33 protein-coding genes and 2 pseudogenes are annotated in these 41,492 nt (G+C 37.3%); 22 read left to right on the forward strand and 13 right to left on the reverse strand.

Annotation, left to right across the window (positions count from 1 at the left end):
* The first annotated feature begins 110 nt into the window (after positions 1-110).
* A complete protein-coding gene (locus F6K23_RS33250) occupies positions 111-281 on the forward strand; it encodes a hypothetical protein (protein ID WP_293164253.1) in 171 nt (56 codons plus the stop codon).
* 416 nt (positions 282-697) lie between these two features.
* Here the strand turns inward: F6K23_RS33250 and F6K23_RS33255 are convergent, their stop codons facing one another.
* Positions 698-925, reverse strand: coding sequence for a hypothetical protein (locus F6K23_RS33255; protein ID WP_293164255.1), 228 nt, complete (start codon positions 923-925; stop codon positions 698-700).
* Positions 926-1,102: 177 nt separating this feature from the next.
* On the opposite strand from F6K23_RS33255, the gene recJ reads away from it, so the two are divergent.
* The 3 genes from recJ (at position 1,103) to F6K23_RS33270 (ending at position 7,786) form a co-directional block, all read left to right on the forward strand.
* On the forward strand, positions 1,103-3,484 hold the full coding sequence (gene recJ / locus F6K23_RS33260; protein WP_293164258.1) for a single-stranded-DNA-specific exonuclease RecJ: 2,382 nt from the start codon (positions 1,103-1,105) through the stop codon (positions 3,482-3,484).
* A gap of 680 nt (positions 3,485-4,164) precedes the next feature.
* A complete protein-coding gene (locus F6K23_RS33265; protein ID WP_293164261.1) occupies positions 4,165-6,429 on the forward strand; it encodes a serine/threonine phosphatase in 2,265 nt (754 codons plus the stop codon).
* A 127-nt stretch (positions 6,430-6,556) separates the two neighbouring features.
* Complete coding sequence (locus F6K23_RS33270; protein ID WP_293164264.1) at positions 6,557-7,786, forward strand: FHA domain-containing serine/threonine-protein kinase; 1,230 nt, start codon at positions 6,557-6,559, stop codon at positions 7,784-7,786.
* Between the two features lie 966 nt (positions 7,787-8,752).
* Here the strand turns inward: F6K23_RS33270 and F6K23_RS33275 are convergent.
* The 5 genes and pseudogenes from F6K23_RS33275 to F6K23_RS33290 form a co-directional block, all read right to left on the reverse strand.
* Positions 8,753-8,971 carry a DUF4327 family protein gene (locus F6K23_RS33275; RefSeq protein ID WP_287277180.1) on the reverse strand — a complete coding sequence of 73 codons (219 nt, stop codon included), beginning with the start codon at positions 8,969-8,971 and terminating at the stop codon, positions 8,753-8,755.
* A gap of 1,274 nt (positions 8,972-10,245) precedes the next feature.
* Positions 10,246-11,490 (reverse strand): serine hydrolase, encoded by a 1,245-nt coding sequence (locus F6K23_RS33280; RefSeq protein ID WP_293164269.1) that lies wholly within the window; start codon positions 11,488-11,490, stop codon positions 10,246-10,248.
* A 464-nt stretch (positions 11,491-11,954) separates the two neighbouring features.
* Complete coding sequence (locus F6K23_RS33285) at positions 11,955-12,434, reverse strand: hypothetical protein (RefSeq protein WP_293164272.1); 480 nt, start codon at positions 12,432-12,434, stop codon at positions 11,955-11,957.
* A 55-nt stretch (positions 12,435-12,489) separates the two neighbouring features.
* Positions 12,490-12,639, reverse strand: a pseudogene (locus F6K23_RS43020) (serine/threonine protein kinase); the annotation flags it as partial.
* A 191-nt stretch (positions 12,640-12,830) separates the two neighbouring features.
* Positions 12,831-12,983 carry a hypothetical protein gene (locus F6K23_RS33290; RefSeq protein WP_367267897.1) on the reverse strand — a complete coding sequence of 51 codons (153 nt, stop codon included), beginning with the start codon at positions 12,981-12,983 and terminating at the stop codon, positions 12,831-12,833.
* Between the two features lie 1,000 nt (positions 12,984-13,983).
* On the opposite strand from F6K23_RS33290, the gene F6K23_RS33295 reads away from it, so the two are divergent.
* The 10 genes from F6K23_RS33295 to F6K23_RS33340 all read left to right on the forward strand — a co-directional run bounded on the left by F6K23_RS33295 (position 13,984) and on the right by F6K23_RS33340 (position 20,278).
* Positions 13,984-14,322: a cation:proton antiporter subunit C gene (locus tag F6K23_RS33295; RefSeq protein ID WP_293164275.1), complete on the forward strand. Its 339-nt coding sequence runs from the start codon at positions 13,984-13,986 to the stop codon at positions 14,320-14,322.
* Positions 14,323-14,635: 313 nt separating this feature from the next.
* Positions 14,636-16,072, forward strand: a complete 1,437-nt coding sequence (locus F6K23_RS33300; RefSeq protein ID WP_293164278.1) for a cation:proton antiporter — start codon at positions 14,636-14,638, stop codon at positions 16,070-16,072.
* Positions 16,069-17,523: a cation:proton antiporter gene (locus tag F6K23_RS33305; RefSeq protein ID WP_293164281.1), complete on the forward strand. Its 1,455-nt coding sequence runs from the start codon at positions 16,069-16,071 to the stop codon at positions 17,521-17,523. Before F6K23_RS33300 ends, F6K23_RS33305 begins: the two co-directional genes overlap by 4 nt.
* Positions 17,496-17,891 (forward strand): Na+/H+ antiporter subunit E, encoded by a 396-nt coding sequence (locus tag F6K23_RS33310; protein ID WP_293164284.1) that lies wholly within the window; start codon positions 17,496-17,498, stop codon positions 17,889-17,891. The genes F6K23_RS33305 and F6K23_RS33310 overlap by 28 nt, the downstream gene beginning before the upstream one ends.
* Positions 17,888-18,139 carry a hypothetical protein gene (locus F6K23_RS33315; protein ID WP_293164287.1) on the forward strand — a complete coding sequence of 84 codons (252 nt, stop codon included), beginning with the start codon at positions 17,888-17,890 and terminating at the stop codon, positions 18,137-18,139. The genes F6K23_RS33310 and F6K23_RS33315 overlap by 4 nt, the downstream gene beginning before the upstream one ends.
* Positions 18,136-18,414, forward strand: a complete 279-nt coding sequence (locus F6K23_RS33320) for a monovalent cation/H(+) antiporter subunit G (RefSeq protein ID WP_293126462.1) — start codon at positions 18,136-18,138, stop codon at positions 18,412-18,414. The genes F6K23_RS33315 and F6K23_RS33320 overlap by 4 nt, the downstream gene beginning before the upstream one ends.
* Complete coding sequence (locus F6K23_RS33325) at positions 18,407-18,967, forward strand: DUF4040 domain-containing protein (RefSeq protein ID WP_293164289.1); 561 nt, start codon at positions 18,407-18,409, stop codon at positions 18,965-18,967. The genes F6K23_RS33320 and F6K23_RS33325 overlap by 8 nt, the downstream gene beginning before the upstream one ends.
* On the forward strand, positions 18,967-19,629 hold the full coding sequence (locus F6K23_RS33330) for a Na(+)/H(+) antiporter subunit B (RefSeq protein WP_293164290.1): 663 nt from the start codon (positions 18,967-18,969) through the stop codon (positions 19,627-19,629). The genes F6K23_RS33325 and F6K23_RS33330 overlap by 1 nt, the downstream gene beginning before the upstream one ends.
* A 42-nt stretch (positions 19,630-19,671) precedes the next feature.
* A complete protein-coding gene (locus F6K23_RS33335) occupies positions 19,672-19,800 on the forward strand; it encodes a hypothetical protein (RefSeq protein ID WP_293164291.1) in 129 nt (42 codons plus the stop codon).
* A 79-nt stretch (positions 19,801-19,879) separates the two neighbouring features.
* On the forward strand, positions 19,880-20,278 hold the full coding sequence (locus F6K23_RS33340; RefSeq protein WP_293164293.1) for a four helix bundle protein: 399 nt from the start codon (positions 19,880-19,882) through the stop codon (positions 20,276-20,278).
* A gap of 101 nt (positions 20,279-20,379) precedes the next feature.
* On the opposite strand, the gene F6K23_RS33345 is transcribed toward F6K23_RS33340, so the two are convergent.
* Positions 20,380-20,502 carry a hypothetical protein gene (locus tag F6K23_RS33345; RefSeq protein ID WP_293164296.1) on the reverse strand — a complete coding sequence of 41 codons (123 nt, stop codon included), beginning with the start codon at positions 20,500-20,502 and terminating at the stop codon, positions 20,380-20,382.
* 55 nt (positions 20,503-20,557) lie between these two features.
* On the reverse strand, positions 20,558-23,998 hold the full coding sequence (locus tag F6K23_RS33350) for a tetratricopeptide repeat protein (RefSeq protein WP_293164299.1): 3,441 nt from the start codon (positions 23,996-23,998) through the stop codon (positions 20,558-20,560).
* A 233-nt stretch (positions 23,999-24,231) separates the two neighbouring features.
* Here F6K23_RS33350 and F6K23_RS33355 point away from each other — a divergent pair, with 233 nt between their 5' ends.
* The 4 genes from F6K23_RS33355 to F6K23_RS33370 all read left to right on the forward strand — a co-directional run bounded on the left by F6K23_RS33355 (position 24,232) and on the right by F6K23_RS33370 (position 27,388).
* Complete coding sequence (locus F6K23_RS33355; RefSeq protein ID WP_293164302.1) at positions 24,232-24,699, forward strand: hypothetical protein; 468 nt, start codon at positions 24,232-24,234, stop codon at positions 24,697-24,699.
* On the forward strand, positions 24,692-26,239 hold the full coding sequence (locus F6K23_RS33360) for a hypothetical protein (protein ID WP_293164305.1): 1,548 nt from the start codon (positions 24,692-24,694) through the stop codon (positions 26,237-26,239). Before F6K23_RS33355 ends, F6K23_RS33360 begins: the two co-directional genes overlap by 8 nt.
* Before the next feature lie 482 nt (positions 26,240-26,721).
* Complete coding sequence (locus F6K23_RS33365; RefSeq protein WP_293164308.1) at positions 26,722-27,015, forward strand: hypothetical protein; 294 nt, start codon at positions 26,722-26,724, stop codon at positions 27,013-27,015.
* A gap of 55 nt (positions 27,016-27,070) precedes the next feature.
* Positions 27,071-27,388 (forward strand): DUF6516 family protein, encoded by a 318-nt coding sequence (locus F6K23_RS33370; protein WP_293164310.1) that lies wholly within the window; start codon positions 27,071-27,073, stop codon positions 27,386-27,388.
* Positions 27,389-27,457: 69 nt separating this feature from the next.
* Here F6K23_RS33370 and F6K23_RS33375 read toward each other — a convergent pair.
* The 3 genes and pseudogenes from F6K23_RS33375 to F6K23_RS33390 form a co-directional block, all read right to left on the reverse strand.
* Positions 27,458-27,982: pseudogene (locus F6K23_RS33375) on the reverse strand (ribonuclease D); the annotation flags it as partial.
* A gap of 81 nt (positions 27,983-28,063) precedes the next feature.
* Positions 28,064-29,875, reverse strand: coding sequence for a group II intron reverse transcriptase/maturase (gene ltrA, locus F6K23_RS33380; RefSeq protein WP_293164312.1), 1,812 nt, complete (start codon positions 29,873-29,875; stop codon positions 28,064-28,066).
* Positions 29,876-31,422: 1,547 nt separating this feature from the next.
* Entirely contained in the window at positions 31,423-31,881 is a 459-nt protein-coding gene (locus tag F6K23_RS33390) for an EVE domain-containing protein (RefSeq protein WP_293164315.1), read from the reverse strand.
* An 84-nt stretch (positions 31,882-31,965) separates the two neighbouring features.
* On the opposite strand from F6K23_RS33390, the gene F6K23_RS33395 reads away from it, so the two are divergent.
* Entirely contained in the window at positions 31,966-32,205 is a 240-nt protein-coding gene (locus tag F6K23_RS33395; RefSeq protein ID WP_293164318.1) for a hypothetical protein, read from the forward strand.
* Positions 32,206-32,504: 299 nt separating this feature from the next.
* Positions 32,505-33,146: a Uma2 family endonuclease gene (locus F6K23_RS33400; protein ID WP_293164321.1), complete on the forward strand. Its 642-nt coding sequence runs from the start codon at positions 32,505-32,507 to the stop codon at positions 33,144-33,146.
* A 460-nt stretch (positions 33,147-33,606) separates the two neighbouring features.
* On the opposite strand, the gene F6K23_RS33405 is transcribed toward F6K23_RS33400, so the two are convergent.
* Positions 33,607-35,997 (reverse strand): ATP-binding cassette domain-containing protein, encoded by a 2,391-nt coding sequence (locus F6K23_RS33405; protein WP_293164323.1) that lies wholly within the window; start codon positions 35,995-35,997, stop codon positions 33,607-33,609.
* 801 nt (positions 35,998-36,798) lie between these two features.
* Between F6K23_RS33405 and F6K23_RS33410 the strand changes: the two genes are divergently transcribed.
* Positions 36,799-38,118, forward strand: a complete 1,320-nt coding sequence (locus tag F6K23_RS33410) for a D-alanyl-D-alanine carboxypeptidase (RefSeq protein ID WP_293164325.1) — start codon at positions 36,799-36,801, stop codon at positions 38,116-38,118.
* A 355-nt stretch (positions 38,119-38,473) separates the two neighbouring features.
* Here the strand turns inward: F6K23_RS33410 and F6K23_RS33415 are convergent, their stop codons facing one another.
* The gene (locus tag F6K23_RS33415) at positions 38,474-39,673 is read right to left on the reverse strand and encodes an N-acetylmuramoyl-L-alanine amidase-like domain-containing protein (protein ID WP_293164328.1); all 1,200 of its coding nucleotides are present in this window, start codon (positions 39,671-39,673) and stop codon (positions 38,474-38,476) included.
* 85 nt (positions 39,674-39,758) lie between these two features.
* On the opposite strand from F6K23_RS33415, the gene F6K23_RS33420 reads away from it, so the two are divergent.
* Positions 39,759-41,249, forward strand: coding sequence for an IMS domain-containing protein (locus F6K23_RS33420; protein WP_293164331.1), 1,491 nt, complete (start codon positions 39,759-39,761; stop codon positions 41,247-41,249).
* Positions 41,250-41,492: the final 243 nt, after the last annotated feature.

Below are 41,492 nucleotides of genomic sequence, written 5' to 3' on the forward strand. Positions count from 1 at the left end.
TATTTCATCTAATTATTTAGACCGACTTTTTTCATCTACAACCTAATATCTACCACCTAATACCTGAAAAATAACCGCAGCATAGTGAAGATAAATTATATATATTAAAAATGCCTGAAACAAAAAATTATTGGCAAATTTATGCCTCCGATAATACCCCTAATTCATTTGTTGAGCTTGCCAAAAATTATCCACCAAAATTATCGGGAAAATATCTACGACAATTATTATGGCAGCGTAGAATTATATCAAATCCGGTTGAATACTTATTATATAGTTAAGAGTAGGGGAGTGGGGGAGTAGGGGAGATTAAATAGACATCTCCAATAATAAAAAATCAAATCAATTATCGTACATAAATTATCAATTATTTTCCCCTACCCCCTACTCCCTACTCCCTCTTTTGGTGGAGATGTCTAATATTGAAGTAATTTAAGAAATTATAAACAGATATTATATAACCGGATTCTATGTGCAACCCCACCAGATTTGATATTAAAGATACTCAAAAATTAGCAGGTTTTTTGGAGCAAAAATCAGATTAACCCACCCTGGAAGAAGGCAGTAGATTTTAGGTAGTGGATTCTAGCTAAAAACAGTGTTTTTTTACTCAATAGGAAATGCTGACAATACAAGTAATTATGTAATCTTCCCATCCACCAATATCTCTAGCAAATATCAGGGCTATTTCATCTAATTATTTAGACCGATTTTTTTCATATACAACCTCATATCTACCACCTAATACCTGAAAACTAACCACAGTATAGTTATACCATTTATCTTTAACAATGCGCTTAATAATTCTTACCCAAAGCTGAATTTTACCGAAAAATTGTGGTTTAATGCCTCCCCTTTTAAGGGGATAATAAGCGGTCGTTTGCGCAGCATGACCTAGGATGGGATGGCGAGGTCTCGGAGCCATATCCAATCGACTCCTGTGAAGAAAAATTTTCATCTCTTTGTCAATCCTCTTCAATTCATAGAGAGGTAATTATTCATTATTCATTATTCATTATTAATTGTTGAATAATAGCTGTTATCTTTTATTAAGCACAACTTCATGGAGAAATGGTATTACAAGAAATTAAATTTATTAAAAATGTCTGAAACCAGAAAATATTGGCAAATTTATGCCTCCGATAATCCCCCTAATTCATTTGTTGAACTTGTCAAAAATTATGCACCAAAATTATCCGTAAAATATCTACCACAATTATTATGGCAGCGTGGAATTAAAGAACCTCAAAAATTAGCAGATTTTTTAGACCCAAAACAATATAAGCCAACTAACCCCTTTGAATTTGGCATCGAAATCAATAAAGCTATAGAAAGAATTATTGATGCTAAAAACAATCAAGAAAAAATTGCTATCTGGGGAGACTTTGATGCTGATGGCATTACCTCAACATCTTTACTTTGGGATGGTTTAGGAGAATTTTTTCAGAAAAATCATCAATTAACTTATTACATTCCTAACAGATTTACAGAATCTCATGGTTTGAACTTTGCTGGAATTGAACAGTTAGCAAAAAAAAATTATAGTTTAATAATAACCTGCGATACAGGTAGTACAAATATTGCCGAAATAGAATATGCAAATAATCTAGGGATAGATATAATTGTTACCGACCATCACACCCTTCCAACTCAACGTCCGCCCTTATTAGCTATTATTAATCCTCGTAATTTATCCCCATCTCATCCCCTATATAATCTCTCCGGAGTAGGAGTAGCTTATAAACTAATAGAAGCACTTTATTTAACTCATCCAGAAATACCTAAACTACCCTTAAAAGAATTATTAGATTTAGTAGCCATTGGTTTAATTGCCGACCTAGTTCAACTAACAGGAGAAAGTCGGTATTTAGCACAAATAGGAATTGAAAAATTAAGTACACAACTACACAAAACCACCAGACCAGGAGTCGCCAAACTATTAGAATTATGTAAAAAAACAGGCGATCGCCCCACAGATATTTCCTTTGGTATTGGACCTCGAATTAACGCTGTCAGTAGAATAATCGGAGATGCCAGCTTTTGTGTAGAATTACTCACCAGTCGTGACCCCCAACGTTGTCAACAACTCGCCATAGAAACCGAACTGGCCAACTCTAGGCGCAAATCCCTACAAAAAGAAGTAGTTCGAGACGTTACCCAAAAATTGACCAAACTAGACCTTTCTACTACTAATGTCATAGTTCTCACAGACCCTCAATGGCCTGTAGGCGTGTTAGGATTAGTCGCAGGCCAAATAGCTCAAGAATACAACCGTCCCACTATTTTGTTGACCGAGGAAACTGAGGCGGTAAAAAGCTCTGATGAACCATTATTAGCTCGTGGTTCTGCCCGTTCGGTTGGCCAAATAGACCTATACCAGTTAGTTAAACACCAGGAACATTTGTTGCATCGGTTTGGAGGCCATCCTTTTGCTGCTGGCCTAAGTCTACCAGTAGAAAATATCCCCATATTTACAGGTGCTATTAATCAATTATTAGGACAAACATTAGGAACGACTTTTAACCAGACTTCAACAATAGATGTAGATTTAATTGTTACTGTCTCTGAGTTGGGTAGAGATTTATTTCAGGAGCTTAAACTTTTAGAACCCTGTGGTATGGGCAACCCAGTCCCTAAACTTTTGCTCCAAAATTGTTGGTTTAGTAATGTTTGGCACAGAAATCAAAAAGATTTAAACGGAAAAAAAGTTCAATATATCAAAACAGATTTTGAAATTTGGGATGAGTCTGGGGACAAAGGGTTCCCTGGTGTTTGGTGGGGTCATTATAAAGATGAAATTCCCGAAGAAAAATGTGATGCTTTGGTAGAGCTAGACTTCAATGCTTATAAAAAACGTTATGAAGTCAGACTTATTACAGTACAACCATCCCTCCAAAATACCCAGTTAAAAATATCAAACCTTGTAGATTGGATTTGGGACTGGCGTAATAGTCAGAGAATCGGTAATCTAGAAGAAATAAGAATAAATAGCCAAAAAGATTTTATTATTCTCAAAGAATGTCCCACTAGCTGGAACGATTTGCGAATCTGGTTTCGGCGAGCAATAAATCAACAAAAGAAATTAGCGATCGCCTACTCACAACCTCCTATTGTTCCTCCGACAGATATCTGGCAACAACTTTTGGGTATTTCTAAATATCTCAGTCGTACAGCTAAACCTGTAACCCGTTATCAACTCCTAAAAAAATTAGGTATTGGTGATACTACTCTTAAATTAGGTTTTCAAGTACTACAATATTTATGTTTTAATGTCAAGTATAAAGACCAAGCATTTTACATAACTCAAAATAAAATCAAAAACCAAAAACCAGAAACTCAATCCCAAATAATCGGAAAATTCCTAGCAGCAATATCAGAAGAACAATTTCGGCAAAAATACTTCTGTGAAGTACCATTAAAGACAATAGAAGCGATCGCTGCCCAAACAATCTTAGAAGATACCACTATCTCTATTCCCTTCTAGTGCCACTACCCGGAAGTCAAAAGTCAGCGGAAGTCAAAATTCAAAAATCAAAAGTCAAAAGTATTGATTGGTAAGGCTCTTAGGATTTTGTAACTGGTTAGTTATTTCTGCTTAGATAGGGAGATGGGGAGATAGGGAGATGGGGAGATAAGGATATGGGGAGATGGGGGCAAAAATTTTGTCTACAATTCTCAAAAAAATATATTTTCAAATACACTTTTCTCCTAAAAAAAGTCGCCCCAATACCAATACATAACTTGTATATTTTGTCAATTATTATGTTAAGAAAGATGTTTATAAAGCATAGCCTCTTAAGGGGATAATAAAGAAAATTTTTATTATTAGTCGATCCTCTTTTTTTCAAGAAGAGGTAATGATTAATTATTAATTAGGGCTTACCGATCTAATCTAAAAGCATTGACATATAAAGATTTTAGCCTTTTTGGGTTTGAAAAAAGTGCCTGGGAATCAGCTCTTGATGCTCATGCATGGAGCGTATTTTAGGCACATAGTTGGGCAGAACAATCTTGGGACAATTTTTCCGACTACCTCCTCGCTCATTCCCCGTTCCTCCTATCTCCTGTCTCCTGTCTCCTACCCTTGCCCATAAGACTTTTTCAGCAAACCCTAATTATTCATTATTATTTATTCATTATTAATTGTTGAATTAACCCCCTATTATGCTCATCTGTCCCCAATGTGAGTTTGAAAACCCGAACCAGAATAAATTCTGTGAAAAATGTGGTACATCCCTAACCCACAAAAATTGTCATCAATGTGGAGCGCAAGTCTACCTGAGCGTTCAAAAATGTCACAACTGTGGTGCTGATATAGCTCAAGTCTGGAAAGCAATTATAATGACTCAAGCAGAAGCTCTCCTCCCCAACTCACCTGAAATTAATCCCAAGGAAATGGGACAAGAAGAAGTAATCAGCGGAGCAAGTCCCCTGGCCAAAGATTCAGCGGACTCAGCAACAGATATCATTACAGAAGAACCCGAAGAGATTTTAGAATCCGCCAAAAGTTCGGAGGAGAAAATAGAAGTAGGACTACAACCTGCTGCCGAAGTACAATCAGAAGATACCTTACCAGAAACAATAACTGAAACTGACCATCAATACCAAAAATTAGAGGAGTTAGATAATTCTGAATCAATTACCCCAGACATCCTCAGTCCAATGTCTGAAGCAGCAAACACAGAGAATAAATTATCCTCAAATCCAAATGACGATCTAGAAAATTCCTCCACTGCATCAGAAAAATATTTAGATTCCCAAAAGCGCTACCAACTATTGGAAACCATACCACCAAAAAACCAAAGTGAAACAGTAGTAGTGCAAGTACTAGACTGTAACCCACTAGAACAAACACCCCTCAAAGCTTGGTTGCGAAATAACTCCGGTAATTTTAGACCGCCCACTTATAGCTCTCAAGAGAAAGAATTATCCGGTTACCAAAACCAAGAAAATCAATTCCCTACCTCAAACCAACAGGGAGAAACAACGGAGATAGAAGCATTGATTATTCCCACCATTGCTCAACCATATTTAGCACTATATTCCCAACAACCTCAACACTTTCCTACCATTCAGGATAGTTGGCGATCGCAAAACAAAGAAATATTACTTGTAGCAGACTACAGTAGTTTGCCATTATTAGTAAACCTTTGGTCAAGCGAACACCTTTCCCAACTACAAATTCTATCCTGGTTGCAACAAATGACCGAACTTTGGGTAACTCTAGCACCATGGAATTGTTGCCAAAGTATACTGGAAGATGAAAATCTGCGGGTAAATCAAACAGACAATAATTATATCAAATTGCAACGTCTGTACTCAAAACCTGGCGAGACTCAAAATCTCCAAGATTTAATGAAATTCTGGCAATCGTTATTTGAGCAATCTCAACGGACACAGTTTGGTTGGGTAACAGCTTTAATGCAAGATTGGCGAGATGGTAAAATACAAACTATTGAACAATTGCGGTCGTATCTAATGACTACTGAAGATAACTTACAACCCCAACCACCTCCTACATCAGCACCCACAGTTTTGCAAACTGATGATGCTTCCCCAAAGATAGTAGAAAATATAGAAACTCAAGACACTGAACTTTTGCCGATACAGTTGGTAAATTTGGAAAGTGCTGGTAAAAGTGATGTAGGCAGTCAACGAGATCATAATGAAGATTCTTTTGGCATTCAAACTCAGATAGAAAACCAAGAAACACCTACAGAAAGAATTATTCAAGCTAAAGGACTTTATGTACTCTGCGATGGTATGGGAGGACACGATAGCGGAGAAATAGCAAGTCAAGTAGCAGTAGACACTATTAAACAATACTTTAAAGTTGAAAGTAGTTGGTCAGTAGGTTTGCCCTCTGAAGAAATAATTCGCGAGGCAGTTATACAGGCAAATAAGGTAATCTACGAAATTAATCAACAAGAAGTCCGCTCTGGCAGTAGTCGGATGGGTACTACTTTAGTCATGGCAATGGTTTATGATACAAAAGTAGCTGTAGCTCATGTGGGTGATAGTCGTTTGTATCGTCTCTCTCATCAGGGAGGATTAGAACAGATAACTCTAGATCATGAAGTAGGACAAAGAGAAATTAATCGTGGAGTTGAACCGGAAATAGCTTATGGTCGCCCAGATGCTTATCAATTAACTCAAGCTTTAGGACCGCGAGATGAAAATTTTGTCAGACCTGATGTGAAATTTTTCGAGCTTGATGAGGATAGTCTAATAATCCTAGCATCTGATGGTTTAACAGATAATGAGTTTCTGGAAAATAATTGGAAAAATCTCCTCGAACCTCTTTTAAGCAAACAAGCTAACTTAGAGTTTGGTGTAAACCAGTTAATTAATTTGGCAAATCAGTATAATGGTCACGATAACATTACAGCAATTGTGATTCGTGCTTTAGTGAAACCACAAAAAAATTAGCAATACCGTTTCAGTAAAGTTAAAATTCAAAAGTCAAAAGTCAAAAGTGATATTTTAAGTACTTAAAACTTTTACTATACAGTAATTTTAGCTGATCATTTGACTTCATCAGTTACCGGAAAATATTGTGATTAGGTTAACCCTCCTAGACCCTCAAAAAAATACTCCTTTAAAAAATTGGGACTTTCAGAGTGAATCAATAATTAAGATTGGTCGCTCTCCTGATAATCAGGTTGTTTTATCTGATAGTTTAGTTTCACGATATCATCTGGAGCTACACAAAATACCAAAGTCCCAATCTGGAAATATTTGGCGATTAGTTAGTCAAGGTACAAATGGAACTTTCGTGAATGGAGTTTTGATGTCTCAGGGAATTATTTCTGATGGTTTCCTGATTCAGTTAGCCAGAGGTGGCCCTATTTTAAAGTTTCAGATTCAGGTTCCATCTGCTGCTAATGCTCCTCAACAATGTTGCTCCCGAGCTGGTGATAACCCACCAGGAAACTTATTTTGCATTTATTGTGGAAAACCAATTAAAGTTGAACGCAGTATTGGTAAGGATGGTAGGTATAAGGTGTTACGGATTTTGGGTCAAGGTGGTATGGGTACTACCTATTTAGCTTGGGATCGGGAGCGCAATAAATTACAGGTAGGCGCTTCACCTGCTGCTGCTTTGGTGGTCTTAAAAGAAATGAATGCTGATATGGCTCAGATCCGCAAAGCTCAAGAATTATTTGAACGAGAAGCTAGAGCTTTAAAATCATTAAATCATTCAGGAATTCCTGAGTTTTTTGACTTTTTTGTGGAAGAAGACAAGAAATATTTAGCTATGGAAATGATTCATGGTCAGGATTTGGAAAAACGTATTTCTTTACAAGGACCGGTGTTGCCAAAACAGGCAATTGAGTGGATGATTCAAACTTGCGAGGTTCTAGAATATATTCACTCACAAGATCCTCCACTGATTCACCGGGATATTAAACCTGCCAATCTTCTAGTGCGTCGTCGCGATAATCAGATAATAGTTCTAGATTTTGGGGCAGTCAAAGAGATTGGCACGCCTTTGGGTACCCGGATCGGGGCAGAAGGTTACAGCGCTCCCGAACAAGACCGCGGGCAACCTTTGACTCAATCTGATCTATATGCAGTGGGTGCAACTTCGATCTTTTTGTTGACTGCTCAAAGTCCGATGCACTTCTATGATAATCGTGGTAATGGTTATCGGTTTTATGTTGAAAGCGTTCCCACTATTACACCACAACTAAGGGAGGTGATTGAAAAAGTTACCCAACCATTGCCTGGCGATCGCTATCAAACTGCTCTAGAGCTAGCAGATGCTTTAAAAGATTGCCTTTGAAGCACATCATCAAGATTGGAATATCTCAATCTCAGTATGCACAAGGGTTTTTGAGTTATTGGTAGAGATATAGCGCTACGCGTAAGTCAGAACTCAGAACTCAGAACTCAGAACTCAGAAGTAATCCCTGACGCTCGTTTGAGTATTTATAATTGCCCTAACCGGCTTTGTGTAGTGCTATATTACAAAAAAAATTCTGAAAAAAAACAAATGTATTTAGATGTTTACTTAATGAACTGACTCAGAGTTAAGCTCAAAGAATTGACTGAGTTTGTTTAGTAAGTTGACAAGCTAAAGTTGTGCTCAACCACATAGTACGCGCTTAAAAGTGAGCAATTATGTTCATGGGATTGAAACTCTGCGGGATTTATCCGCGTGGATTTTTAAGAGTCACAAACTTGCCGTACTAAAGTCACTTCAAATGTAACCCTTAATGGCATAAGCAAGGATGCCTCTAGTTTGTCCGAGGTAAACCCATTCAGGTTGCTTTTTATTCCCCACATTATAGCAAAAATATTCAAAATTTGCAATGTGCATGATTAAGGCTTAAAATTATTACCCTAGTCTCCATCCAGCTGTTGATAGCGTAGCTCAGACCTAGGAAGCAACTGACTAGTTTTCCACTTACCGAAAGTTTATGATGAACTTAACTTGAGATGAGTCGTTCTGACATTAAACAACTAGCAGATTTTTTTTCTAATAAATCCTAATAAACCTGTATTAAGTTATTTAGTTATCAGTTTTCAAATTGCTTTGGTATCAATTTAGTTTCCTGATTACAGCCTTAGAAACCAAAAAGTTTTGTTTTATTTTTGTTTTATTTTGTAGTGCAATCGCCTAATGATTCTACACTTTCAGTCTTATTGCCTAGATGTTGGGACTAATCGACTACATTCTACCAATTTCTATCGCTTAAACTCAAGAATTATTTAGCCTCATCAGTCTTAATTTGATGAGGAAGTTAGACTAATCTTCTTCCCACACCTCTACAACCAAAATTTCACCGATTGGATCTTGCATAGAAAAATCAAAGTCTTGAAGTTGTTTTTTCCAATAAGGCCACTTATCCCCAAAAAGTAGGGCTATTTTCCAGATACTATCTGTTGGCTTGATTATATTAGATTCTACGAGGGAATTCACCTGACGTTGAAATTTTTCCATCTGGTGCATAACCTTTTGGCTCATAATACCTCTTAATTTTTTTTAAATTCTTCTAGAAATTAACTCCCCAATTCTCACTTTTACCTATTCGTGGATTTTTTGTGCTTTTGGGGAAGTTACCTTCTAGATTTATAGTTTAACACACTTACTTTTGACAAGGTATTATAAGTAAAACTAAATAATTAAAAATCAATAGTGAGATTTTTTTATTAAAGTGAGTTTTTACAAGTTTTTCTACTTGAAAAAAAGTAAGTAATGTGATAAGGATAAGAAGTTTTTCTATTTGATTTTATTATAGTCAAGATTGTAAAATAAAATTATATAGCTATATTCAGATAAATTTAGCCATAGGAGTTTTCACAATGGTGGTCAAGTGTCAAAGCACGTTACAAAAAATTACAGCGCTTTTCATTTGAGTAAATTATAAAATATAGTAGGGAACAGGAAACAGCAGTGCGACCCTGAGGGGTGCGACAGAGGTCGGAACGAAGCGCCACCTATGGAGGCCGCAAGCTGACAAACGCACCTGGTAGCGCACTCCTGCTCCGAAACAGTGGGAAAAACATTTCCCCTGATTCGGAGCATCATGCAATGAGGCAAATTTGATATTAATGGTGGCTTTGTTGCATGAATGTTGCGATTCCCGGAGGGATCGCGCACGCGAATCGCAACTCCTCCCCAGAAGAGAAGTTAATTAGTGAAGAGCGAATTCTACTTTGTAGCTTTCTGGCTGACAATTCTGTATCATACGATTAAGTATGGCACATTCTACGAACAATTCCACTGCCTGATTGTGGAATTTCCGTCGTCGTAACTTACCTCCAAATATTACTTGAGCCGCTAAACATAGTTGTTTGTGAAGCGAGAACGTCGGTGATATCCACTCTCACGTTTCCACTGTCTTGAGTGCTTCTTACATTCGCCGTGCGACGGCGAATTAAGCACTCGCTTTTTACCTCCACAGATGCGAATCTCTCTGAGGTTCTCGTCCCTAGGATGAGGTGGACTATTGCAATTACCATGATGCCAGATGACTGCATTTTTACCGAAAAATTAATAATTCAATAATTCAATAATTCAATAATTCGCGCCTTGAAGCCTCCCCTTTCAAGGGGAAAAAAATAAATTTTTTCGGAGTTGGTCAATCCTCTTCCTTTTAGGGAGAGGTAATTATCAATTATCCATTATTGAATCATATCTACTGATTCGTATTATCCTGATGCTATTCATAGCCTAAACGTCACCTTTTGTGCAACAAAGCCATTAATGGTAATAAGCACGATATTTGCCTACTTAATTTATTGGCTATTCAATGCCATCATGCGATCGTAAACATGACGAGACAGTTTGGGGAATATTTCTTCATCTCTAGCATAAGCAGGATCTTCTGCAAAGATCGCCAGAATATAAATAGCCTGATCATCCAAAGTTCTCACAAATGCTACATCCATACGATGATCAGAAGTAAAACCAATTTTAGAACCGAAATAAATCTTGGTAGGTAAAGATTCGCCGAGAAAACCTTGGATTCCATTTTCGGGGTCATTTTGCCATGCTTCGGGTCTTAAATCTCTGGTTAGCAAATAAGCCATTCTCGTGCTATACTTGCGTGAAACTGCCTGCCTGGTGTATATCTCATACATTAGCCTCGCTGCATGATCGGTTGAAATCAAATTTCTGAAAATCTCACCATCTTTGTACCATAGTTGGCGATCGCGACCTACAGGTTTTTTTTGATAATAAGGGGAATATCGAGGATAATTTTTTGTGCTAACTATTAAATGTTTATAACCTGCTTTATGAAAAAAATTGTTAACGGATTTTCTTTTGTCTAACCACTTTTCTAAATCTTTCCCTTCTAATTTACTCCCCGATTTAGTATCAGTAATTGCATCTAAAATTTTACTTGCAGAATCGTTATGAGACTTCTGCATCATTGCTCTCAAGTCTTCATGAAACTTAGATTCATCTTCAATTAAACCTTTTTTTACTGCCCCATAAAATGCAGCCATCCAAAATAATTTAGATACACTAGCAGGATACCTCACTTCTTGGCTTTGATATCCAGCAAATGTATGAACATCTTGGCTTCTAACATCTATTAAACTAATAGATAAAGGTTCTGTTGGTAGCCCTTTTTCTTCAGAAATTTTAACCAATTCATCAACTATTTCCTGTAGTTGAGGATTATAACGTAGAGGGGGTTGTCTACGAACATTGTAGGCAAATCCTAAGTCTTCTGGAGTTTGTTGAGGAACTGGGCGTACATAGGGTGGTACGAGAGTAGGTGATACTGAAGTTTGAGGAGTAGGTTGAGGGGTCTGTGAAGCTGTGCGACCTCTGAAAGGTAGGGTAATAACCCAGCTCGCGGTCATTAATATGGTGACTAATATGAGGATATTTTTATATTTTAACTGGGATAATATTAGTTTTGTATTTTTAGTTTTAACTAGCCGACGTATTTTAACTGGACGTCGCTTGGCTACCCGATATGGTGGACGGACTCGATGAAATGTTTGGGGTGGTAACTTTTCTGCGTGCATTTGAATAATAAGAAATATAAGTAGTGGACTGAGACAGCTAAAATGGTGCCTGGCGACGGATTGTTAAATACTTTTCACAGCTTAATATTTTAGCCGTAATGGCGCACTCTATAATAATGAACTATTTTAGCTGTGTCACGGCAGTAGTAATAATTTTATTGGTTTTCAGGACTTTACTATAAATAGTGCTAAATTTTCAACTATGGCTGGGAAATTAATTTCAAGGCCATTAGTTATGATGGGGAAACAAGGCAGTAAATTAGATTAATTTAATACCTGTTTTCGCAGGATTATTGAGCAATATAGCATTAATTTGATGCTTGAAATTCAGGATAATTAAGGATAATGAAAAAAATAAAAATTAGATTTTTAGCATTAGCAAATACCGCTATTGCTGAAGTAGTTAATTCCTCGGTAATTTGGATATTGTATGTATGGAAAAACATTTTTACTTTTGCCTGTAGCTAAGTTTCTATTAATTTTTTTGCTTCTATTTCAGAGATTGAACTTACTATAGGAGTGAGGGCAGTTTTAGGTATTTGAGGCTGTACTGAAGTTATTGATTTTGGTGATGGAGTAGTTGTTTGTTCTGGATTGATATTTGTGGTTGATATATCAATATTTTCTTTTGGCTTTTTTGGGAAAATTGAGTTAATTATTGAGGGAAATATATTACTTAAAACAATGCCAAGAAGAATAAAACTGCCAATTATACTACCTGTAATAACTGCTTTTAGCCAGTCTCCCATCTTATGACTTTTTTTGGGGACTGGGGGGCGAGAAACTACAGATTGAGAAGAACTTAAAGCTTCTGGTGGAGGTAAAGTTACTGGGGTTGGTGCTGAAGTGGCAGGTGGTTCTGATAGGGGTAGAAGGATGGGAGGTGGTGGAGAAGGTACTGTGGGAGTCATAGCAGTTGGGCCGATTTTTAGGGAGTGGAGCATTTCTCCAGCGGTGGAGTAGTGATCGCTTGGGTTGACTTGTGAGTGTTTCTCCTTATAACCATTCTTGTACTAGATAAAATTTTCCGTTTTCTGTAAAGTATGCGTATAATCGAGGAATCTGATGATTTGTTTCACCTAGTTCCTCTAAAATTGCTGCTTCTGTTTGAAATCTGTCTTGTACAATTTGATAAATTTGAGGATTATTTACCGAAAAATTGTGGGTATGCGCCTCCCCTTTTAAGGGGATAATAAGCGGTCGTTTGCGCAGCATGACCTAGGATGGGATGGCGAGGTCAAAGGAGCCATATCCAATCGACTCCTGTGAAAAAAAATTTTCATGAATTTGTCAATCCTCTTCAATTCATGGAGAGGTAATTATTCATTATTCATTATTCATTATTCATTGTTGAATATGGGTTTAAGTTGTTTAATCACACAGAGACGACCGGAGGGCATTTGAGTATCTTGGGCAAGAAATGTTTCGCAAAATCCTCCACTTGCTAATGTTTTGATGATGCGATAACGGTTATTTAAAATCGTTTTTTCCATATACCCGTAATATTTTGGTTGTGAATAAAATATCTTGGAATTAGGGAGCAGGAATAATAATTTCAGAGTTTTTATGTATTTTTAAATATCTCAAATTCAGAACTTACAGATGAGGTACGAAAAACTAGAATTTCAGATAGCTTTCCGTTCCGGAATACTCAGCAAATCCTGTCAGTCGCAATGACGAAAATAGGTTGTACTGCGTAATCCCTAAAATAAAAAAAAATGAAACTATCTTTTTTAAAACTGGTATTAGTTAAAGAAATATTATGTGTAAAATTTTTCAATCACTCTTAATTATGAATAATATTCTTGATTTTACCCTTGGTATCAGAACTAATTCTAATCAGAAGAGGAAAGTTATGGCCAACCAGTAAAGTCAGGTTTTTTCTCAATGCGTCAAGTTGTAGAAGCTAGCTGAGAAAATTTCTAATTTATTGAATTGATTAATATTAATCTGGCCACTTTTAACCAAGGACAACAAAAATAATAGTTTTTTTTCTTAAGCACCCCAAACATAATTAATGCTTCATCCAACCAGCGATCAGAACTCATATTCAACGTCTCTTCTCTTTTGACCCAATTTCATGTTTAATAATGTATAGCATATTGGTAGCTAATGTAGTACAGCTTAATCTTAATCCTAGTTAAGCAATTCGCTGAACATCTAAGAACTCTGTACTTCATTAAGTCCAAACTGCTATAAATTTTAGATCATTTGAAAATAAAATATAGTAGCTAGCTAGGGAAATAGAAATGAATTTATGTATTGACCAAAGAAGAGGCGACTTTAACCTGAGGTTTTCTCATCTATTTTGGGCAATTGTAAAATCTGCTCATGTTAAATCAATTTAGTCAGTTGATTTAAACTGGCATAAGTCTTTGATTATTGGCAAAATTCATTCTTATACTACCTTAATGTATGGATATTTATCCTTAATCTTTTGTGATTTAAAAATTAATTTTCTGCAAAAAAATAACAATTAATTAGTTAATTTTCATGTTAGAAGCTTGTATATTTTCAACCATATTATGTGGATTTTTCGGCATCATTTTTAAGAAAAATCTGGTGATGAAAATTGTCTCAATGGATATTATGAGTACGGGAGTTATTGCCTATTATGTGCTAGTAGCATCCCTAGATGGTTTGTTTACACCAATTGCCGACGAAACCAAAAATGTTGCTTATTCCGACCCCGTTCCCCAGGCAGTTATCTTAACAGCAATTGTAATTGGTTTTTCAATTCAAGCTTTGATGTTGGTGGGTGTGATGAAGTTGGCAAAAGATAATCCCACTTTGGAAACTAGCGCAATCGAAGAAAATAATACACCATCATAACCAAAAAATTAGGTCTCAAGTCTTCCCTTTTAAGAGGATGAAAAGCGGTCGTTCTTCGGAGCTTCCCCGTAGGGAGGGATGGCGAGGAAACCTTGTCATATCCAATCGACCAAGAGAGCAGTCGCTCTTCGGAGCTTCCCGTAGGGAGGGATGGCGAGGAAACCTTGTCATATCCAATCGACCAAGAGAAACTAAACTTCAGTATTTTCTTGCTTCTTGCTTTCCTAGGTCATGCTGCGCAAACAGCGGTCGGTACTGATAACGAAGTTCCGACCATAGGAGACGAACTGATAACTGATAACTGATAACTGAAATGACCAATATTACGATCGCCTGGATGGCATTACCATTTTTTATTGGGTTTGTTATTTATTTACTACCCAAACTAGACCGCTTTCTCGCACTGGGAATAGCATTAGTTTCAGCTAACTATGCCTTGGCGATATTTTCAACCCAATCACTGTTAAATATACAGTTACTAGATAATTTTGGTGTAACTTTAACCATCGACCAACTGAGTGGCTTTTTTATCATCACTAATGCTATAGTTACAACCGCAGTTATTATTTACACTTGGAGTAGCGAAAAAACTGCTTTTTTCTATATGCAAATAGTGATTCTGCATGGTAGCGTCAACTCTGCCTTTATATGTGCAGATTTTATTAGTTTGTATGTAGCATTAGAGGTAATCAGTATTGCTGCCTTTCTTCTCATTACCTATCCGCGTACAGATAGATCGATTTGGGTAGGATTGCGCTATCTGTTTGTCAGTAATACGACAATGCTGTTTTATCTGGTAGGAGCAGTACTGGTATATAAGGCAAATAATTCCTTTAGTTTTACGGGTTTGACTGGTTCGCCTCCCGAAGCGATCGCTCTGATATTTCTAGGATTATTAGTTAAAGGGGGTATCTTTGTCTCAGGATTTTGGTTGCCTTTAACCCACTCCGAATCACAAAGTCAAGTATCAGCAATGTTGTCAGGAGTGGTGGTCAAATCTGGAGTGTTTCCCTTAGTGCGTTGTGCCCTACTATTAGAAGAGATAGATCCAATTGTGAGAATTTTTGGTGTAGCTACAGCTTTGTTAGGAGTAGGTTATGCCATTGTGGAAAAAGATACCAAGCGTACCCTAGCATTTAGCACCATTTCTCAATTGGGTTTTATCATGGCCGCGCCAGAAGTAGGAGGCTTTTATGCTTTGACTCACGGATTGGTGAAATCAGCACTTTTTCTCATATCAGGTATTTTGCCCAGTCGTAATTTTAAGGAGTTGCGAGACCAACCGCTCAATAACTCAATCTGGAGAGCTTTAGCCATCGCTAGTTTTTCAATTTCCGGTTTTCCCCTATTGTCTGGTTTTGGGGCTAAGATATTGACCTCCAAGAGTTTATTACCTTGGCAGGTTGTGGCAATGAATGTTGCTACAGTAGGAACAACAATTGTATTTGCCAAATTTATCTTTCTCCCCCACAAAAAGAGCGAAGAAAAAGGGAAAGTATCATTTGGGTTTTGGTGGGCGATGGTAATTTTACTCGGCGGATTGATTGTAGCAAATGCTGTTTATTACCAAGCTTATACCTTAAGTAATATACTGAAACCTCTAGTAACTATTAGTATCGGTTGGTTAGCATATCTTTTTATTTTTAGGAAATTAATTCTGAAATTCCCTCGTGGGGTCGAGAAATTCGATCATTTGATTGGGGTAATGAGTCTAATGTTGATTCTAGTTTTCTGGATGGTGCAGATATGACCAATATTACTATCCTCTGGATGGCATTACCCTTTTTTACTGGTTTCATTATCTATCTATTACCGAAACTAGACCGCTTTCTCGCACTGGGGATAGCATTGGTTTCGACTAACTATGCCTTGGCGATATTTGTAGAACAGTCTCCTTTGAACATACAGTTACTCGATAATTTTGGTGTAACTTTAATCATCGACCAACTAAGTGGCTTTTTTATCATCACTAATGCTATAGTAACACTCGCAGTTATTTTTTACTGTTGGAGTAGCGAAAAAACTGCTTTTTTCTATATGCAAATAGTGATTCTGCATGGTAGCGTTAATGCTATTTTTATCTGTGCAGACTTCATGAGCGTATATGTAGCACTAGAAGTGATCGGTATTGCTGCGTTCCTCCTAGTTGCTTATCCCCGTACAGATAGATCGATTTGGGTAGGATTGCGCTATCTGTTTGTCAGTAATACGGCAATGCTGTTTTATCTGGTAGGAGCAGTAATCGTATATAAGGCAAATCATTCCTTTCATTTTGCTGGTTTGCGTGGTTCGCCTCCTGAAGCGATCGCCCTCATATTTTTGGGATTATTGTCCAAGGGTGGTATATTTGTCTCAGGGTTATGGTTGCCTTTAACCCACTCCGAATCACAGAGTCCTGTATCAGCAATGTTATCAGGAGTAGTGGTCAAAGCTGGTGTTTTTCCTCTAGTGCGTTGTGCGTTAATGTTAGAGGAAATCGATCCGATCGTGAGATTTTTTGGTGTGAGTACAGCACTTTTAGGGGTGGGTTATGCTGTATTTGAAAAAGATACTAAACGGATGCTGGCATTTCATACCATTTCACAGTTAGGTTTTGTGCTTGCTGCGCCAGTAGTAGCTGGTTTCTATGCTTTGACCCACGGTTTAGTTAAATCTGCTCTGTTTTTAATTGCAGGAATTTTACCAAGCCGTAATTTTAAAGAATTGCATTATAAACCCATTGATAATCAGATTTGGGTAGCTTTAGTGGTCGCTAGTTTTTCTATCTCTGGTTTCCCACTATTATCTGGTTTTGGGGCAAAAGTGTTAACTTCTAAAAATCTATTACCCTGGCAGGTTGTTGGGATGAACATTGCTGCAGTGGGAACAGCCATTTCTTTCGCGAAATTCATTTTTCTTCCTCACCAGAAAAACGAGGAAAAAATCAAAGTCAAACAGGGTTTTTGGTGGGCAATGACAGTCTTGCTCGGCGGATTAATTGTGGCAAATGCTGTTTATTATGAAGCTTACACCCTCAAGAATATAATCAAACCACTGGTAAGTATAGCTATTGGTTGGCTAGCATATCTATTGATTTTTAAGAAGTTGGCGATTAAATTCCCCCGTGTGGTCGAAGAATTCGACCATCTGATTGGGTTTATGAGTCTCATGTTAATTTTACTTTTCTGGATAGTATGGACGCAATCGGGTTTTTCAATATAGTATTACGACTGACAATATGGTTTTTACTTACCGCTGATTTGAGTGTGGCAAATATTATCATTGGTGTGAGTATTGCTTTGTTATTACCTCGTAGTCGTAAATCATTAGGCGCTCTAAAAGATTGGTTAGACGTGTTATGGGAAATTGTGGTCGCAATTCCCCAGGCATATATAGAAGCAATACAAATTATGCTTCGCCCCCATAATGATGAAGTGTTGGTTTGCGAAAAAGTTAAACCAAAACGAACGCCAGGATTGATATTTCTGGATATATTTTTGATTACTTTCACCCCTAAAAGCATTGTCTTGAAATACCACGAACAAGGGTGGTATGAAGTACACGTAGTGCGACGGAGGAAAAACAAATGAACTATGTTTTGATTTCTATGATTTTAGCTCTGCTCATACCCATTTATGAAGCTTGGCAGGATAATAATATTTGGCAGAAAGTACTCGCCTTTGCTAGTATTGCCACCAAAACTTCGATTATGATGTTGGTGATATCCGTTTTGCGAGATGATTGGTCAATTGGAGTAGTTGCAGTTATTATTCTGAGTGTGGGTAATGCAGGATTAATGCTACTGGCAAATTTAATCAAAAGGTTAAACGAAGTATGATTGACATTTTAAGTTATAGCTTGATAGTTATTGGAATTATTTTCTGGTTTTGGGGAACATTTCCCCTGCTCGGAAATAGATCGGTTTTATTTAAACTCCATAGTCTTTCGGTAGCGGATACCCTTGGATCGATGAGTATTGTTGTCGGTTTACTACTCAAAATACCTGTAGAATGGCCGTTATTGCTCCTAGCACTGATTACTTTGGCAATTTGGAATACGGTTTTGGGATATGTTTTAGCATATTGCTCTAGTAGTGGAGGGAAAAATGATTGATAGTTATGTTTATGTCATCATTGCTCTACTACCATTAGCAGCTTTGATACTAGTATTTCAAGTTAATCCCTATAATGCTTTAATTATCCGAGCAATTTTAGGAGCAGTAGCAGCTTTGGTATATGCAGTTTTAGGAGCTGCAGATGTCGCTTTAACTGAAGCTTTAGTAGGTACAATGTTAGCTATTACTCTTTATGTTGTGGCAGTTCGTTCCTCTTTAGTAATGCGTCTGGGAATAGTTAAAGAGGTAGAGGTAGAAACAGACAGTTATTTTAGCAAATTAATCGCTAATATCAGAAAAACTATTAATAAATATCATTTGCGTCTGGAATTAGTTGAATATCCGAACAAACAAGCTTTAGAATGGGCGTTGATAGGTAAAGAGGTTCACGCTATCTGTAGTAAATCAGAAAAATTAGAATCAGACAGCGAACCCACTTATCAAACTAGCATTAGAGTGCATCGTCTTTTTGAGATTATGCAAACCGAACTAACTTCATCAAAAACAACTGTGACATACATAACTGTACCAAACTTGGAGGGCAAACATTAATGAAATGGATTTATGTTATAGCTGGAATAGCATTGTTAGTCAAAGTGCTAATTATGCCCAACCCACAAGCAGAATGGGAGGAAATTTCTATTGTTGGAGTGATCGTCAATGATAGTGGAGTACCAAATGCAGTTTCTGGCATCATTTTTAGAAATCGACTCTACGACACAATTTTTGAAGTGGTGGTATTTACGATCGCTATTTTGGGCGTGAAATTTCTACTCGCAAATGAAAAACCTACTGAAAAAGTTTATCAGTTTAGCGATCAACCTTCAATTGTGTTAGCGCGTTTGGGAGCTACTATTACGGCGTTGGTGAGTATTGAGCTAGCAATTAGGGGACATCTCAGTCCAGGTGGTGGGTTTGCAGCTGGGGTTGCTGGAGGAACTGCTATTGGTTTGATTGCTATTACTTCATCATCCGAGCAGATGGAGAAAATCTATAAAAAATGGAATGCTGCTACTTGGGAAAAGGTTTCAGTTTTAATATTCATTGTATTGGCAGCTATAACTCTGATGGGATTGGAATTACCTAAAGGAGAGTTGGGAACCCTTGTTAGTGGGGGAATTTTACCGATACTTAATATTTTAGTGGCAATAAAAGTGGCATTGGGTTCCTGGGCAGTTATTTTATTGTTTATTCGTTATCGGGGGTTGTTGTGAGGGTCGGGAGATGGGGTGATGGGGTGATGGGGTGATGGGGTGATGGGGAGATGGGGAGATGGGGTGATGGGGAGATGGGGTGATGGGGTGATGGGGTTGCACATAGAATCTGGTTATATAATAGACATCTCCAATAATAAAAAATCAAATCAATTATCACACTCTTATTGATCAATTCTTTATAATAAGTATTCAACCGGATTTGATATGATGGGGGGATGGGATATTTTTGTTGTAGTGGGAAAAATATATGACTGAAAGTCGCGAAAATTTAATTCATAACCATGAAGATTTAGAGGTGTATCAAATTGCTTTTGATACTGCTATGAAAATTTTTGAAGTTTCTAAAAGTTTTCCCAAAGCAGAAACATATTCTTTAACTGACCAAATTAGGCGTTCTTCCCGTTCTGTATGTGCTAATTTAGCAGAAGCATGGAGGAGAAGGCGTTATAAAGGTTCATTTTTATTAAGATTAAATGATGCTGAAGCAGAAGCGGCAGAAAGTCAAGTTTGGCTAAAGTTTGCAGTTAAATGTCAATATTTAGAGATACAAACAGGAAGACAACTTTATAGTCAATATAATCAAATTTTAGGGATGATTGTAAAAATAACCAAAAACGCTGATAAATGGTTGTTGAAAAAAACTTAAGTTGATGTGTCATACAGAATCCAGTTATATATATAATACTATGTTTGTTTATTATGTTTATAATTCTATATATACTTCAACATTCAATCCCCCCTACTCCCCTACTCCCCTACTCCCCATCTCCCCATCCCCCCTACTCCCCTACTCCCCATATCCCCATCTCCCCATATCCCCATCTCCCCATATCCCCTACTCCCCATCCCCCCATCTCCCCACCTCCCCATCACCCCATCACCCCATCACCCCATCTCCCTATCTCCCCTACTCCCCATCCCCCCATCAACGCAAACCCGCACAAATAAACCCACTCCAATATTCAGGATGCTCGAATGGATGCTCTTGTTCACACACTGCTTTTAATCGTATATCTCTAGTTCTCAATATCCGTTTTTCCAACGACACCTGTTTCTTATATTCTGCCTGCAACTGTTGATACTCTGGAGCATCTTCCGCACAACCATCAAGCTTTTGTTTTGCCGCCGCTTTCTTCTGAGATGCAAGCTGCAACTTCTCATTCAGCAACTGCTCTAACTCTCGATAATATTCCCTCTCAAACTCCTCCCCCGTCAACTGCCGTAAATCTTGTTGAGCTTTTTGCAACGCTTGGGGACGATTCAAACCTGCTTTTCGTTTTTGATGATAAAATAACGAAAACAATGATGTTGCCAAGTCATCTACTGCCCACAACGAGCTAATTACACCCCTGGCACCAGCACATAAAAAACCTGTATTTAAGGTCATGGTATCATCGGTGATTTCTGTGGTACCGAGATTGGTTTCGCAGCACGAGAGGAATACTTCGTCTAAGTCGGGGAAGCGGAAAGCGGGAGATAATAAGTCGCTCAATGTAATCCTGCCATCAGCTAAGATTAATTCTGACTCCAGACTGTTGTCGAAGCGAGATTTAGCGTGATGACTGGATAATAATCCTTGTACTTGCTGTAATAATTGTTTGTAGGTGCTGACGGTTGCTGTGGTGCCTTGGAGATATTTATCGGTGGCAACGTTATATATTTGTGCGACTTTTTGAGCTTCAAAACTGCTGCATGGCAAGTCTTCTTGGGTATCTTCGACGATGCCATAAGCGGGGGTTTCGGTGGATATGGGCGGACGTTGGGTGCAGAAGTCGAGGGTTTGGCAGCTAGACTGGGTGCGGATGAGGAATTTATCGCCGAGATATTGGTTATCTGCTAGGGGTAAGGCAGCGAAGGGGATTTGATGTAAGTACAAGTGGGGTATGATGATTAATTCTTCGATGCCTGTTAATTTCTCTACTAATTTATCTAACTGCAACCGCTGACTAATTTCTTTGAGGTTTGATGGCATTTTTTGATGCCAGTCATAGATTGATAATAGCTGCTTGCGTAATTTCTTAAATTTTGCTTTGTCTACAGACTGAGTGGTGCCATCTTTGAGAAAGATTGATACTGTCTCTTTTTCTGGTTTTGCAGATTCAATAGTGTCGATTTCGCATCCTAACAACTTTGCTGCTGCTATTGTTGACAGAGGTGGGCGATCGCTTTCTGGCAACCCAGACAAAACATAAGACTGGAACCAGTTTTCCCGCAACCATATTTGCAACTCACCGTAACCTTGTCCGCAGCGATGCAAATCTACGTTATCGCCTACTAGGATAAAAGCGTAGGTGTCTTCGTCGGTGGTAAAAAAGCTGACAAGAGCAGTAGTGGGGTTATCCTGCACCAGATTTTGCAATTTGGCAAATTCTAAAGGGGTTACTGCTAAACCTTCTGCTAATACTGGGTCTAATTTGCGAATTTGGCGGTAAATTACCTGTTTTTCTGCTTCTAAGGTGGTGATGCGGTCGTTCCTTGCTTGCCAGGAAGCGCTGATTTTTCTGGAGTTGGCAGCACCTACTAATTCTTGGTTGTAGTTGCGGGATTCATTATTAAATCGTAAGTTGTCTATTTGTAGTTGTATTTTTTCGTATTGCTGCGATAACTCGGCAACTTCTGGGGGCGTTTCTTCTTGATAATAGACATCTTTGCCGTACATTAAATCGACTAACTGGCGGTTGCGAGATTGCTCGGCGTATGTTAATGCTTGGGCGTGTTGCTTGGTATTGACAAAGCATTGGATGATATTCGTATAGACACTGATGGCATTTTTGAGGACTTCTTGGCGGCTATTTTCAGTTTGTCTTCCCGTTCTTAATATTTCTGTTGCTTCTATTGCTTGAGTGTAAGCTGAGATCGCTTTTTCCCACTTGCCTTGGGTGAAGTGGAGATAGCCTAGATTTCCTGCTAGCGAAGCACATTCTACAGGCATTGTTTTAGGAGTTGCGATTTTTAGGGATTTTTGGAAGTTAGGAATTGCGCGATCGTATTGTTCCAGGGAATTGTAAGCATTACCCAAATTACCTAAAGAAATTGCTTCTCCTTGACAGTCCTTGATTTCTCGCTTAATATCTAAAGACTGTTGGTGGAACTTTATCGCCTGTTCGTATTGCCCCAGGGAATGGTAAGCAATACCCAAATTACCCAAAGAATATCCTTCTCCTCGACGGTCTTTGATTTCTTGCTGAATAGCTAAAGACTGTTGGTGCTTCTCTATTGCCTGTTCGTATTGCCCCAGGGAATTGTAAGCATTACCCAAATTACTCAAAGAAATTGCTTCTCCTTTACGGTCTTTGATTTCTCGCGCAATAGCTAAATACTGTTGGTGCTTCTCTATTGCCTGTTCGTATTGCCCCAGGGAATTGTAAGCATTACCCAAATTACCCAAAGAATATGCTTCTCCTTGACGGTCTTTGATTTCTCGGGCAATAGCCAAAGACTGTTGGAAGAACTCTATCGCCCGTTCGTATTGCCCCAGGGAATGGTAAGCACTACCCAAGTTAACCAAAGAATATGTTTCTTCTTGACGGTCTTTGATTTCTCGCGCAATAGCTAAATACTGTTGCTGGAACTCTATCGCCCGTTCGTATTGCCCCAGGAAAAAGTAAACAATACCCAAACAACCCAAAGAATTTGCTTCTCCTTGGAGGTATTTAATTTCTCGGGCAATAGCTAAAGACTGTTGGTGAAACTCTATCGCCCGTTCGCTCTGCCCCAGGGAAACATAGGCAAAACCCAAATCATTCAGAGAATTTGCTTCTCCTTGACGGTCTTTGATTTCTCGCTTAATAGCTACAGACTGTTGATAGAAATCTATCGCCTGTTCGTATTGCCCTAGGGAATTGTAAGCATTACCCAAACAACCCAAAGAATTTGCTTCTCCTTGGCGGTATTTAGTTTCTCGGGCAATAGCCAAAGACTGTTGGAAGAACTCTATCGCCCGTTCGCTCTGCCCCAGGGAGTCGTAAGCAATACCCAAATTACCCAAAGAAATTGCTTCTCCTTGGCGGTCTTTGATTTCTTGATAGATGGTAAGAGTTTGCTGCCAACATTGGAGAGCAAGGGGAAATACGCTAATTTGAAACCACCTAATTCCTATTTCAAACAAAACATCTGCGGTCTCCTTTCTAGTTGTGGGAGCCATTTGAGAACTGCCAAGAAACTCTCCCAGTTGTAGAGTGAGATTCAAAATAAAATTTGCACCATCAGGGTTGTTATTTTTCGCTAGGGCTTCTGCTGCCTCCACCATTACTGGCAATAATTCTGGTACAATTAATTGTTGATTGCTACCTAAAACTTCGTTAACTTCTTGAAAATTATTACAAACAAGCAGTTGGTTTATTAAGTCGATAAATTCTTCTTCCATAGTGATATTAAGCCTAGAAAAATACTGGTCAAAAATGGGTTGTGGTTAGGGAAAATTAGCCCAACAAATATAGGTTTTTGTTAGGTAGCGTTACAGCTTAACCTAATTTGCAGTATTACGGCTAGATTATCCGGATTTAACACTAATTGTTCTTAATATTTAATTAGTTCCTAATATCCACCCCTCTTTTACGGTGAAGCAAGTTTATTTCAACCTCTTAGTTATCTGGACTTATGAATACAACAATTGACAATACTCTACTTGCCCTTTTATTAGCTTTGAAAAACCTCGAAAACCCTCTCAACACGCAGGAGCAGGAGGCATTAGCAGATGTGGGGCAACAATTGAAATTAGACTCTAACGACTGGGACTTCATCGAAGACGATTTAATGGCCACTATTCATGGCAACGATGCCCTAAACCAACTATATCAAAAGGCTAAAGCAAAACTAGATGCTTGCGATCGCCCAATTCCCACTGACTTGCTACCTACTGACGCAGAATTAGAAAATGCCTTACCCCGAGAAAGTAAGGGTGGCACACGCGCCCACTTTGAAGGTAAACCCGACGAGCAAAGTAACGAAATCCTCAATTTAGCTACCAACGTTGTCTCTACTGAAAAACCAGAAGAAACTGCTAAAAAACTCTCCTTTCTAGAAAGACTTTCCCAATTCCTAAATCAGCCTTCAAAAAATGACTGACCTTATCTATCCCAACCTATTTCTATTTCTTTACGACCTCCGACAAGGTTTAGGAGAAAGCAAAGAAGACTTAGAAAAAAATCGCAAAATATTTGCCTCCAAATTACCCGAACATCTGCACAATTCTCTATTTAAACTCGACGGCGTAATAGAAACCGAATACCTCGAACTTTTGACACAAAGAATCGAGTATTTTCGCGACGAAATTCCCGACGAAGGCTATTATTATCCAGTCCGACTAAATGATACTTATGGACTACTAATAGCCGCTTCTTTTCCTAACAATAAAACTCGTCATTCCACCAACAGCATCGCCGAACTAAAAAACCAAATCGAAGCCAAACTCAAAGATTCATCGGGCAAAATTCAAACAGGTAATCTCGGACAAACTTGGTTAGTTTTAGCGGAATTAGCTAACAACAAAAACCCTGAAGAAATCGCCAAACAATGCTGCGAAAAATTAAATCTTGGCTTCGACTGGGAAAAAGATTTGCAAGGTCAAGGAAAACTGTTAGGAGGAACAATCTTTGAATTACGACAATACGGCATTACCATGTCAGAAAATATAGATTTTTCCTCACCACCAACTATTGAAGAAATCCAGACAAATAATCATCTCATAATTTCTCTCTATCCCAACGAACAAACTGCCAAAAAAGCAGCAGAATTTAACTTTGATTTGCTCCGTTTACTTTGTTACCGCCACAAAGTTTTTTGGGCTTATGCTCAGAGTCGCTATCTGAAAGAATTACTCAAAAAATCTGCCATAGAAATTCAACAATATATCCAAGAAATCCAGAAATATCAAAACCCTAGTTTAAATCTCAAACCACTACAGAAAATATTAGTAAAATCTCAAACTACATTATATAACTATTCAATTAAATTAGGCTATTTTGACAGTCAAATACGCACCATAGAAATTAATCTGCTCAACTACCAAAGACGCTTAGATACAATCAGAGAAAAAGCCACATCAAAAGCCCTCGAAAATCTATTACCAGAAAACATTCCCACTCCAATTTCCCAACTTTCCAAACTAACAATAAATGGAGAAGATATTTCATCAATATTAGCTCGTTTGATCTCCACCCCCGGAGTCACAACCGACCTCAAATTTATCGAAAAATTCCCTCAAGAAATAACCGAAAAATATCTGCTGCAAATGCAAAAAGACTATGCCAATCTTAGCCCCAATTTAAAACTATTAGAAGACCTCATAAACTCCATTCGTGGCATCACAGAAATAGAACAAGCAGAGAGCGATCGCAACTTTCAAGAACTTGTCGCCATTATCGGTGTGGGATTAGGTGCAGGTGCCAGCGTTGCCTCCATTTCTGGTCATTTTCCTTATGTCAATAGTAGTACCACAGCTAGTCATCATCCAGTAGGCAAGTTTCTGTCTAAATATTCAGTACCGGAAGGTTGGTTAGCACCGGGAATTTCAATTATATTTAGCTTGTTTGCCAGCGTTATTGGTATAGTGGGAGTTAAATTATGGTGGTATATAGCAAAAAAATGGGAGCAACGTTCTCGGTGATGAGTGAAAATATTACTACTATTTTCAGAGAAAATATGCTATAATATAGACCTTTATATTCAGGACTTACGCATGAGGCACGAAAAACTAGGATTTGAGATTGCTTCCCTGTCGGTCGCAATGACGGAAATACGTTGCAGGTGCGTAAGTCCTAATATTAATGAAGTGTAATATCAAATCCGGATAATTACTATAGCCTAGTCATTGCGACTGGAACGGAGTGGAAGGAAGCAATCTCAAGGGTTTAGGAGATTGCTTCCTATCGTCGCAATGACGACTTTTCAGCCGAATTATAATACATAACACAGCATTAATATACAAAATTAAAACCAATTTTTAACACATAAACAGGACTTACGCATGAGTAACACAATTTCGACGTTTGAGATTGCTATCCTGACGGACTGCTCCGCAAACGCTGTCGCTCGCAATGACAGAAACACGTTGTTCTGCGTAAGTCCTAATAAATTTAAAATAAAAATATGATGGCTGAAATTAAACTCAGGTCAAAAAATCCAGATTCTCTCAGACGAATTATTCAAAGTGCTTTGTCAGAAAGATTACAAAGTGTTAAAACAGGAATTAAAAGAACAGAAGAACGCCTTCAGGAATTTGAAACTAAATATCAATTATCGACGGAGGAATTTATAACCCGCTTTAATAATGATGAAATAGCTCATAGTTTTGACTTTGATGAATGGATTGGAGAATCTCGAATTTTGGCACATTTACAAGAAACAAAAGAATCCATAGAGGAGATTGATTTTGTTGATTGAAGATTATTTTCAACAGATTCAGCTATTATTTTAATCCTCTATAATAGTTCAGTCATTGAATATTGAACAAGACAAGAGAGGAATGTATGAAGGTTTGATCAGAGGCAATATTGATTTTCCAGATAATTCTGTGCTACATTTCCGAGAATTTGTCTATGTAGAAATCTCCATTGATAGAAAAATGTATAGTTATCAATATATGAATTCAGAGAATAATCTGATTTTTCGCTATGACAATACAGAACACCACCGAAAATTAAATCTTGCTACTTTTCCTCATTATAAACATGATGGAAGTGAGAATAATTTTGTTAATTCAGATGCTCCTTTTTTAGTTGAGTTACTAAAGGAAATTGAAAAAATATTAGGATGATTCTATCTTTCTGATATAGCTATAGATAGTGCTGCGGAGCAATATTGCTCCACAAAACCTATACTTAAATTAATGCTCAAAAATATCTTTATACTGCAATAAATCTAATCCCACAAATACGGGTAAACATTCAAAACACTGCTGTGCTAATTCCCACCTTTCCTCTCGTTTCAACATTTTAATTAACTTCTCCCTGACACTCAATAAATACCGCACATCATTAGCTGCATAACTCAATTGTTCCTCAGTTAAATTCTCTGCATTTCCCCAATCAGAACTTTGAGCAGATTTATCTAACTCTACTTTTTCTAACTCCATTACCAACTCTTTTAAACCATGTTTTCCTGTATAGGTTCGTGCTAATTTACTGGCAATTTTGGTACAGAAAATTGGGGAAACTTTAATGTCTAAATGATGCTGTAACATTGCTACATCAAACCTAGCAAAATGAAATACTTTAACTATTTCCGTTGCCTCCATTAATTGTTTTAAATTCGGTGCTTCTTGCTGCCCTTTTTCAATCCGAATAGCTGTAACTTTCCCTTGAGAATTGCATAACTGGACTAAACATAAGCGATCGCGCCCTGGCAACAATTAGGGGTCGATAGGAGCCTCACGGCTCCCACCTCCCATTCAAAACCGGACGTGAGACTTTCACCTCATCCGGCTCCTGACTTAACTAACCTGGTTGTCACAGGCACAGTCTTCGTTTACCAGAATTAGCATATCCTTGACCCATCGGTAGTTCAATGGTAATTTATGACCGTTGAACTTGGGTTTTAGACTACCATCCCTGGCTGTTTTGTGGTCATGGCAATGATTATGTAATAACTGTAAGTTTTTGTATTCATCTTTCCCACCCAGAGATTTAGGGGTGATATGGTCGATTTCAATATTGTCATTTTCGTGAAAATATTGACCGCAGTAATTACATTTACCACCTTGTATTTTAAGTAGCTTTGCGATACGAGTTGGGGTTCCTATATAATTTCCCCTTCTTTTACTCCAGTATATCCAGTCCCCATTGTATGGAGATGCTTCTGAGCGAACTAATGGGTGACGGGTTATTTTCGTTTCTCTGTATTTATGAAGAATGATACCTTCTTCCGTTTGAAACGTCCATGCTCCGTATTTCCCGTGGCTGTAGTATTTTCTTAGTTTCTTGTAGCTAGCTCGACCAGTTCTCGATACTGTCCATGCTCTCAGGACTTTCCACATATAGTGGTCTAGCGAAGCAAAGATATCTTTACTTGCCACACTTTTGTAGTAGTTGCACCATCCTCTAATGATTGGATTTAGTCTGCTTATTAGTGCTGACTGTGGTGCTGTTCTATATTGATTTACTACTTTCTTAATTTCTTCCTGATGAGCTTTGATTGCTTTGTCACTTGGTTTAATTAGAGTTTTTGTTTCTAATATTCTTACCAACCGTGGTGTGACTACTTTTCCAGCATGATGTTTTCCTGTCGGATATTGCCTAATATTGAAACCTAAGAAATCAAAACCTGGTTTCTCCTTCTTACCGTTGATTTCAATTTGTTTGGAAGTATGACATATTCTAGTCTTTTCCTCTTTTAGCTTTAATCCTACAGGTTTTAACCATTCTTGGATTGCTTTCTTGCATTGTAGAATGACCTCTAATTCTCTATGAATCACAACGAAGTCGTCAGCATATCTGATGATTTTGGGTTTGTAACCTTGAATATAATTCTTTTGGTTAGGAAAAATTTCCTGGATGTCCCTAATCATGCCATCCAATGCGATGTTTGCCAACAGAGGTGATATGACACCGCCTTGAGGTGTGCCGGACTCTGTTTCTGTAAATACGCCGTTGTCCAATACTCCTGCGTTGAGCCATTGCTTAATCTCACGTCTTATGTTCGCAGGACAATCTAATTTTGACAGTAGGTGTTCATGGTTAATTTTATCGAAGCATTTTTCTATGTCAGCGTCCAAAACATACGACGGGGTTTTGCTAATTATGACATGGATTCTTTGCATCGCATCTTGGGCTGACTTGCCGGGTCTAAAGCCGTAGCTTTCATCCTCAAATTGGGCTTCCCAGTATGGTTCAAGCACCATCTTAACCAAGGCTTGCATTGCTCTATCTCTGAGGGTAGGGATTCCTAATGGGCGTTGTTCGTTACGGCCTGGTTTTGGTATCCATACCCTTCTAAGTCGTTTAGCTTTGTAATGTTCGGACATTTCATTGACTAGGTTTAACCTTTGTTTTGGCGTTAATGATTTTTGGCCATCTACTCCGGCTGTTTTCTTTCCAGTATTGTCCTGTGTTACTTGCTTAACTGCTAAGAGCTTTGCATAGTATGACTTGTGTAGTATTTTCTGAAGTCGTCTCGCTTTTGCTTTATTATCACTTTTGACTGCTTGATAAATAGCTTTTTGGAGCTTGAATACTTTCCTCCGAACTTTTGCCCAGGGGATGTTAGACCATTCTGTGAACGTAGTCTTGAGACTCGCTTGCGACATTATGACTCCTAATCAGTTCCTTATCTTTTAGTTAAATCGTGAGTACGTCAGCATATCCTTCCCATTACAGGTCGGCTTTGGCTTTTTACTCCATCTCTATCCCTAGAGAGCTTACGCTTAGATTTGTCACTACTACAATTTATCGACCTTGATTGTAGAGCTATCTAGGGGTTACTTCGTTCCATATATCTGGGTTTTCTGACTTTAGACCCATCCTTTCTCCAGGGGTACTTTAGTAAATCTGTATGAGTAGCCGGGACAGACCCTCATCTTTCCCCATGCACATATTTTGTACGCAGTGTATCAATTTGGATTTCACTACTTGAGACTAACTGGAGTTCATGCCAAATGTTCACTTGCGTTAGTCATTGTCAGTTGGTTCGGGTTCAATCTCGGAAGTCCAAATTACTCCTCAGTTCCCTTTTCTCCCAGCTTCAATCCTTTGATAATCAGTCTTAGAACTGTGAGAGATACCGTACTTCTCCGGGCGGTGATTTTTTTTCCTGTATGAGCCAGGATTCCTACCCTTTGATTTAGAAGTTGGCCACCTTTCAGGCCACAGATATATAGTTGTAAGGAAGTTAGGTATATACCCTTCCATTCCTTACGAGCTATACGTTAAAAGTCGTTGGACTTAAACTTTTTAGCTCAACGAATCGCACAACCCATGGTCTCTGTATCCACTGCAATACTATCAGCTTGCAAATAATCAGATAATATGGCCTCCGTTAAATCGCGATCGCATACTTGAAAATCATTCATTACTCACCTAATAATTACTAATATTTTTTAGACTGAACAATTATATCAAATTTGCCTGCTTTTGAGTCAGTCCAGTAGGGTGTGTTAGCAAAGCGTAACGCACCAGACACACTTAAATGTTGCTACAAAAAAATCAGTCAAACCTTGCTATAATAAGAGTTATACCAAAAAATCTAATGCCTACTTTTAGCTGTGTCAGTCTACTACCACTGGACTGTGAGATGGTGCGTTACCGAATAATTAATAATTAATAATTAATAATTAATAATTAAATAATTCGCGCCTTGAAACCTCCCCTTGGATAGGGGAAAAAAGCGGTCGAGGGATGGCGCCATTCGGAGCGGCTCTGTCAAGAGCTAGTCCCCTCGCCATATCCAATCGACCGCTGTCTTGGTCGATCTTCGTAGCTTCCCCGTTGGGTGGGATGGCGTACTTCGGAGCGGGTCTGCAAGAACGGGTCTCCTCGCCATATCCAATTGACCAAGAGAAGAAATAATATTTCCTTATATTCAATTCCGTAACGGTTAAAACCCGAGGTAATTATCAATTATCCATGATCAATTATCAATTAATGAATAATATCAAATCCGCTCGGGTTCGGTATAAAAAAAATTTTCATCTTCATCCAAGAGCAAATGTTTCGCGCATTCTCTTCCCTCCTGAGGACTGAGGACTGAGGACTGACTCCTAGATTAACTATCTAAATTTACACCGATGCTACCGGATTTGATATAACGCACCCTACTGGACTAATTTATCGGCACAGAAAAATATAGTAAATTAGCTTAAAAACCATCTTTCATTACTAAAATTTTCTCTGCCACATTTTTAGCAACAGGCATTACGGATAACCTATTTCCTTTCTTAGTAACTAACAATTCATCTGGGCTAAATTCTTGTTTCAAAATCGCCAAAGATATTAACTGAGGAAACTCTTCTACAAACTCCACAGAAACAGTTTGCCACCGAGGCGTATTAGGAGTAGATTTGGGGTCATAATATTTGCTTTTTTGGTCAAATTGAGTAGGGTCAGCAATGCCACTTTCCAATATTTTTACTAATCCAATAATGCCAGGAGGTACAGTATTAGAATGATAGAAAAATGCTAAATCTCCAGGATTAATTTGTCGCAAAAAATTCCGAGCTTGATAATTTCTAACTCCGTCCCAGATACAAGTTTTTTCATGTTTCATATCTGAGATGCTGTAAGTTTTTGGTTCGGATTTCATTAGCCAATATTTCATTATGTGTTTAAAAATGATATATTATTATTTGAATACTTAAATATAAACACTACTATGAAAAGTAAGCGTTGGTAAAGCGCGTGTATGATATTAATCGCGCATTACTTAGGAGTCAGTAGTCAGGAGTCAGGAGAGAAGAAAGAAGAAGAAACCCCGAGTAGAAGGAGAAAGTTTTTCGGGGAGCGTAAAGGTCATGGAGTTCTATCGCACTCTTATCCGGACATGATATCATACCTCAAATTACCAACGCCGAAAAATATAGTAGATCAAGCTAAGTCTAATAATAATAATCAACTAGCGATCGCCAGTTTTGGCTATAATTAAACAGGACTTACGCATAACCACCATATTTAGTAGGGGAAAATGGCATTTGCCCTCTACAGGTAGCGTATTGTCTAAGAGTTTGCGTAAGTCCTGTTAAAAATAGACTTTTTCAACTCGTTGAAAGTCTAGTCAAAAAAGAGCGATCGCTAACCTTATCTAGAAGTATCCGCTCAATAAATGGGGGCGGACTACCAGTTCAGGAACGATTTTACGCCATTTGAGGCTTGCTATTTACCGATTTACCCCGGATTATTGAGCGGTTACATCTAGAATATAAAATATACCTTTTCCGACAAAACATGAGCAAAACCCAAACCCAACTACCAACAGACGCTTGGATAACAGCAACTTGGGAAGAATACATCCAAATTTTTGAAGACCCAAGTTATGAAAAAGCAAAAGTTTACTACCACAAAGGAAAACTCAGAATAGAAATGTCACCATTAGGAAATGACCACGCTAAAGACCATGCAGTTATTATGGCAGCAGTTGCTTTCTTTGCTGCGACTAAAAATATTGCCCTGAGTAGTAGAGATAATTTTACCTACCGCAAAACTGGATTTCGAGCAGCTCAACCTGATGCTTCCTATTACATTGGGGAAAATGCTGATGTCATTCCTTGGGGAACTTCTTTTATTGACCTGGATATTTATCCTCCACCAACTCTAGTTATTGAAGTTGCGAATACTTCCCTCTCTGATGATAAAGGGGAAAAGCGTTTGCTTTATGAAGCACTTAATGTTGCTGAATATTGGATAGTTGATGTGCAGAATGTAGAAATTATTGCCTTTGCTATTGCTAACGGTGGCAGTAGAAAAATTGATCGGTCTCAAGTTTTGCCTGGTTTAGCCATTTCTTTATTAGAGGAAGCACTTCAGCGTACTCGTCAAACAAATGAAACTCAAGTTTATACTTGGTTATTACAGCAATTTCAATCTTAGAAGGGAGTAGGGAATAGGGAGTAGGGAGTGGAAGAGTAGAGGAGTAGAGGAGTAGAGGAGTAGGGACGTTGTATGCAACGTCTCTACAAAGTTACAGCGAATTCCACTTTTGTGAGGTACACCCACGCGAGCAAGATGCTCGCACTGAGAACATTTAATTATTAATATCTGTACTTCATATACTGAGAATCTCTTGTATCATTTAATGATTTCATAGCTGAATGCTGATAGCTGACTGCTGAATGCTTATTTGGTGAGGTACACCCACGCGAGCAAGATGCTCGCACTGAGAACATTTAATTATTAATATCTGTACTTCATATACTGAGAATCTCTTGTATAATTTAATGACTTAATAGCTGATAGCTGACTGCTAATAACTGAATGCTTACAATGAGAGACTTTAAACCTCTAGGGATTAATTATTAATTATTAATTATTAATTATTAATTATTAATTATTAGATAATATCTTTCCTCTTCTGAAACCAAATAGTAAAGCCTAAATAAATCAGCGAATGTAAACATAAAGCTCCCCAACTTATCCCTAAATTTTCCCAGTTAAGGTTGTAAACATCTGAAGCAGAAAATGGTAAAGGAACGGTACTTCCATCTGGTAATTTAGTTGCTTCTGGCACCATATTATTCACATTTACAAGTGCCCCATAAGCAGCTACAGACCAACGACTTAACATTAGCCAAGAAAATTTACTAGCTATACCTGTCATTTCAAATAAAACACCAGAAAAAATAATTTGAGGTAGCAATATTAAGGGTAAAGCACTATTAGCTTGAGAACCATTTTTCACAATAGATGAAATCATTAATCCCAGACTAATACAGCTTATTAATGTTAAAAAAGTGGTAATACTAACTCCTATCGGCCATGAAATTAATTCTGGCTGGGGATTTTCAAATCCCAGTATTACTACTACTACTATTAATAGAGTTTGCAGAGTTGCTAATAATCCTAAAACTATTAATTTTGAACTGAGATAAGCAAATAATCCTAAGTTGACTAATCTTTCCCGAATATAAATAGCTGATTCTTTGACTATTTCTTGCAGAGAACTAGACAGACCAACCCATAAACAAGCGCAGGTAAATACAAATAATACTCGCAAAGCTAAAGGAGCTAAAGTAGGTTCTGGGTCGCCAATTAATGGATTTTTATCTCTAACTGCAAATAAAATTAAACTAATACCAATAGGAGCAGTAAATAAAGCTAAACCTAAGTTAATGGGGTCGCGAATAATTAATTGAAAATATCGTTGAATTAAAATCAAAAGTTGTTTCCCAAAAGAAGCGGGTTGTTTTTTGGGGGGTAAATTAGTAGGGGATTTTAAATTATCGATACTGAGATGATTGGCAATATAACGTCGATAATATTCTGATTGACGAAAATTATTTACCCACTCATTAATATTTTCATCATTGGTTTCTAGTTCGTTATAAATATCAGCAAAATCACCAGTATTGACAGAGAAAAAAGTCATAGCTTCTCTCGAAGAGCCAAAATAACATAAACGCCCTCCTCTACCTAAAAAAACTACTCGGTCGCAAATTCTAATATTAGCTGTGGCATGGGTAACTAAAATAATTGTTCGTCCTTGATTTGCCAACTTTCTTAATAGTTGCATCATTTTTTTATCTAAACCTGGGTCGAGTCCTGATGTCGGTTCATCTAAGAAAAATAATTTGGGGTCTGCTAATAATTCCACACCAATACTTACCCTTTTTCTCTGCCCCCCACTTAACTGACTAACTAATACATTTTTTCTCTCCGTCATCTCTATTTGCTCGAGGGTTTTTTCGACTAATTCTTGAATATTAATATCTGGCGGTAATCGCAATTTTGCTGCATAATTTAAAACTTCTAATACTGTTAATTCTCCATGAATAATATCATCTTGAGGAACATAACCAATTTGAGTCCGATAGATATTAAAATTATTCCTTAAATCTTCACCATTAATATAAACTTTGCCTTTAGTTGTAGACTCTATTCCTAATAATGTTCGCATCAAAGTTGATTTACCAGTGCCACTACCTCCCACCAACGCTACAAACTGCCCCGGTTCGATCGCAAAGGAGATATCATTTAGCAAAACTCGTGTTTTTCCTCGTTGGTCTCTGACTATTCTATATAGGCGATCGGCATCAATACGAATTTGATTTCCAGGGTCAAAAACTTCTAAGCGATCGCCACGCCTAATTAGAGTAAAAGGTCCTATTTTAACGACCGCTCCTTCAGTCAAAACAATAGAGTTTTTAACTCGCACCCCATTAACAAACACGCCATTGGTACTATAGTCGTTTAAAACGTAATTTCCCTGACCATTAGGTTCAATGGTGGCATGACTACGAGAAACAATGGGAGCATCCAATTCCAGAGTGGCATCAGGATCGCGACCAAGTAAGACTGATCGATCTTTTAAAGATATTGAACTTGTTTTTGGTAAAGATGCTATAGTTATGGGATTATTAGGATCGAAATATTTCAGCAAAATTTGGTTTTGGGGGTCAAGACCAATTTTGATTTCCATACCATTCTCTAGAAGATGACCTTCAGATGGAGTGATGCGAGTACGGTCTAGAAATAATCCATTGGTGCTTGCTCGATGACCGTCACCATCATAAATATAGTAGCGATCGTCAATTTTACGGATAGTGGCGTGGTAACTAGATATGACTAACCAAGCTGAAGGTACTACAAGGTCGGCGTGGAGGCGATCGCGTCCTAATATATGATTGTCTTGTTTAAGTTCAAGAGTAATAGTCTGGCCTTGATTATTCAATTCTATATAGGGATTACTACTTAAAAGGGTAGTTTGCCCTGTTTTGTTAGTCATAATAATATTAGATTTTAGATTCTTTGGCACAAATTGATAAAAACTATTTATATTTAATCAGCAGTGGGTAATAAATTCTAGTTTAATCTACAATTTATTATGTTGATTTTAGTATAAAATAGGCTATTATTTTTTGGAAAAATGTATTGCAAAATCAACTATATTATTGATGTTAAAAGCATCTAATAAAACAAAACAAAAATATCGTAAGCATTCAGCTACGAGTATTCAGCATTTCCTAGGTTATGCTGCACAAACAGCTTTTGAATGTACAACTAAGGCTAGCTAATGACCTTTTTTTTTCTGCGGAATGCTGCATAAACATAATTTTGAATTCTCCTTCTCAGATAATAAGTTAATAACTGATAGCTGAAGTCCGCATATCCTCTGAAAGAGGCTAACTGACTGCTGAATGCTTACAAAGCATAAATATTTGATGATTTTTTTATATAATAGCCGAAGGAAGTGGCACGGATATATCAAAAACTTAAAACTCAGAAAACGCCAAATGGTTCCTTATCTCCTAGATAACTAAAATCTTCTTGCTTATCTCCTAGATAACTAAAATCTTCTTGCTTATCTCCTAGATAACTAAAACCTTCTTCCTTCTTCTATGCAAACTGCTAAAATGCAAGACAGAGTTAATCATAGTATAATCTCTAGAAACCTCTTGCAAAAGTTTTAATTAAATCAAGACATGAAAGAAACAATTTAATCTCCCTATTCCCTATTCTCTATTCCCTATTCCCTGACTTCTGTAAAAAGTCTTAGGTATTACTGCAATAAATGAAGACGAAACTAATGCGAAAAAAAATTTTTATAACTACTATCTGTATGGCATTATCTTTAGCTGGGTGTAAATCACCTGAACCAGAAATACCATCTCCTTCTCCTGAAACCACACCTTCCCCACAAGTCTCAATTGAAATTCCGGAAAAACCCTTAACATTACCTCCAGATAATCCAGAAACAATAGCCTCTAATCAAGTAAAAACATATCTAAATAGACTAGCTACTCAAGGATTTTCTCAAGAAAATCAAGGAATATGGATACAATCAAATAATACTTTATTAGCAAATTATCAAGGTACAACTCCTTTACCAGCAGCTTCAATTACTAAAGTCGCAACTTCTTTAGTCGCCTTAAAAACTTTCAATCCCGACCATCAATTTATTACTTTAATTGGCACAACAGGCATAATTGAAAATGGTGTCTTAAATGGAGATTTAGTCATTCAAGGAGGAGAAGATCCATTTTTTGTTTGGGAAGAAGCGATCGCCATTGGCAATATATTAAATAAAATCGGCATTCAAAGAGTTACTGGCAATCTAATTATTACTGGCAAATTTTATATGAATTTTGAATCTAATTCTCTGACTGCTGGTAATTTATTGAAACAAGGATTAAACAGTAAAAATTGGTCTTCAGAAGTTTTAAATCAATATCAGACTTTGCCTCCAGGTACAGCAAAACCTCAAGTAATAATTGATGGGGTTGTAGCAGTTTCTCTTACTCATCGTGAAAATATTAAACTATTAGTTAGACATTATTCTTTCCCCATAGCTGAACTAGTGAAAAAAATGAATCAATATAGCAATAATTTAATGGCAGATATGTTAGCTGAAGCTGTGGGAGGCTATCAAGTAGTTGCGGAAAAAGCAGCTCAATTTGTAGGAGTACCAAAAGAGGAAATTAGATTAATTAATGGTTCTGGTTTAGGAGAAGAAAATCGCATTTCTCCCCGTGCTGCTACTGGAATGTTTATAGCAATAGATAAATATCTTCAGCAATATAATATGAATGTGGCAGATGTATTTGTTATTGTTGGTAAAGATAAAGGTATTTTAGATGAACGTAAACAACTTCCAAATTTAGCAGTAGTCAAGTCTGGAACTCTAGATTATGTTAGTGCTTTAGCAGGTGCTTTACCAACAAAAGAACAGGGAATTGTTTGGTTTACAATTCTGAATAAAGGAGCTAGTGTAACCGAGTTACGCAACCAACAAGAAATTTTACTTAAAGACGTTTTAAATAACTGGGGTTCTGTTGATTTATCGCCAACAAACTTAACAGCTAACCCTGAGAGAAAAACTAAAACTTCTCGCAGTGAAATTATATAAAGAAGGAAGAAGGAAAAAGAAAGATCGATACCATAAAACTTTTGGTCTGATCTGTTTGCGCAGCATTCCGTAGGAAACCGTATTGGGTTTAATATAACTTCTTATATCATGTCCGGTTGAATAGTTATAATTACAGCAGATTCTAAGTATATGAAGTACAGTTATTAACAATGAAATGTTCCCAGTGCGGGCATCTTGCCCGCGATGGATGTACCTCACCAAGAGCGAATTTATTACTGATTATCCGGACATGATATTACTTTTAACTTATCTAACTTTTGACTTTTGACTGTCTTGAGTGCGTCTTACATTCTGAGGAAACCTCAGAATTACGCACTCGCTTTTGACTTTTGACTTATCTTGGATCGACAGGTCGCGCCACTAAAATACCAATGGCACTTTCCACATTCCAAATGTATCTTTCTAAATCATAAGCAACAGTTACTTTTCCCGCAGGAGAAGCATGAATAATACCAATATTACCATCAGAATTACGATAAACTAAACCAGTATGAGTCACATCTAAGCCATTAATTTCTGTTGCTACAGCGACAATATCTCCAGATTTTAGCTGAGAATAAACGCTGCTAATTTTATAGTAAGGAATATAATTAATTTTAAGTTTACTAATACTATCCTCCATATTAACAATACATTGATAATTAGCATCATTACTAGCAATTTGTGGATACTCCCATCTATTTTTACTCATAAAAAATAATGGCTTCTTAACTCTCTCTCCACCTAATTCAACACCAATATCTGTGATATTATCGCGCCTCTGGTTATCAGCAATCCATTCAGAAAAATAATGCAAACGACTACAATATCCATTCATTTTACCATTCCAATAACGCTGATTTCTAATATTATTAACAAAGGTCAAATAAGAATAATCTTGTATTGCTATCCCCCTAGCCATTGCCAATACAGTTTCTACAAATAAGACACAATCAAATCCATCTAAACTAATAACTAAAGATTCTTGATTTGATTGGTCTAATAATCCAGCCTTGTAGGGAGTACCAATAAAATAATCAGCGATCGCCTGCATAATTTCTGCCATCGGACGTTGAGAAAGATTTTGTTTTATAGCATATTCCATCACTGGTTTAAACTGAGGATCTTCGGGAATATTATTGGCTGATGGTTTGTTAATTCTTTTGTCTCCAACACTTTTATTTAACTGAACATCAATTACTGGTCTTGTCGGAGGTTGAGAAGGACCTATAGGTGCTTCTTTTAAAATATTTTGCCTTGATAAAGTAGATAATTTTGATGATTTTTTTTTATCAATATCTAGAGATTTTAAAGTAGTATCATCAAATTGAACTATACGAAAATTAGATAGTTTTTCTGAAGCAGATAATTGTGAATTAATATTCTTTTTATTGTCATATTTTATTTTGCGATTATCCCGAACATTAGCAATATATTTAGTCTGTAAATTAACACTCTTTTGAGCAGCATTAATCTTATTGACAATAGATAAAATTCCTGTATAGCTGCCAGTAATCGCTACTGTTAAAATAATTAACTTTAATAATTTTCTCATTTTTTGATAAGGATTATTAGCTAATAAGTATGTTATCCTGAATTAAAACAAATGGGTAATAATTCCTGATGTGAAACCGACACTTTTGAACAATCGCTATCAATTTATACAAGCACTCAGTAGTGGTGGGTTCGGAGAAACCTTTTTAGCTCAAGATACCCAAATGCCTTCAGGCCGCTACTGTGTAATTAAGCAACTTAAAGTAGTTACAAATAATCCCGAAATTTACCAACAGGTATTGCAACGTTTCCAACGAGAGGCGGCCATTTTAGAAGAATTAGGGGAGACTAATAGCCAAATACCCAAGTTGTATGCTTATTTTAGTGACACAGCAGGTCAATTTTACCTGGTACAAGAATGGATAAAGGGAGAAACTCTAGGAAAAAAAGTAAAAACTACAGGCCCAATGACAGATGGTGATGTTCAGAAAATTCTGATTAGTTTACTATCGGTTATTAATTATATACATAGCAGAAATATTATTCATCGGGATATTAAACCGGAAAATATTATTTTGCGCCAACAGGATGACTTGCCAGTTTTAATAGATTTTGGGGCAGTAAAAGATTCTATTAGCACAGCAATTAATTCTCAAAATACGACACCTATTTCTATCATGATTGGTACTCCTGGATATATGGCTTTTGAGCAAGCAGCAGGACGACCAGTTTATGCCAGTGATTTATATAGTTTAGGACTAACAGCTATTTTTCTACTAACAGGAAGAATTCCCCAAGATTTAGAAATGGATTTACAAACAGGGAAGATTATTTGGCAAAAATATACGAGTAATTTAACTCCTAAATTAGCAGGAATTTTAGACCGAGCAATTCAACCTAATATTAGCGATCGCTTTGCTACATCTACAGAAATTTTAGATGCTTTAAAGTCTAATTCAACTCAGGTTTTTACTAATGAAAACACTCCGTCATCTTCATCTTTAGTAGTAATCAATAATCCTGACACAACGACAACTTTAAATTCACCTTTAGACCAATGTCTAGACCCTCCTTCAACTCAATTATCTATTAATCGCAAAACTTGGCAGAAAGCTGTGATTATTAGTGGTGCTATTGGCAGTTGTTTTTTGAGTAGTATTTTGCTCAAAAATGTCTTAAGCAAATCTCCCCAAACGGACTTAGAAATACCAAATATTCCCACACCACCCACCACCGAATTAGTAACATCAATTTCTCAACAACAAGCTCAAGAATTAATCCAGAATTGGTTAAAAGCAAAAAAAGAAATATTTGCTCCCCCCTATAACCGAAAACTTGCTGCTGAATTAACAACAGGAAAAGTCTATGATAGTATAGTAGCCTCCAATGGAGCGATCGCTTGGTTAAAAGAAAACAATGCTTACTATCAGTATAGAGTACAAAAAATAGATAGTATTGAATATTTTTCTACTCAAGGAAATCAAGCCAAGATTCAAATTAAAGTTACTGAAGAATATCAACTTTTTAAAAATGATAAATTAGAAACTACAAGGTCAGGATCTTCCCAACTAACAGTTATTTATAATTTGACATTTGTAGACGGCAAATGGAAAATAGCTACTTCTCAGATTATTTAGAAATAAAACTATAGTAATTCGTAGAAAAAACAAGTATAGTTTACAAAGGGTGAGAAATACTATATGTACTTCTTTCTTATTAAATTATTATACCAAATTAAAAAAAGGTAGTTATATTGACATACTCCCGACGTTGCCCTTACGGGACAACGCGGGATTCTTCAGTCTGGGAAACCCTGACCGCTGTTTAGACAGAGGTGATGTCCTCCCCCTGTGTTGGACCTTACAATAACAAAATGTACC

Origin of the sequence: Okeania sp. SIO2C9, from assembly GCF_010672455.1 — a bacterium.
Lineage (GTDB): Bacteria > Cyanobacteriota > Cyanobacteriia > Cyanobacteriales > Microcoleaceae > Okeania.

Excerpts from the sequence above, each read along its gene's own strand:
- F6K23_RS33330 (WP_293164290.1), top strand. The coding sequence starts at position 18,967 with ATGAAATGGATTTATGTTATAGCTGGAATAGCATTGTTAGTCAAAGTG.
- F6K23_RS33400 (WP_293164321.1), top strand. The coding sequence starts at position 32,505 with ATGAGCAAAACCCAAACCCAACTACCAACAGACGCTTGGATAACAGCA.
- F6K23_RS33360 (WP_293164305.1), top strand. The coding sequence starts at position 24,692 with ATGACTGACCTTATCTATCCCAACCTATTTCTATTTCTTTACGACCTC.
- F6K23_RS33275 (WP_287277180.1), bottom strand. The coding sequence starts at position 8,971 with ATGAGCCAAAAGGTTATGCACCAGATGGAAAAATTTCAACGTCAGGTG.
- F6K23_RS33340 (WP_293164293.1), top strand. The coding sequence starts at position 19,880 with ATGACTGAAAGTCGCGAAAATTTAATTCATAACCATGAAGATTTAGAG.
- F6K23_RS33305 (WP_293164281.1), top strand. The coding sequence starts at position 16,069 with ATGACCAATATTACTATCCTCTGGATGGCATTACCCTTTTTTACTGGT.
- F6K23_RS33285 (WP_293164272.1), bottom strand. The coding sequence starts at position 12,434 with ATGCTCCACTCCCTAAAAATCGGCCCAACTGCTATGACTCCCACAGTA.
- F6K23_RS33255 (WP_293164255.1), bottom strand. The coding sequence starts at position 925 with ATGGCTCCGAGACCTCGCCATCCCATCCTAGGTCATGCTGCGCAAACG.
- F6K23_RS33350 (WP_293164299.1), bottom strand. The coding sequence starts at position 23,998 with ATGGAAGAAGAATTTATCGACTTAATAAACCAACTGCTTGTTTGTAAT.
- F6K23_RS33250 (WP_293164253.1), top strand. The coding sequence starts at position 111 with ATGCCTGAAACAAAAAATTATTGGCAAATTTATGCCTCCGATAATACC.
- F6K23_RS33405 (WP_293164323.1), bottom strand. The coding sequence starts at position 35,997 with ATGACTAACAAAACAGGGCAAACTACCCTTTTAAGTAGTAATCCCTAT.
- F6K23_RS33295 (WP_293164275.1), top strand. The coding sequence starts at position 13,984 with ATGTTAGAAGCTTGTATATTTTCAACCATATTATGTGGATTTTTCGGC.
- F6K23_RS33280 (WP_293164269.1), bottom strand. The coding sequence starts at position 11,490 with ATGCACGCAGAAAAGTTACCACCCCAAACATTTCATCGAGTCCGTCCA.
- F6K23_RS33365 (WP_293164308.1), top strand. The coding sequence starts at position 26,722 with ATGATGGCTGAAATTAAACTCAGGTCAAAAAATCCAGATTCTCTCAGA.
- F6K23_RS33335 (WP_293164291.1), top strand. The coding sequence starts at position 19,672 with ATGGGGAGATGGGGAGATGGGGTGATGGGGAGATGGGGTGATGGGGTG.
- F6K23_RS33325 (WP_293164289.1), top strand. The coding sequence starts at position 18,407 with ATGATTGATAGTTATGTTTATGTCATCATTGCTCTACTACCATTAGCA.
- F6K23_RS33390 (WP_293164315.1), bottom strand. The coding sequence starts at position 31,881 with ATGAAATATTGGCTAATGAAATCCGAACCAAAAACTTACAGCATCTCA.
- recJ (WP_293164258.1), top strand. The coding sequence starts at position 1,103 with ATGTCTGAAACCAGAAAATATTGGCAAATTTATGCCTCCGATAATCCC.
- F6K23_RS33300 (WP_293164278.1), top strand. The coding sequence starts at position 14,636 with ATGACCAATATTACGATCGCCTGGATGGCATTACCATTTTTTATTGGG.
- ltrA (WP_293164312.1), bottom strand. The coding sequence starts at position 29,875 with ATGTCGCAAGCGAGTCTCAAGACTACGTTCACAGAATGGTCTAACATC.
- F6K23_RS33310 (WP_293164284.1), top strand. The coding sequence starts at position 17,496 with ATGGACGCAATCGGGTTTTTCAATATAGTATTACGACTGACAATATGG.
- F6K23_RS33315 (WP_293164287.1), top strand. The coding sequence starts at position 17,888 with ATGAACTATGTTTTGATTTCTATGATTTTAGCTCTGCTCATACCCATT.
- F6K23_RS33265 (WP_293164261.1), top strand. The coding sequence starts at position 4,165 with ATGCTCATCTGTCCCCAATGTGAGTTTGAAAACCCGAACCAGAATAAA.
- F6K23_RS33320 (WP_293126462.1), top strand. The coding sequence starts at position 18,136 with ATGATTGACATTTTAAGTTATAGCTTGATAGTTATTGGAATTATTTTC.
- F6K23_RS33395 (WP_293164318.1), top strand. The coding sequence starts at position 31,966 with ATGATATTAATCGCGCATTACTTAGGAGTCAGTAGTCAGGAGTCAGGA.
- F6K23_RS33355 (WP_293164302.1), top strand. The coding sequence starts at position 24,232 with ATGAATACAACAATTGACAATACTCTACTTGCCCTTTTATTAGCTTTG.
- F6K23_RS33415 (WP_293164328.1), bottom strand. The coding sequence starts at position 39,673 with ATGAGAAAATTATTAAAGTTAATTATTTTAACAGTAGCGATTACTGGC.
- F6K23_RS33345 (WP_293164296.1), bottom strand. The coding sequence starts at position 20,502 with ATGGGGAGGTGGGGAGATGGGGGGATGGGGAGTAGGGGATATGGGGAG.
- F6K23_RS33290 (WP_367267897.1), bottom strand. The coding sequence starts at position 12,983 with ATGGAAAAAACGATTTTAAATAACCGTTATCGCATCATCAAAACATTA.
- F6K23_RS33410 (WP_293164325.1), top strand. The coding sequence starts at position 36,799 with ATGCGAAAAAAAATTTTTATAACTACTATCTGTATGGCATTATCTTTA.